A 55,501-nucleotide genomic window follows, 5' to 3' on the forward strand; every position below is an offset into this window, starting at 1 on the left:
GCGGGAGTAGCTCAGTTGGTAGAGCGCAACCTTGCCAAGGTTGAGGTCGCGAGTTCGAGACTCGTCTCCCGCTCCAAATACAAAAAGGAAGCAACGGCCAACACCGCGCTTCCTTTTTTCTTGCAAGTGCTGGCGCAATGGCAGAGTGGTTATGCAGCGGATTGCAAATCCGTGTACGTCGGTTCGATTCCGGCTTGCGCCTCCAGCATCTTTTCCCCTCCCCCCCAGCATCTCGTTACGCATCCCTACGCGCTGTCAATCGAATGATTGCTATGGTGACGCCGTTTTCATCTAACGCCGATCCTATGCACCGCATTCTGAATTCCCGCGCCTGTTCCCCCTTGCTTGTCCTGTCGACCGCCGCGCTGATGTCGCTTGCGCCGCTGAGCGCCGAAGCCGATTCCGACCGCCACCATCATCGCCACGGCCGCGAATACAAAGAAAAATACTGGGACGGCAACTGCAAGATCGAGCGCAAATGGAAGCGCAACGGCGAATACCAGGAAAAGCGCAAATGCCGTGACGACTACCGCCAGGGCTACATGGCGCCCCCGCAGGTCGTCATGCCCATGGCGGCGCCCGCTATCATCATCAATCCGCCCCCCATCATCATCCGGCCCTGAACATGGATCAATCGGTGAAGGACGCAATCGCCCGCTGGCCCGACGTGCCGGCGGTGTTCGGCTGGCTGTCACTCGACGGCCGCGGCCGCTGGCGCCTGCATCCGCAAGGCCTGGCCGCAGAAGGCGGTGCGGGCGAGTCCATCACCAACCTCCAGATCCTGGACTTCATCAACCGCAACTATGAGCATGACGACGAAGGCCGCTGGTTCTTTCAGAACGGGCCGCAGCGCGTCTTCCTGCGCCTGGATGCCGCCCCGTTCGTGCTGAGGCTGAGCGACGACAACACCCGGCTGCTCTCGCACACGGATGCCGTCATTGCATCCATCAACGGCTGGTGGCTGGACGATGCCGGCCAGTTGTATGCCATGACGCCAGCAGGCGCTGGCATCGTGCTGGACCGGGATCTGCCCGCGCTTCTGGAAAAACTGCGCACGGACCATGGCGCGCCATTGCTGGATGCGCTGGCCGGCCTGGCGCCTGGCCAGGCGATATCGGTTTCCTGGCCGGGCATCTACCCCGCCGCGCCGCTGCGCGCCATTGCCGGCAAAGACCTGGCGCAGCGCCTGGGGTTCAATCCCAACCCGGGCCCGGCGCAAGACTGACCCGGCCCCGGCCTGCGCGCATCAGAACATGCCGTTGGTGTTGGCGGATTGTTCGGGAATGGGTTGCACCGCATCCCAGTGCTCGACGATCTTGCCCTGCTCCAGGCGGAAGATATCGATGATGGCGTTGCCGCGCGTGCCGGGCTCGCGCACGGCGTGCACATGCAGGATCACGTAATCGCCGTCCGTGAAGACGCGCTTGATCTCGCTATGCGACTTCGGAAATTTTTCGCGCAAGAAAGCGACGAACTTGCGAAAGCCCTCGGGGCCGTCCGCGGCGTTCGGGTTGTGCTGCACATAGCGGTCGCCCACGTACTTCAGCGCGGCATCCGCATCCTTTTGGTTCAGTCCCTGCTCGTAGAAGGCCAGCACCGCGGCCTTGTTGGCCGCCTCCTGCTCGGGGGTCGCGTGTGCGGCGGGCGACAAGGCCGCGGCAAACAGCAACGCGCCGGCGGCGCGTCGGATCAAGGGCATCGAAAAAATCATCTGGACTCCGGAATGGAAAGGGGCAGCCGGATCATTCTATGAGGCGGCTGCCCCTGGAACCACGACCGCCGCAGTAGACAGTCTGATGCGCGCAGCGATCAGCCGCGACCGCTTTTGACCAACGCAAACTTGCCGTCACCCAACAGGGCCAGCACGGCAGCCGCCACGGTCAGGAAGATCGGATATTCCCAGCCGCCGCCCGCGTTGCCAAAACCCCAGCCATTGCCGAAGTGAACGGTCGACGCCACAAACAGCTGCACCACCGCGATGGCGGCGACCCAGCGCGGCACAATGCCCAGGATCAGCAGCGCACCCGCGGCGACCTCGAAAAAGGTAACCGGATAAGCCAGCCAACCGGCAAAACCAATCTTGGCAAAGAACTGCGCCGTGCCGGGCAGCGTGAACACCAACAACTTGGTCAGGCCGTGGGCCAGGAACATGACGCCTAGGGCGACACGCAGCAACAGTGCGGCATAAGGCGCGGTACGGGTATCAATCATTGCACTCTCCTTGAGCGGTTCGGGAATCGCCCAATACGGGAAGATTCATCTTGGCCGCTATTCTTGCCATTCCAAAAACAAAGATAAACATGCAGAATTGCAAATTATTGTTCCCCATTAGGAAACAATCTTGGATACGCATACCGCCATGCAGACCTTCGCCAAGGTCGTGGAGCTGGGCTCATTCGCGGCTGCGGCCGACAAAATGGGGCACGCCCGTTCGGTCGTGACGCGGCAGGTCGCCTACCTGGAACAGAAATACGGCGTGCGCCTGCTGAACCGCACCACGCGCAAGCTCAGCATGACCGACGCCGGACGTGCGTTCTATGAGCGCGTGCGCCCGATCCTGGCTGAAGTGGCCGACCTGGAACTGTCCCTGCAAGCCGAAGGCCAACGCCCCAGCGGCCGGCTGCGGGTCAGCGCCCCCGTGTCATTCGGCATCCTGCACCTGGGCCCCGCCATCGCCGAATATCTCCAGCGTTATCCCGATGTCGTCATCGATCTGGATCTGAATGACCGCGTGGTCGATCTGGTTGAGGATGGCTTTGACGTGGCGGTTCGCATTGGCCCGCTACAGGATTCGTCCCTGGTGGCCCGTCCGCTGGCGCCACAGCAATTGCTGGTCTGCGCCGCGCCCGCCTACCTGAAACGGCACGGCACCCCCAAGACGCCTGAAGACTTGAAGCAGCACCGCTGCCTGCATTACGCCTACGCCAGCACCGGCAACGAATGGCATTTCGAGAAAGACGGCGTGACGCATCTGGTGCGCGTGAACGCGGCGCTACGCGCCAATAACGGCGACGTGCTGCGTACCGCGTCGCTCGCCGGGCACGGCATCATCCTGCAACCCGAGTTCCTGGTAGGTGACGACATCCGTGCGGGACGGCTCATCACGCTACTGGCCGACTACGCACACACCCCGATTTCCATGTATGCCATTTATCCCCACCGGCGCTTCCTGTCGCCAAAAGTGCGGTCATTCGTCGAACATCTGGACGCGCGTTTCGGCAGCCCGGCCCTTGTCGCGCCGGGGAGACACACCAGTCCCCGCCGCAGCCGTTAGAATCGTACCCATGACCGCCAAACCGTCCATCGAATACTTTCCTGCCCCCCGCCGTTCGCTTTTTTGCAGCCAATGCGGCACCCCCGTCAACCGCCGGGTGCCTGAAGGCGACAACCGTGAGCGCGACATCTGCGATCACTGCGGCGCAATCCACTATCAGAATCCGCGTTTGGTGGTCGGCACGGTCCCGGTCTGGGAAAACCGCATCCTGCTTTGCCTGCGTGCCATCGAACCGCGCTACAACACCTGGACGCTACCCGCCGGTTTCATGGAACTGGCCGAAAGCACCGCGCAGGGCGCCGCCCGCGAAACGCTGGAGGAATCCGGCGCGCGCATCAAACTGGGCGAGCTCTACACCCTGATCGACCTGCCCCAGATCGATCAGGTACACGTGTTTTATCTGGCCGAGGCGCTAGGCCCCGAACTGGACCCCGGCCCAGAAAGCCTGGAAGCCCGCTGGTACGACGAATCCGAGATTCCCTGGGACAACCTGGCATTCCGCACCGTAGCAACCACGTTGCGGCACTACTTTGAAGACCGCAAGCAAGGCGTCTTCGTCCCTCACCACTACACCCTAGAATCGCACCGTTGAAGCTGCCCTGGTTAGCCGTCGACACTCCGTTTCCGCCTGCGGAATTTGCGCTGACGGAGCCGGACGGCCTGCTGGCGGCAGGCGCTGACCTGTCCCCCGCACGGTTGACCCAGGCCTACTCCAACGGCATCTTTCCGTGGTATTCCGAAGGCGAACCCGTGCTGTGGTGGAGTCCCGATCCGCGCATGGTGCTCGCCTTGAAAGACTTTTCACCCTCGCATTCGCTACGCAAGCTGCTCCGTCAGATCGCCAGCCGCGAGCATGAGGCGTCAGCACGGGTGCAGGTGCGCGTGGACACCGCCTTCCCACGGGTGATGGCGCAATGCGCCGCGCCGCGCGACGGCCAGCCGGGCACGTGGATCACCAGCGCCATGCAACAAGCCTATGCCGACTGGCATCAGGCTGGCTATGTGCACAGCATCGAAACCTGGATTGACGGTGAACTGGCGGGCGGCCTGTATGGCATCAGCCTGGGCCGCATGTTCTTCGGGGAATCCATGTTCACACACGTGCCCAACGCCTCGAAGATCGCATTGGCGTACCTGGTGCGCTACCTGAGCGCCCACGGCGTGGAATGCATCGACTGCCAGCAGCAGACGCGGCACCTGGCCAGCCTGGGCGCCCACCCGATCTCTCGGGCCCGGTTTCTGCAACATGTGCGCCACGCCACTGCGCAGACACCCATCCCATGGATACGCGGACGACTGGACAGCGGTGGACGCCTGTTGCCCGATGCCACATTCGACGCCAACTTCGGCGTTAATATGTAGACACCCCGTCGCGGGCCTGCCGCCGCGATACGAAATTCCCAATGAGCCAGCTCAAAGAACTCCCCTTCTCCACGCTGCAATTCTATGCAACCGCTCCCTACCCTTGCAGCTATCTGCCGGGTCGACAGGCTCGGTCGCAGGTCGCCGCGCCTGGCCATCTGATCAACGCGGGAACGTATTCGCAATTGGTCGAGCAGGGGTTTCGCCGCAGCGGACTTTTCACCTATCGCCCCCATTGCGATAGCTGCCAGGCCTGTGTCCCCGTGCGCGTGGACGCGGCCGGCTTCGCGCCCAACCGCAGCCAGCGCCGCGCGTGGCGCGACCACCAAAACCTACAGTCCTTCGTGGCGGAACTGGCCTGGTCGCCCGAGCATTACCGGCTATACACGCGCTACCAGCAGGGGCGCCACCCAGGCGGCGGCATGGACGAAGACAGCCGCACCCAGTATGCGCAGTTCCTGCTGACCAGCCGCGTGAACACGCGCCTGGTGGAATTCCGCGATCCCGACGGTGTGCTGATGATGGTATCCATCATCGATGTGCTGGACGACGGCCTGTCGTCGGTCTACACCTTCTATGACCCCGATATCGAAGGTAGTCTTGGCACCTACAGCATCCTCTGGCAGATTGAACAGTGCCGCAACCTGAACCTGCCCTGGCTGTATCTGGGCTATTGGATCGCGGATAGCCGCAAGATGTCCTATAAGTCCAGCTTCCACCCCGCGCAATTCCTCTCCGACGGGGAATGGCGCGACCAGATCGCGCCCCCGCTCTGATTTTCCACGTCAGGCCTGCGCACGCCGGAACCCGCCGCAAGGCCGGTGAAATTCGCTCTACAATTCCGCCCCATGTCTATCCTCTTCCACGCCTACCCCTTGGCCCGCCCGGCGCTGTTCGCCATGGACGCGGAAACCGCCCACGAAGTCACGCTGTCGGGCCTGCAACGCGCCTATGAGTGCGGAGCCACGCGCAAGCTGATGCACGCGCAGCCCAAGGCGCCCTGCACGCTGATGGGCATGCAGTTGGCCAACCCGATCGGGCTGGCGGCAGGCCTGGATAAGAACGGCGCCTATATCGATGCGCTGGGCAACCTGGGATTCGGCTTTATTGAAGTCGGCACGGTCACCCCCCGCGCCCAACCCGGCAACCCGAAACCGCGCATGTTCCGGCTGCCGCGCGCCAACGCGCTGATCAACCGGCTGGGTTTCAACAATCAGGGCCTGGAGGCGTTCCTGGCCAATGTGCAGCGCAGCCAGTGGCGCAAGCAAGGCGGCATCCTGGGCCTGAATATCGGCAAAAATGCCGATACCCCCATTGAGCGGGCAGCCGATGACTATTTGATCGGTCTGGAGGGCGTGTACCCGCATGCCGACTATGTGACGGTGAATATCTCGTCGCCCAACACCAAGAATCTGCGTGCGCTGCAAAGCGGGGACGAACTATCGGCGTTGTTGGCGCAATTGGCGGACAAGCGCCGGGCACTGGAAGATCAGCACCAGCGCCGCGTACCGATGGCCGTGAAGATCGCCCCCGACCTGACGCAAGACCAGATCGATGCCATTGCTGACACCCTGCCGCGCCATGGCATCGACGGCGTCATCGCCACCAACACCACGCTGTCGCGCGATGCGGTCGCCGGCCAGGCGCATGCTGACGAAGCGGGCGGCCTGTCCGGCGCTCCCGTGCATGAACTGTCGTTGAAGGTGATTCGCCGCCTGAAGGAACAACTGGGCAGCAGCCTGGCCATCATCGGCGTGGGTGGCGTGCTGTCGGGCCAGCAGGCCCGCGAAAAAATGGCAGCCGGCGCAGATGCCGTGCAGTTGTACACGGGCCTGATCTATCGCGGCCCCGCCCTGGTGGGCGAATGCGTGCGGGCAGTGGGCTAAAGGACCTGCCGCTGCGCACGCCATGTGCGCTTCCCCCGAACCGCCCCTTTGCCTCGGGGCAAAAAAAAGGGGCCACCCGGTGGGTGGCCCTAATTCCAGCTCTGCTCTGTCACTCAACAGTACTACATAACTGCGAATTACGCAGCATCGCGCGCCAGAAACTTAGGCGCCGCGACGGCTACGGTTTGCAACCTTGGTGGCAGCGTCGGCGGCATCCGTTGCAGCCTTGAAGGTCGCGTTGGCGGCGGCATTCAGGTTCGATTCGGCAACTTCAGCAGCCTGCTTGGCGGCCTTGGTGACGGAATCGTAGGCGCTGGTCGCGGTGGCCAGCGAGGACTTGAACAAGGCAACGGCGCTTTCCGAGCCAGCCGGAGCGTTCTTGGAGAACTGGTCGACGGCTTCGCTCAGCTGTTGCTGGCCTTCAGCGATCTGTTCTTCGGTCAGCTTGACCAGGTTGCCTTGCACGCCGGCAACGATGTCATACACGTGCTTGGTGTAGGCCATGGCCTTTTCGGCGCCCGGTTGCAGCAGGCCGGAGGCGAACGCCGCAGCTTCTTGCGGGTCCTTGACTTCAGCGGCTTGTTGCGACTTCTGGGCGACTTCGTCCAGGGTGGCCTTCACGACCTTCAGGTTCAGCTCGACCAGCTTTTCAAAGCCGGCGAAAACGGCGGACTGGGCGGCCACGAAAGTGTTGATGCTGGCCTTCTGGCGGTCCAGAACTTGTTGCGGAATTGCGCTCATAGAATGCTCCTTTATGGGTAGCCGGACGCTTCCGGCAAGTCAGGATGGTTGTCTGCGACGAAAATAAAACGTGCGCGGAAACTGGTACTACAAGCTACCGCCGGCCCGTTTGATGCACTGCACAATTCACATTCTAGACTGGCAATATTTCTTGTCAAGCAGTTTTTGTGCAACGCAACAAGTGTTTGCACTTTCTCGGTGCACGGCCTTGCACGACCTTGATCAAGCACAAGAATTTCCCATGATTCGGGAAATACCGGACATGACGGCGTATCAATTCTTTTCTAAACTGCTTTCACGCTGATGACAGACAAAATAAATCAAAAGTCAGCGGTCAATAACTAAATCGCAGCAAGCAAAACCCTGCAATTGGAGACTTCATGACCCTTATTCCCCGCACGCTTTCGGCCCTGCTCGCGGCCAGCGCCATGCTCGCCACTGGTGCTGCCCAAGCGGACTATCCGGATCGCCCCATCAATATGGTGGTGCCGTTCGCCGCAGGCGGCCCGACGGACAACGTCGCGCGCTCCCTCGCGGAAGCCATGCGGCCGGCGTTGGGCCAGACGGTCGTGGTCGAAAACAAGGGCGGCGCTGGCGGCACCATTGGTACGACGCAAGTCGCCCGCGCCCAGCCTGACGGCTATTCCGTCCTGCTCATGCACGCCGGCTTCTCTACCGCCCCGTCGCTGTACAAGAATCCCGGCTACGACCCGTACAAGAGTTTCGAGCCCATCGGCCTGGTCGTCGATGTGCCCATGACCATCATCGCGCGCTCGGACTTCCCGCCCAACAACATCAAGGAACTGGCCGAGTACGTCAAACAGAACAAGGACAAGGTCTCGCTGGCGAACGCCGGCATCGGGGCCGCCAGCCACCTGTGCGGCACCATGCTGGTTGAAGCGCTGGGCGTGCAACTGCTGACGATCCCCTACAAGGGCACGGCGCCGGCCATGAACGACCTGCTGGGCAAGCAGGTGGATCTGATGTGCGACCAGACCACCAACACCACGCAGCAGATCGAAAGCGGCAAGGTCAAGGCCTATGCCGTGACCAGCTTGCAGCGCGTTCCCACGCTGTCGAAGCTGCCGACCATGGACGAGTCCGGCTACAAGGGCTTTGAAGTGGGTATCTGGCACGGGATGTGGGTGCCGAAGGGCACGCCCAAGCCGGTCGTCGACAAGCTGGTCAAGAGCTTGCAGGCTGGCCTGGCCGACCCCAAGTTCCAGGAACGCATGAAGCAACTGGGCGCCACGGTGCTGACGTCGGAAGCCAACCCGCAATCGCTGGAAGCGAAGGTCAAGCAGCAAGTGCCGCAGTGGGCCGAGCTGTTCAAGAAGGCCGGCGTGGAACAACAGTAAGAAGGGGTTTCACCCCAAGGCGCGCATGAGCGCGCGCCCCTCAAGCCCCCTTCAAGGGGGCTTTTTCCTGGCCGCGCCCTTTTAGGGCCGCAGGGCCTCGGCAGCCATCCCCAAGCCGTTGAAGCCCGTGGACACTGACGGTTCATAACCCAACGCTTCGGAAATGCTGGCCGCCGTGTCGACCAGCGCCTTGATCCAATCGTCCTGCAAGCGTTCGGCCGGCGCCGAGATCGACAGGCCAGCCACCAGCTTGCCGGTGTCATCGAAAATGCCCGCGGCGATGCAGCGCACGCCCAGTTCCAGCTCTTCGTTGTCGCGCGCGTAGCCGTGGCGGCGCACCAGCGCCAGCTCGCGTTCCAGGCGGTCCAGGTCGGTCAGGCTATTGCGCGTGTGGCCGGCCAACCCGGTACGCAGCGCGTAAGCCCGCACCTGGCGCGTGTCGCCCGTGGACAGGAACAGTTTGCCGGTGGAGGTCAGGTGCAGGGGCGCCCGGCCACCAATGGCGCGCACCACCTGCATGCCGGAGCGTTCGCTCCAGGCGCGGTCGATATAGACAATTTCGTCGCCCTGCTGGACCGACAGGTTGATGGTCTGCCCCGTCAGCTTGTGCAGCGAACGCATGGCGGAAATCGCCGCCTCACGCACGTTCAGGCGCCCCTTGACCAGGGAGCCCAGTTCCAGCAGACGCATGCCCAGCTGATACAGCCCATTATCGACACGCTCGACGTAGCGGCCCACCACCAGGTCGTTCAGGATGCGGTGCGCGGTGGACGCATGCAGCCCGGTCGTCGCGGACAATTCCTTGAGCGTGACCGGGTCCTGCTGCGCGGCCAGGGCATCCAACAGGCGCATGGCGCGCTCGATCACCTGGATCGTGATGGGATGGCCTGCGGCGCCGTCGGTTTCGGCGTCAAGGGGATTGCGGGGGGTCGAAAGACGGGGCATAGGGGAAGGTTGGGGCTCGCGCCGCGCCGCCGAAAGAGACCGGCCTTGCGGCAACGCAGCAAACAGTTCTTTCCCGTATTGTGAAATTTACCGCGCCATTTGGCAATCGGTTTTTCACCAATAAAGGGGGTTGGAACCCGTTTATTGGTGATCGTGCTTAGTTGGCGGCCGGCGGCGTCAGCTTTCCGCCCAAACGCAACACTTCGGCCCGTAAAAACTCCAGCGCCTCTGCGGCCGCAGCGGGTTCACCCTTGACGCCCAGCTCGATATGCGGGGTACCACCAGCTTCGCCAACGCTGGGCAGGCTGAAGGCGCGCACGTCGGGCCAGCGCGTTTCAACGCTGACCATGGCCGGCGTGATGCGCGATTCCGGCATGTTGAACACCAGGAAGGAATGCTCTGTGTGGGCCCGAACATGTTGCAGCGCACGATAACGGGTATCCAGCGTCCATTCCAACATCGGCCACGCCATGACGGGGAAGCCCGGCACGAAGGTGTGGTCTTGAATGAAGAAGCCAGGAATGCGGTTGTAGGGGTTGGGGACGATCTCGCAGCCTTCCGGGAACATGCCCATTTGCAGCCGCTGTTGATTTTCGGGCGCGCTCATGTCGGCGGTGCCCTGGCCCTTGGCCGCCATCTCGGCGGTGCGCAGCGCAATCGCCTGCTCAGCTTCAGGATGCAAGGCCAGCGGCCGGCCCAGCGCCGCAGCCGCCGCCTGGCGGGTGTGGTCATCCGGCGTGCCGCCGATGCCGCCGCACGAGAACACCACGTCGCCCGTGGCAAAGCTACGCTGGTAAGCGGCCATCAGCATGTCACGGTCATCCGGCAGCACTTCTGCCCAAGCCAGTTGCATGCCGCGCGCGCTCAGAAGCTCGACGACCTTGGAAAAATGCTTGTCTTGACGGCGCCCCGAGAGGATTTCATCGCCAACGATGATGAGGCCAATGCGACGGGCGGCGGATTCTACGGCCATGTCCAATTCCAGAAGGTAAAAGGGGAAGACGCCGGTCAGACGTCGATGACGCCATCCTGGCGCAAGCGCTTCAAGGCTTCCAGGCCGTAATGCGCATAGACCAACGCCGAAAACACCGGCAGGATAATCCACGCGGGCGGCAACAGGTTCAACAACGAACAGATCAGGCCGATGGTCCAGAAGCCGCCGTTGTTGCGTTCCAGGATCAACTTGCGTTCCGCCGGGCTGGCATGTTCGACGATGGCGTCGACACGCATCATGCGCGAAAACGCGAACGCCCACCAGAAGATGGACAGCACGATGGCCATGGGCGGCACCAGCCACAATGGCAACGTCAGTATCCAGCCGGCGGCAAAAGCGGCGGACACCCAGATGGCGTTCCACACGCTGACCGCGGTTGAGTGCTTGCCCTGCCGCGTGACGCTGGCGTATTCACGTTGCCCGACGTGGCGCAGCACCAAGGGCATGACAAAGACCGCCGCGATCGCCAGCCCCAAAATGCCCGATACCGGCAGCAGGATGGCGACCGCGATGATGGGGACAAGATAGAGCTTCAGCGAGAACAACCCCATCGCCAGCATCCAGTCTTCCGCCCGGTTCACGAAATCCCAGCGCGAAGCCTCCAGCGCCAGCCAATCGTTCAGCGGCGTCCAGAACAGATACAGCAGCAGCAGGCAGCCGACCAGCGCGATCAGGAACGGCAACAGCACCGCGAACAGCATCGTGGGGTGGCATTGCGATACCAGCGCACGCTTGAACGCTTGGCCCACGCTGACAGCGCCGGCCCCGGCTGCGGAGAATTTGCCATTCTCAGGCGTGGCGGAATCAGTGCGCAAAGCGGTCATGGCAGTGGAAAAATGGGGTGGACATCCCGGGTATGATAGTCAAACACGCCTTGATCTGCTCACATGTCTCTACTCGTACCCGGCACTGACCTGGCCGCCCTGCGCTCGCGGCTGGGCGCGACCCCCGACACTTGGCTCGTCGCCTGTTTTTGCGCCGCATGGTGCGACACCTGCGAGCAATACAAACCCAAGTTGCAGGCGCTGGCCGCCACCCTGCCGCAGCATGTTTTCGCCTGGATCGACATCGAAGACCACGCGGAACTGCTGGGCGACGAAGACGTCGAGAACTTCCCTACCCTGCTGGTGCAGATTGGCGCGCGCGTGGTGTTCTACGGCCCCATGCTGCCGCACATCGGGCACCTGGAACGGCTGCTGGAAAGCGTGAACGAGAACAGCCCTGCCGTGGCGACGGAACTACCGGACCTGCCCAAGCTGCTGGCGGCCTGACTCCCCAGGCGTGACGCATGAAAAAACCCGCAAGACCGTTTGGTGTTGCGGGTTTTTCATGCGCGTCGAACGTTCAGTTCTTGCGCGAGCCGCCCAACAGCACGGCCACCTGACGCTTGGGCGCCGCGGACGAATTGCCGTTGTTCTTGGGGGCTTGCTCTTCCACCGGCGCGGCGGAAGACGACGGCTCGTAGGGCTTCAGGAAGAAATCATCCACGGGCTGGCGCGAGCCACCCGAGGTGTAGCCGGAACGGCGATCCGAGGAACGGCTGCCGCGGTCGCCACGGCTTTCGCGGGCGCCGTCACGGCTTTCACGGCCCTCACGCGAGGACGAGCCGCTGCGTTCATCGCTACGGCGATGGCTGCGCGCCACGGCGTCGGCCGGCAGGTCCAGCGTGCCGCGCGGCACTTCGCGCTTGATCAGTTTTTCGATGTCGAGCAGGAAGCGCTCTTCGTCGGCCGTGAACAGGGCGATGGCTTCACCCGACGCACCCGCGCGGCCGGTACGGCCGATACGGTGCACATAGTCTTCGGCGTTGTAGGGCAGGTCGTAGTTGATGACGCAAGGCACGCCGGCCACGTCCAGGCCACGCGCCGCCACATCGGTGGCCACCAGCACTTCCAGTTCGCCGGCCTTGAAGGCTTCCAGCGCCTTCATGCGGTCGGCCTGTGTCTTGTCGCCGTGGATCGATTCGGCTTTGACGCCGTCGCGTTCCAGTTCGCGGGCCAGACGCGCCGTGCCGATCTTGGTGTTCGAGAACACGATGACCTGCTTCAGGCCGCGCGATTTCACCAGATGCACAACGGCGGCGCGCTTGGCGTCGCTCGACATCTTGTAGGCGATCTGCGTGATCGTCGTGGCGGTGGCGTTGCGCGCCGCGACTTCGATTTCAACCGGTTGATTCAGATACGAGCGGCCGAGCTTGCGGATTTCGTTGCTGAACGTCGCCGAGAACAGCAGGCCCTGGCGCTGCGTGGGCAGCAGGCGGATGATGCGTTCCAGGTCGGGCAGGAAACCCATGTCCAGCATGCGGTCTGCTTCGTCCAGCACCAGAATGCCGACTTGGCTCAGATTCACGTTCTTTTGTTCGACGTGATCCAGCAAGCGCCCGGGTGTCGCCACCAGCACTTCACAACCGCGGCGCAGCGCTTCCTTTTGCGGGCCGATGTCCACCCCACCAAACACCACGGCGGAACGCAGCGGCGTCTGCTTGCTGTAGCGCTTGACGCTTTCGTACACCTGGTCAGCCAGTTCGCGCGTGGGCGTGAGGATCAGCGCACGCACCGGGTGCCGCGCAGGCGACGCACTGGTGTTGGCCAACGGCATCAGTCGGTGCAGGATTGGCAGCGTGAACGCAGCCGTCTTGCCGGTGCCGGTCTGGGCGGCGCCCATGACATCACGCCCATCCACCACAACGGGGATGGCTTGTGCCTGAATGGGTGTCGGGGTGGTGTAGCCGGTTTCGGCGATGGACTGCAACAGCAGAGGGTGCAGCCCGAAGTCGGCGAACGTGGGCGCGGGCGCGTCAACGGTGGGTGCTACGGTTTGAGTAGATTCAGTCATCAGGGTTTGGCAGATACCGGGACCAGTGAAAAAGAACAAAACGAGAGTGCTACATGCACTGCACTACATATGCATCGGGGCAATCTGAATACACGTGGCCGCAACGCGACGGCACGCAAATCGCCGCGAAGCGCATACGGCTTCGCGGACAATCGGCACCCTGCCTTGCAGGCCAGCGGGCGCATTCTGGATTCGATACTTATGAGGGCAGTACCAGGCCCGGATTGCTGTGGATAACTTAATTTTAGCGCAGGCGCCTTACCACACGCTCAAACGGCGCGCATGTCCACCAGATGGACTATTTATGTGCATAAGTCGGACATCAGCCGAACATCAGCCCGCCAACCAGCGCAATCCCCACAGCACCACCATGCCGACGATGATCACCAATACGGCACTGCGGGTACGCAAGAAGACCAAGATGGCGATCAGGCCGGCCACCAGTTTGTAGTCGAATACCGGCCCCAAGCCCGCCTTCCAGGGCAACAGGTCCGGCACGACGATGGCGGTGAGCGCGGCGGCGGGCGCATAGCGCAGCGCGCGGCGCACGCCGTCCGGCAAGGGGATGTAGTCGCCAAACAGCATGAAGCCGGCGCGGGTCAGCACGCTGCACAGGGCCAGCAGCAAAATAGCGGAATAAACGTAGAGCTCAGAGGGCCAGAGGGTCATGGACGCGCCTTGAAGAAACGTTCAGCCCACATGCCTGCCACCACGCCGGCCACCACGGCCGCCGCCAGACCCAGGCGCAAGGGCAGCACCTGCCCGACCCAGGCGACCACCCCGGCCGCCAACATGGACACGAGCATCGGCTTGGAGCTTGCCAACGGCACCGTGATCGCCAGCAGCGCCAGCACCGCGGCGAAGTCGAGCGACCAGTTCGTGGGCACCATCGCCCCCAGGTAGATGCCGACGATCGATGACGACTGCCAGACCAGCCAGCCGGGCACGATCGTGCCCATGAAGAACCAAAGCTGCTCGCGCGTGCCGCGCTCGGCCGAATCGCCAAAACGCGGCATGAACAGTACGAACCCCATGTCGGTCGTGAAATAGCCCAGCCCCAAGCGCTTGGGCCAGGACATGTGGCGGAAATAGGGATGGAGCGCGGCGCCAAAGATGATGAAGCGCAGATTGACGACGCAGCCGGCGGCAAAAATCAGCCAGAGCGGCGCTCCGGTCGCGATCAGGGGCAGCGACGTCAGTTGGGCGGACCCGGCGTACAACAGCAAGGTCATGGCCAGCGCCATGGTCTCGGTCAGGCCGGACTTGACCATGGCCACCCCGGTCACCAGGCCCCAGGTCGCGGTGGCGATCAGGGCGGGCACAATGGCGTGAACGCCGGCGCGGAACGCGGCGATGCGCTCCTGGCGGGCGGCGCCCGGGTCTTCGTTGGGACCTTCACCAGGGCCGTCAGCGGGGCCTTGGGGTTGAGGAAGCGCGGACTCAGAGGACAACGGCTGACCCCTGGCGATTCAGACAGGACGACATGGAGACTCTACGGGTTGCGCGGGCCACATGGCACCACGACGGTGCGCGAACAGCTCGGTATTGTAACCTCGCCGCTTGATACAATAATCGCCTCAAGATTCTTTATCCCTTGAGGCCTGACGCGCTGCGCCAGGTCTAGGCTCTGTGTGGAGAAGACCATGTCGATGGCTGACCGCGACGGTTTCATCTGGTATGACGGCAAGCTCGTCCCGTGGCGAGACGCCACGACGCATGTCCTGACGCATTCCCTGCACTACGGCCTGTCCGTCTTTGAAGGCGTGCGCGCCTACAAGTCGGAAATCGGCACTGCCATTTTCCGGCTGGAAGACCACACCAATCGCCTGTTCAATTCGGCGCACATCTACCAGATTCCCATGCCGTTCGATCGTGACACGATCAACGAGGCCCAGCGGATGGTGGTGCGCGAAAACCAGCTGGAATCCGGCTACCTGCGCCCCCTGGTGTTCTATGGCCCCGAGAAAATGGGCGTGTCGCCCAAGGGTGCCCGCGTCCACGTGGCCATCGCCGCCTGGCCCTGGGGCGCCTATCTGGGCGAAGACGCGCTGTCCCAGGGTATCCGCGTCAAGGTGTCGTCTTTCGCCCGCCAGCATGTGAACGTCACGATGCCGCGAGCCAAGGTGGCCACCACCTACGCCAATTCCATCCTGGCCAATACCGAAGCCTTGCAAGACGGCTACGACGAAGCCTTGCTGCTGGACACCGAAGGCTTCGTGGCCGAAGGGTCCGGCGAGAACCTGTTCATCGTCAAGGACGGCGTGCTCTGCGAGCCCGAGATCGCGTCCGCCCTGACCGGCATCACCCGATCAACCATCCACGCACTGGCCGCGGATTTCGGCTTGCGCGTTGTTACCAAGCGCCTGACCCGCGACGACGTCTACATCGCCGACGAGGCCTTCTTCACGGGCACGGCCGCGGAAGTCACCCCGATCCGCGAAGTGGACAACCGCCAGATTGGCTCCGGCCAACGCGGTCCCGTTACCGAGAAGTTGCAGAAAGCATTTTTTGACATGGTGAATGGCCGCATCCCGAAGTACCATCACTGGCTGAGTAAAGTCTGATTCGCGCGGCCTTGTCCCAGACAGGGCCGCATCATTGCCCCAACCTGCCGTTTATCGGTTCTTTTTTCAGGAATATCCATGACCGCTGCTGCCCCGGCCGCCGTCCCCCACGCTCACGAAGTCATTGAGGTCGGCGCCGAAGACCTGCCCGTGTTCTGTCCCGGCCCCAAGGCGCCGCTCTGGAGCATGCACCCCCGCGTGTTCCTGGACGTGGCCCGCTCCGGCTCCGCCAGTTGCGCCTATTGCGGTGCCGAGTACCGCCTGAAGGCCGGTACCGTGCTGCACGGCCACGGCCACTAAGCTTCCCGCCGCACAACGCCCACCTGCTTACACGCAACCATGTTTGCCACGCCCGAAGAAGCTGAACACGCATTCTACGAAGCCCTGGAACAGGGGGACAGCGTCCGCCTGATGCAGGTGTGGGCGGACGACGAAGAAGTCGTCTGCATTCACCCGGGCGGGCTGCGCATCGTCGGCCACTCGGCGGTGCAAGAGTCCTGGCAACAGGTGCTGGCCAATGGTCCGCTGCATGTACGCCCGCTGCGCCCGCTGGTCATGCTGAGCATGATGTGCGCGGTGCATGTGCTGGTCGAGCAAGTGGCGGTGCGCACGCGGGAAGGCACGCAGTTCGCAAACTGCTACGCCACCAACATCTACCACAAGGGTCCGACCGGCTGGCGCATGGTCATGCATCATTCGTCGCCGGCACCCACGGAAGCCGGGGTGCTCGATTTGCACGACGTACCCGACATGCTGCATTGAATCGGGTGGATTTTTAGTTGGCCGCTGCTCGCCTTGATACATCCCCCTGCCCCGTTCCCTCCTGGTTGCCAGGAGGCGATGCCCAGACGGTCTACGCTTCGGTGTTCGCGCAATACCACCGGATCGCGTTCGTGCGCGACCGGGTGGAAACGCCGGACACCGATTTCGTGGATTTCGACTGGACTGGCCCGGGCCTGTTTCCGCACAAGGCCGCCGACGGTGCGCCCGTCAGCGGACAAGGGCCCGTCGCCAATGGCAAGACCGCCGCGGCCCGGTGGATGACGGAAGCGGACTGGAAGTCGCTACCGCAAACCCCCGACACCCCTGCACTGATCCTGTTCCACGGTCTGGAAGGCGGCAGCAATAGCCGCTACGCCCAGTCCGTCGCGCACTATTTCCGCGCGCGCGGCTGGATCGTCGTGATCGCGCACTTCCGGGGCTGCTCGGGCGTGCCCAACCGCTTGGCGCGCGCCTATTACTCGGGCGATTCCGCCGAAGTGGGTTTCCTGCTGGACACGGTGCGCAGCCGCATTCCGCATGCACGCTGGCATGCCGTCGGCGTATCGCTGGGCGGCAACGCGCTGTTGAAATACTTGGGTGAACACCAGGAAGACACCGGCTGGCTGACCGCCGCCGCAGGCGTCTCGGTACCGCTGGATCTGGTTGCCTGCGGCAAGACGCTGTCCACCGGCGTGTTCAACCGGCGCGTCTATTCGGCCCATTTCCTGAAGACGCTCAAGCACAAGGTGCTGGAAAAAGCACATCGCTTTCCTGGCGCCATCGACGTGATGCGCATCGCGCACGCGCACGACCTGCGTGAATTCGACGACACCTACACCGCGCCGATGCATGGTTTCCGGAATGCACTGGACTACTGGACGCGCGCCTCCAGCAAGCCCTGGCTGCCGAAGATCACGGTGCCGACGCTGGTGCTCAACGCCCGCAACGATCCGTTCATCCCAGCCGCGTCGCTGCCCAAGCCGGAAGACTGCTCGCCCGTCATCCTGCTGCATCAGCCCAGCGACGGCGGACACGCGGGCTTTCCCACTGGCGCTTTCCCGGCCCACTTGAACTGGCTGCCGCAACGCCTGGGCCGCTTCTTTGAAACCAGCCTGTAGTGAATCCCCGAGGGCTCCCTCGGGATTCATTTCCGGTGTTTCAACCCGACTTGAAGCGCTCTAGCAGTTGCCGCTCTTCGGCCAACTTGTCCTTCACTTCCTTGATCTGCACATCGATCTGCGATTGTTCGTAGAAATCGGTGGATAGACCGCGCGCCTGCTGCAATTGCGATTCCGCAGCGGCGAATGCGCCGGTCATCACGTAGAACCTCGCCAGGTCACGCCGCGCCTGCACCGGTTTGCCATTGCGCTCCTCGCTTTGCGCCAGCATCTGATACAGGCTGGGCTCATCGCTGCCCCATTGCTTGATCTTGGCGCGCAGATAGTCCTGCGCATCGGCATGGCGGCCATTGCTTTGCAACGCCTGGGCATACGCGATGCCCAGCGCCCGCTGATCGGGCCAGCGCTTGGTGGCCGCCTGGGCCAGTGACAGCGCACGCGGGTAATCCTTGCGGGCCAGCGCGATGTCCACGCTCAGCTTGGCCAACTGGGCCGAATTGCGGCCGTCGGCGGTGGCCAGGTTCCAGTAGCGATCGGCCTCGGCCAGGTTGTTGCGCTGAAACGCCTGCAAGGACAGACCGTAATACGCGGCCGATTGGCGCACGCCCGACAAGGCGTTTGCCTCGTCCTGCAATTGCTGCCCGGCCGAACGCAGACTAACGGCGTCACGCCCCTGCACCACGCGCATCTTGGCGCGCACGTACCAGAAGTCATCACTGTCCACGTGTTGCGAGGCCGGTAGCGAACGCACGCGATTCTGCACATCGGACATACGCTCGATGGACAACGGGTGGGTACTGGCCCAAGAGCCGCCGCCCGCCCCTTCGTTCAGGCGCGATGCGTTCATCAGCCGCGAGAACATCTGCGACATGCCTTGGGCGTCGTAGCCCGCCTTGGTCAGCATCTGGAAGCCGGCACGGTCGGCTTCGCGTTCCGCATCGCGTGAGAAACCCAGTTGGCGGTTGATGGCGGCGGCCTGCCCGAAGGCGGCCACGCCCATCGCCAGGTTGCCGCCACCGCCCGCCAGGGCCGCCAGTAGCGCCCCGGCCAGGCTGGCCAGCATCACCATGCTGTTCTGGCTTTGCTGGGTCATGCCGCGTGCGATGTGGCGCTGCACGACGTGGCCGATTTCGTGCGCCAGCACCGCAGCCAGCTCGGACTCGCTGCCCGAGGACACGATCAGCCCGGTGTTCACGCCAATAAAGCCGCCCGGCATGGCGAAGGCGTTGATTTCGGGGTCGCGCACGCCGAACATTTCCACATCCGGCACGGCGCCGGGCGCAAAGGCCGCCAGCTTGCGGCCCATGGTGGTCAGATACTGGCTGAGCTCAGGGTCATCGACATAGGTAGGGTCGCGCCGGCCTTGCGACATGATGGCCTCGCCCAAGCTGCGTTCCAGCATGGGCGAGAGTTCTGCGGCGGATGCCGCCCCCATGGACGGCAGGCCTACCGGCTGCGCCCAGGCGGCGACGGGAATGGTGGGGGCGAGCAAGGCGGCGCACAGTCCGGCAATGGCGCCCTGTTTCGCAATAGCGCAAATGGATGGCATTTTCCTGCGGTTCATAAGCCTATGATAGCGATGAGCTTAAAATGTTTCACCGATACCCCAAACGAGGTCTCAATGCGTCCCGTCCGTAAAGCCGTTTTCCCTGTCGCCGGCATGGGCACCCGCTTCCTGCCCGCCACCAAGGCGATGCCCAAGGAAATGCTGCCCGTGGTCGACAAGCCGTTGATTCAATACGCCGTTGAAGAGGCCGTGGCCGCCGGCATCACCGACCTTATTTTTGTGACCGGCCGCAACAAGCGCGCCATCGAAGACCACTTCGACTCCGCGCCCGAACTCGAATCCGACCTTGAAAGCAAAGGCAAGCACGAGTTGCTGGCGATGGTGCGAGGCATTCTACCTGCGCATGTGAATTGCCTCTACATCCGCCAATCGGCGCCGTTGGGCCTGGGGCATGCCGTGCTGTCGGCCGCCCCTGCCGTGGGCGACGAACCTTTTGCCGTGCTGCTGGCCGACGACCTGATCGACGCCGACACGCCCGCCATGAAGCAGCTGGTGGACATCGCCATCGCCCAAAACGCCAGCGTGCTGGGCGTGCAGAACGTACCGCGCGCCGACACCCGCAAATACGGCATCGTCGCCACGCGCGAAGGCGAGGCCCGCCTGGATGCCCGGACGGAACGTGTCACGCATATTGTTGAAAAGCCCGAACCCGACGCGGCGCCCTCCACCCTGGCGGTCGTGGGCCGCTATGTGCTGGAAGCCGCCATCTTCGATCACCTGCGCTCGACCAAGATGGGGGCGGGCAATGAAATCCAGCTGACTGACGGCATCGCCTCGATGATGCGCGAACGCGCGGTATATGCGCACCGGTTCGATGGCGTGCGCTACGACTGCGGCAACAAGGCAGGCATGTTCCAGGCCACCGTGGCCCTGGGCAAGAAGTACCACGGCCTGCTGCCGGAATAAGCCGGACGCGCTAGGCAGACGCCGCCGCGCGGGCCTTGGCCCGCGCGAGGGCCTCGCGGTCGGCCTTGCGCAAGCGTCCCTTGGCGGACAAGCGCATCAGGGTTCCCAGCGCCACCATCAAGCCGATCACCTCCACCAGCGCGGCGGGTATCCACATGGTCAGGCCACCAATGGTCTGGTCGGTCTGGGCGGACATGGCGATGGCGCGGCCGCACAGTTCAAACAGCGGATAGATATCGCTTTCGGTGAAGGCGATGACCGCACCCGCCACCATTTGCGGCAGCATCGTCAACACGGGCGAAATGACGCGCCCGCCCGGCGTCATGGCCGCGGGCGGCGCGGGGCGGCGGTCCAGGATCAGATTCCAATACATGAAGCCGCTGATCACGACCGACCAGTTCATCAGGCGGTACAGCCGCCAGTCCAGCATGGAATAGAACTGCACCGACGGGATCAGCCAGATCAGCACAAGGAAGACGAACAAGGTCGGCACGAAGATCTTGTTGGTCAGCACGGCGACCGTGGCGCGGCCTGAGCCCGTGCGCAGAAAGTCGCGCAAGCGGATACGCCAGGCCATCGGCAGCCCCGCCCGCATGACCTGCCCCGGAAAAGCGGCCATCACCAACAGCGGCCCCAAATGGTGCAGCACCAGATGCTGGATGCGGTGAATGAAGAACATGCGTTCGGCGTAGTAGTCCAGCCGGGTATGCATCGACAGGTACAACAGCACCATACCCACCCAGAACAGGACGCGGCGCGCACCCGTCACGTGATGAACCCGCTGGCCGCGCACGAACAGCACGATCGCCACCACGAAGGAGGCGACCAGCGTGGGAGAAAACTCCCAGGGTATGAGCCACTCAAGACTATCCATGCGGTCCATCCGGAAAACATCGGGGAAGACAGGGACGGCGCCATGCGCCGTCTCCGCCGATTGTAGTAGACCCCGCCAGCCTCTGGTCCGGTGGGCCGGAGGGATCAGAAATGGTGCGAAATACCCGCTCCGACACGGGTGGTGTGGGAATGGGCGGGGTCGAACTGGTTGTCCAGCGTGTAGTTGGACGTGTAGCCGGCGAATCCGTACACCGTCGTCCTGGGGGACAGCGCATAGGTATAACCCAAGGTCACCAGTTGCGCATTGCGCGCCGTCATGCCGTTATCCCAACGCCAATCCGGCCGTGCCAGCGACCATTGCACCAGGATGGCTCCCAGCCCGACAGGCACGTTGGCCCCGATCAGCCAGGCATTGACCGTGCCGCCACGCACGAAAGGCGCCGGGCCCAGGCCCTGCCCCAAGCCGTCGGGGTCCCCCCCGTCCAGCCCGGCGTAGCCACTCTTCTGGCGCGACCAGGCCAACGACAGTTTGAGCACCTGGAAATCGTAAGCGGCGCCCAACTGCACCGCCTGCGGTTGGCCGCCGCTACCTTCAGGCGCGTCGGCCAAGCGCAGTTGGTCCCACGTGGCGATGGCCAGCAACGGGCCACTCTCGTACTTCACGCCCAGACTGAGCGCCCGGTTGTTGCGGTTGGTGCGGAATTGGCCCTGGTCGCCCGCGTCGAATGAATACCCCACGCCCGCCTGCAACCCGTTCCAGGTGGGCGAGGTGTAGTTCACCATATTGCTGAATTGGAAATTGTCGGACGCCTTGAACGTGGCGCCCATGCCCATGTCCTTCCAGGACGCGATTTCCAGCGCATTGCCGTAGATCTGGCCGATGGTGTGCTGGCGCCCCAGCCGCAGTTCGCCAATGCGGTCGTGGCCCAGCCCGACCCACGCGGCGTAGTTGAACAAGCGGCCGTCGTCTTCCGATTTGCCATTGGACGGGTCGAATCCGCTTTCCAGCTGGAAGCGGCTGCGCCACCCGTCGCCCAGGTCCTCGGCGCCTTGCAGGCCCCAGAGGGAATCCGTCAGCCCGCCATTCAACACGCCACCATGGCTGCCTTGGCCGGACACGCTGGTGACAGCCACACCGGCATCCACGATGCCGTACAGATGCACGCCGTATCCGTCGTCGCCGGCCAGGGCTGCCGGCGGCAGCCCCAAGCCCGCGATCGACAGGGCGGCGCAGAATGCAATTCTCATGTTCTTCTCCCGAAGGCGGCGGGCGCCATGCCCACCGCGCTCTGCACGGATTCACTGCCAGCCGTAGCGGCGCACCCAGATGCCCTTGAGCAATTGCGTCAACACGCAGTAGCTCAACAAGATACCCACCAGCCACGGGAAGTAGCTCCATGGCAGCGCTTGCAACTGGAAGTACTCAGCCAACGGCGAGAACGGCAAAATCAGGCCCATGACCACCACCATCACCGTCATGGCCATCAACGGCCACGCGGCACGGCTTTGCAGGAAGGGAATCCGCCGGGTACGAATCATGTGCACGATCAACGTCTGCGACAACAAGCCTTCGACAAACCAGCCGGATTGGAACAGCGTCTGGTGCTCGGGGGCATTTGCCTGGAACACGTACCACATCAGCGCGTAGGTAGCGATATCGAAGATAGAACTGATCGGACCAAAGAACACCATGAAACGGCCCAATCCGTCCGGGTCCCATTGCTGCGGCTTCTTCAGGAGCTCTTCGTCCACATTGTCGAACGGAATCGCCGTCTGGGAGATGTCGTACATCAAATTCTGCAACAGCAAGTGGATGGGCAGCATCGGCAAGAAGGGCAGGAAGGCGCTGGCCACCAACACCGAAAATACATTGCCAAAATTCGAGCTGGCGGTCATTTTCAGGTACTTGAGCATGTTGCAGAAGGTCTTGCGGCCTTCAATCACGCCATCTTCCAGCACCATCAAGCTCTTTTCCAGCAGGATGATGTCAGCGGCCTCCTTCGAGATATCCACCGCCGAGTCCACCGAAATACCCACATCAGCGGCGCGCAAAGCAGGCGCGTCATTGATGCCATCTCCCATGAAGCCCACCGTATTGCCCTGCGCGCGCAGGCTGCGCACGATGCGTTCCTTGTGTGCGGGCGTCAAGCGGGCAAATACATTGGCCTCGCGCACGGCGCCGGCCAGCTGCGCGTCGTCCATGACCTCGATCTCGGATCCCAAATAGATTTTTCGCACCTCGAAGCCCACCTCCCGGCACACTTTCTGCGTCACCAGTTCAACATCGCCCGTCAGCACTTTCACCTCGATGCCCGAGGCATGCAGCGCCGCCAGCGCGGGGCCTGTCGATTCCTTGGGAGGATCCAGGAAGGCGATGTAGCCCACCAACACCAGGTCGGACTCGTCCGCCACACCGTAAGTCTGCTGGGTGGGCGGCATTTCCCTGACGCCCACCGCGATCACTCGCAAGCCATCACGGTTCAACTCCGCCGTCACCCGGCGGATATCCGCCCGGCGCGAATCGGTCAACAGGTGCACCTCGCTGCCCACGCGCAGCCGGGTGCAGACAGACAGCATTTCCTCCAGTGCGCCCTTGCAGATCAGTTCATGGTGGTCGCGGCCGTTCTCGGTTTCGTTGACGACCACCGACATCCTGCGCCGCGAGAAATCGAAGGGGATCTCATCGACTTTGCGGTAACGGGTGGCCAGATTCAAGCTGCGCTGCACCTCGGCATGCTGCAACACCGCCACGTCCAGCAGGTTTTTCAGGCCGGTCTGGTAGTAGCTGTTCAGGTAGGCATAGGCCAGCACATCGTCGCTGCTGGTGCCGTAGACATCCGTGTGACGTTCGAGCGCGATACGGTCCTGCGTCAGCGTGCCGGTTTTATCCGTGCACAACACGTTCATCGCCCCCAGGTTCTGGATGGCGTCCAACCGCTTGACGACGACTTTGCGGCGCGACATGCGCAAGGCGCCCTTGGCGAGCGTGGCCGTGACGATCATCGGCAGCATCTCGGGGGTCAGTCCTACCGCGATGGCCAGCGCGAACAGCAAGGCTTCAAGCCAGTCGCCCTTGGTAAAGCCATTGATCAGCATGACGATCGGCGCCATGACCAGCATGAAGCGGATCAGTACCCAGCTGACCCGGTTGATGCCTTGCTGGAACTGCGTGGGCGCACGAGTCGCCTGGGTCACCCGGCCAGCCAACTGGCCGAAATACGTGTTGGCCCCGGTCGCAACCACCAATGCGCTGCCCGAGCCGCTGACGACATTGGTCCCCATGAAAGCCATGTTCTCCAGTTCCAGCGAATTGCCGGTCTCCACGCGCTGGATGGCATGCTTTTCAACCGGCAGGGATTCACCGGTCAGTGCGGCCTGCGCAATGAACAGGTCCTTGGCGTTCAGGATGCGGCAGTCGGCAGGGATCATGTCGCCCGCGGACAGCAGCACCACGTCGCCGGGCACCAATTCCGCCAAAGGCATTTCCAGCTGGTGCGAGCCTGACTCGTGCAGAAGCGCGCCGTACAGACGGTGGCCGTTGCCGCCCGCCGCAGGCGCCATCGTGTCGCTGCGCAGTACGGTGGCCGTGTTCTGCACCATGGCTTTCAGCGCCTCGGCCGCCCGGTTGGAACGGAGTTCCTGCACAAAGCGCAGCACCGTCGAAATCACAACCATGGATCCGATGATCACGACCGCCGTCCAGGACTGGTCATCGGGCTCGGCCATCCACACGTCGGTCAGCCACGACAACGCCGCTAGCGCCGTCAGCAGCAGATTGAAGGGGTTGCGGTAGGACAGCCACAGATGGGCATGCCAGGACAGCGGCTTTTCGTGATCGACCTCATTGGCGCCATGGTGTTCGCGCGCTGCCTGCGCCTGAGCGTCGGACAAGCCGCCCCGGCCGCTGCCCAGCAGCGAGAACAAGGCATCCAGTCCCATATGGGACATATCGAGCATGCGGCGATTGACGCGGCGCGACGTAGCGGACGGCGCGGAGGCCGCGACGACGCCGCTGCCTTGCTCCAGGATGGGGGACCGGCGGAAATGACGGCCTGCGCGCCGTCGGCCCGAAGCGGACGAGAAAAAGGATTTCAAGAAGGTAAACATCGGAGTGCTCCGGTTTTTGGTGTTGTTGTCGGAGACACGGACAAGCCTGCCCTTGGGCTGCGCGCGGGCAGCAGAGGGCCGCGGCTTTCGCGGGAAAGCCGTCAATCCGCCGCGTACAGGCGTGCGCAAGCACCGGGGCAATGTTGCCGGTGTCCGGATCGCGTCGAAGTCGCGCCGGGTGCGGAAAACGGAAAGGGAGCTAGCTAGGGAATCGAAACCGGCGCCGTCGGCATTTCAAGGCCAGGCCGGGGATTCATTGCTGCGGAGTCCGTCAGAACCGGAATGACTGTCCGGCCGGTCGGCTCGCAGGGAGAGGACAGGTCAGACAGGCATGCCGGCGCCATGCACGTGGCGCGATCGAGGCTCGGGGTCTAAGGCACTAGGCATGATCTCTCCTGTGGAAAATGACGCTGGCGTCAGGCCATCGCGGCGGCTTGCGCGCCGAAATGCACGTGGCGCACGGCGGGATTGGCGCTCAGGCGGCGGGCTTGCGACATCAGTTCCGCCCGCAGTTCCGGGGGGCAATTGACGGTAATGCACGCCGACGCCATGCTCGGGTCCTGGCCCTGGTCGATCTGCACTTGCGAGACATCCAGGCCGGCGGCGCTGAAGTCCAGGCAGATCTGCTTGCGCAAGGCGCCCAGTTCGTCGCGCGGACAGATAACCGTCAAACGCGACGTGCCGCGACGGCGGCCCAAGGCGGTGGCACGGTCCACGCCAGCGCGGCGTAGGAACAAGTCGAAGAAACGCATAACGACCTCCATTGCAAGAATGGGGAGCGTGATCACGAGTACGCGCGCGCACCTGCGCCGCGCATGACGTACGGGCACAAGACGTGCACGAACGCTGGCGCTGCGGCAAGCGGCGGTTCTGGCGGTAATGTTGGGGAGATTCCCGGCAAGCCGAAGGCCTGCACTATTGCCTGGGTGTGGACCCGGGGCTTGGGATACGCCGCAACCTGTATGACAGGATGCGGCAGATGGAGCTCTGCGTGTTTCCTGTCAGACAGCGAGGTCGATGCAAGATCGACTACTTTCGCCGGAATCGGTATTCACGAAGACTGCTCCTGAGATGGATAACAGGCGGATTTTACGCGGGTTTCCACTGATGGACAAGGTTTATGCCGCCTAAAACGCATAAACAACAGACAAAAAGAATGCAAAAGCGGCGCAGAGCCATGCAACCCGCACAGGTCTTGCGCCGCCGCTCCTGCCAGACCCCGGGTCAGGCGTAAAAGTGCCAGCCCAGATATGCCGCGAACAGCGCGTAGAAGCCGCCTACCGCCGACAAGGCCGGCACGCTCATGACCGATCGGCGAAAGCGCAGCCACAGCAGGCCGATCGACAGCATCGTGAACAGACCCGCGGCCAACAAGGGCGCATCCAGCAGCCACGGCGTCATGAAGATGCCCAGCGCGCTGGGGATGGTGGCCTGGATCATCATCGCGCCCGAGATGTTGGCCAGTGCCAGGCGTTCCTTGCCCTGGCGCACCCAGATCAGCGCGTTCATGATTTCGGGCAGTTCCGTGGCCACCGGAGCCAGCAGCAACGCGGCCACGTGCGGTGACGCGCCCATGGCCACGCCAAGCACTTCAATCTGGTTCACGAATACGTGTGAAGCGCCGGCGATGACCACCAGCGCCAGGATCGTCTGCGTGGCGGCCCAGAACATCGAGGGCTCTTCGTCCCGAGGGCGCAGCTTCAGCGGCTCCAGGTCCTCGACGTCGGCGCGTTCCTCGTCATGGCTCAGTTCGCGCTTGATGTACAGCCCGTATGTGGCCAGGAACAGGATGCCCAGCCACGGCTTCCATGCAAAGGCCAACAACCCCAAGCCCACCTTGAAAATGAAGATGCCCATGAACCAGGCCTGGTCGCGGGCCAACCGGCGCTGGTCCGCGTTGATACAGTTGGCTTGCGTGGACTGGCCCCGGCGCGCGCGCCACAGCGCAAACCCAACCACGGCGTACGCCAGAGTCGCCAGCACCAAGGGGCCACCCATGGCCGCGCCGACGCCAATATCTTTCTGTTCAGGGGTTTCGCCGAACACGACGGCCATGAAGGTGACCGCGCTTTCCGGCAAGGCCGTGCCGAATGCAGCCAGTACGGTGCCGGTGGCGGTAGCGCCCAGATGGAAGCGGTGTCCGACCCATTCAACGCCGTTGACGAAGAATTCGCAGGCGAAATAAATCACTGCCGCGGACAGGAAAAACAGAAACAGGGTGAGCAACATATGAACGCAGCCGGACGAGCAGAAACCAATTGGCGCGACGCTGCGGCTCGCCCGGCCAGGGTGAACGCAACGCGGCCAAAGGTCTCGCCTGGCTGATCCATGCGGCGGGCAGGCCGCTTGCATGGAAACCGTTAGCGCCATGGAGTTCTAGCAACCGCTACGCGGCCCTGAACCACCAAGTCTGTTGACGCTAACTCCTTTGGGGACAAAGGATGGCTACTCCCCAATGACAGAGCCGCGATTGTAGCAGCGCAAACATGACCGTCCAGTGAATCCCATGCGAGCGCCGCAGGATCGCGCCTGCTGTTGTTTCTGCGCGATAGCGGGGTAAAGTAGGCCGCATCCACACCTTTCGCGGGGTTCGCGCCCCTGTCCACCATGAGCCTGCCTCCCGACGACATCGCCCCCTTTGCCGCCCGGCGCCAACGCCTGATGGAACGGATGCGCGCCGACGGCGGCGGCATCGCCATCGTGCCCACCGCGCCCGAGGCGATCCGCAACCGGGACGCCGAATATCCCTACCGCCACGACAGTGATTTCTTTTATCTCACCGGCTTTACCGAGCCGGGCGCGTGGTTGGTGCTGATCGCGGGCGCGACCGATCGCGCCGTGCTGTTTTGCCGCCCCCGTCACGTTGAACACGAAATCTGGGAAGGCAAGCGCTTTGGCCCCGAGGCGGCAGCAGAGTATTTCGGTTTCGATGATGCCCACGCGCTCGACGCGCTGGACGAACTGGTGCCCACGCTGATGCTGGACCACCCGACCCTTTACGCCCCGTTGGCGGGCGACAAGCGCACCGACGGCCGCCTGCACCGCTGGCTGGCCACGGCCCGCGACGCCAGCCGCGCCGGCCATGCGCCGCCTTCGCGCCAGCAGGACATCCGTCCGCTGTTGGCGGACATGCGACTGATCAAAGACCCCACCGAAATCGCCGCGATGCGGCGCGCGGCGAAAATCTCCGCCGGCGCGCATGCGCGCGCCATGCGCGTCGCCCGCGCCGGCATGCACGAATACGAACTGGAGGCCGAGCTGCTGTATGAATTCCGCCGTCACGGCGCGCAAAGCGTTGCCTACAACAGCATCGTGGCCACGGGGGCCAACGCCTGCGTGCTGCACTACCCTGCGGGCGAAGCCGTGCTGCGCGACGGCGACCTGGTGCTGATCGACGCGGGCTGCGAGGTCGACAGCTATGCCAGCGACATTACCCGGACGTTTCCCGTGAATGGCCGCTACAGCGGCCCGCAACGCGCGCTGTACGACCTGACCTTGGCGGCGCAGGAAGCCGCTGCCCAAGCCACCGCCCCCGGATGCAGCTTCAACGATGGCCACGAAGCCGCGCTGCGCGTGCTGGCGCAAGGCATGCTGGACTTGAAACTGTTGAAGGGCACGTTGGACGGCGTGCTGGAATCTGGCGACTACAGCCGCTTCTACATGCACCGCACCGGCCACTGGCTGGGCCTGGACGTCCATGACGTGGGCGATTACCGGCAGCCTGGCCCTGCCCAGGGCGCCGACCGGGCGTGGCGCAAGCTGGAACGGGGAATGATGTTGACGATAGAACCGGGCATCTATGTACGCCCGGCGGACGATGTGCCGGAAAGCTACTGGAACATCGGCATTCGTATCGAGGACGACGCGCTGGTCACGGACGAAGGCTGTGAACTGATCACGCGCGGCGTGCCGGTGCAGGCCAGTGAGATCGAAGCACTGATGCGCGAGTAGTCCGGCTAGAGCACCAGCCCGTCCAGCCAGCCCATCGCCACCCAGACGTACACCACGACCATGGCGATGGCGAACATCGAGACGACGGAACCCACCAGACAGGCCAGGATGGCCACCAGCACCGGCCCCCAGCCCGTGGCCGAGGGGCGGCCCAGGCCATCGTTGTACAGACGATCGAATTTCTCGTCCGACATCAGCGAGAACACCGCACTTTCAATGAACCCGTCGATCATCGGAATGAAGACCAGGAAAAACGCGGGGTTGTCGTACCAGACGGGATAGAAGCGGAACGCGCAAAACAGGCACACCAGCGATAGCGTGGTCACCAACCAGGCGTGCCGGCGTCCCAGGTACCACCAATGGGCGCCCAGCCAGCCGAACAGGCAGGCCAACAGCCCCACGGCGACTTTGCCGCGCGGGCGGCGGGCGGATACGGCGGACAGCGAAGGGGAAACCTGAACCTGCGTCATATCAATCAACCGGAAGGGTGGGCCGCGCGACCCGCCGCGCCGGCTGTCCCGGATTGTAGTGGACGGTTAAAATCCGGACATGACTGCATCTGCCTTCGACATTGCGATTCTTGGCGCCGGCCCCGTGGGCCGCGTGCTGGCCCTGATGTTGGCGCGTGTGGCACCGGATCCGGCACGCATCGCCTTGCTGGCGGGTGCCGCCCCGGCGCCAACCACGCCCGCTGCCGCCGTGCCTGCCGCCGACCCGCGTGTGCTGGCCATGAACCACGGCAGCCGCGTGCTGCTGGAATCACTGCATGCCTGGCCGGATCGGTCGGCCGACATCCGCAACATCCACGTATCGCAGCGCGGACGGCTGGGCCGCACCGTGATCCAGAACACCGACTTCGGTGTGCCGCAGCTGGGCAGCGTGGTCGCCTATTCGGGGTTGCACGCCAAGCTGGACGAGTGCGTGGCCGCCTGTGGCGTCACCGTCCTGTCCGGCCCCTCCGCGCAGGTGGACCACCAGGACGCCGATGGCGTGCGCATCATTCAGGGCGACAAGACGCTGCTGTGCCAGGTCGCCGTGCAGTCCGACGGCGCGGGCGCGACCGATCTGCGCCGCGACTACGGCCAGCACGCCGTGCTGACCACCGCGCATGCCACCCTGCCCCGCCGTGGCTGGGCCTGGGAACGCTTTACCGCCGAAGGGCCGCTGGCCCTGCTGCCCCACCCCCAGACGCCAGACGCCTACTCGGTGGTGTGGTGCAGCGCCCCGGATCGTGCCACCGAGCTGGCCGCGCTGGACAACGCCGCCTTCTCGAACGCACTGTCCCTCGCCTTCGGCGACCGCCTGGGCCGATTGTCCAGCCAAGCCCCCCGCCACGTCTTTCCGCTGGCCCTGGCCGCCCGCCGGGCGCAGGTGCAAGGGCGCGTTGCCGCCATCGGCAATGCCGCCCAGACGCTGCACCCCGTCGCGGGCCAGGGCTTGAACCTGGGACTGCGTGACGCGGCAAGACTGGCCCAGACGCTGGCCGGCTGGCTGGCCCGCCCCGAGGCCAGTCCGACGGCCTTGCTGGCCGAATTCGCCCGGGCTCGCCAGATTGACCGCGTCATCACGGCCGGCCTGACGGACCTGATGCCCCGCGTGTTCTCCACTGGCCTGGCGCCGGTGGAACACGCCTGCGGCCTGGCCTTGCTGGGCATGGATCTGGCGTCTCCGCTGCGCGCACCGCTGGCTCAACATCTGCTGCAAGGTTTCCGCGCCTGATTCCGCCGCGATCCTGCCCCTGCCGGGGTACGGAATCGTCTGCTTTCGCCCCCATTTGTTACCAAGCTGTTGCCGGTAGAAAATGGGGGTTCGATCGAGCCGGTTAAAATGTGACCATGCGCATAGGCCAATGGACCCTTCCCAACAACGTTCTTGTCGCGCCCATGGCGGGCGTGACGGATCGTCCGTTCCGACAACTTTGCAAGAAGTTGGGGGCGGGCTATGCCGTGTCGGAAATGGCCGCCAGCAACCCCAAGCTATGGGATAGCGTCAAGACGTCGCGCCGCCTGAACCACGATGGCGAGATTGCCCCCATTTCCGTGCAGATTGCCGGCGCCGATCCCGCCATGATGGCCGAAGCGGCGGTCTTCAACGCCGGCAAGGGCGCCCGGATCATCGACATCAACATGGGATGCCCGGTGAAAAAGGTCTGCAACGTGGCGTCCGGCTCGGCGCTGCTGCGCCATGAAGACGTGATCGCCCGCATCCTGGACGCCGTTGTATCGGCCTGCGCGCCGCTAGGCGTGCCGGTCACGCTGAAGACCCGCACGGGCTGGGACCGCGACAGCCGCAACGCGCTGCGCGTGGCGAAACTGGCCGAAAATGCCGGTATCGCCGCCCTGACCCTGCATGGCCGCACACGCGCCGACCTCTATACGGGCGAGGCGGAATATGACACTATCCGCGCCGTCAAGGCAGAGCTCACGATTCCCGTGATCGCAAACGGGGATATCGACTCGCCTGAAAAAGCCAGGCACGTCCTGGATTACACTGGCGCCGACGCGGTCATGATTGGCCGGGCGGCCCAGGGCCGTCCCTGGATTTTCCGCGAAATCGACCACTACCTGCGCACGGGCGAAACACTGGCCCCTCCCTCCTATGGGGAAATGCGCGAGCTGCTGCTCGAACATCTCGACGACCACTATCGGTTCTATGGCGAGCACACCGGCGTACGCACGGCGCGCAAGCATATCGGCTGGTATCTGGACGGCCTGCCGGGCGCGGATTCGTTCTGTGCCCGCATGAACCTGATCGACAACACCCGCGACCAGTGGCGGGCGGTGTCTGATTGGTTCGACATCATCTCGCGCGACGGCGAGCCCCACCCGGCGCCGGTCGCAGAAGCCCTGCTGGCGGCATAACCGCCTCAACACCAACATAAAAATATCTGTACTCAAATGAGCAAGAAAGATGTCCTGGAAGAATGCGTGCGCGCCAGCCTGGAGCGCTATTTCGAAGACTTGGGTGAATCCGAGCCCCACGATATGTGGGACATGGTGATGCGCTGTGTGGAGCGCCCGGTGCTTGAAGTAGCGCTGGAGCGGTCAGGCGGCAACCAGTCGCGGGCATCCGAAATGCTGGGCATCACCCGCAACACCCTGCGCAAGAAATTGCTGGCGCACAATATCCAGGTATAGCTTCTCCGAGCGGACGGCCCCTGCCGGGCGCCGTCCGCCCCCTCCTCCGATTTCCCATCCCGACCTGAACGAGAAAGGCACCGCGCCCGACTCCCGTCCCCACCATGAAAATCGAAACCGCCCTGCTTTCGGTGTCCGACAAGACCGGCATCGTTGAATTTGCCCGCGCCCTGGCTGCGCGTGGCGTGCGTCTGCTGTCGACCGGCGGCACCGCCCGTCTGCTGGCCGACGCCGGCCTGTCCGTCACCGAAGTGGCCGCCCACACGGGTTCGCCGGAAATCCTGGATGGCCGCGTCAAGACGCTGCACCCCAAGATTCACGGCGGCCTGCTGGCCCGCCGCGACAGCGCCGAGCACATGGACACCATCAAGGCAGCGGGCATCGATCGCATCGACATGCTGGTGGTCAACCTGTATCCGTTCCGTGAAACCGTTGCCAAGCCGGACTGCACGTTCGCCGACGCGGTTGAGAACATCGACATCGGCGGCCCCGCCATGCTGCGCGCCGCCGCCAAGAACCACGGCACGGAAGCCGGCGGCGTGACGGTCGTGATCGACCCGGTCGACTATTCGCGCGTCTTGTCCGAAATGGACAAGAACGGCAGCACCTCCTATGGCCTGCGCCTGGCGCTGGCGTCGAAGGTTTACGCCCACACTGCCGCGTACGACGGCGCCATCGCTGCCTACCTGACCAGCCTGACCGAAGCCGAACCGGCCCAGGAAGCGGTCCCGGCGCGCAACGAATGGCCCGGCACGCTGACCCTGCAAGTCAAGCAGGAACAAGCGCTGCGCTATGGCGAGAATCCGCACCAGACCGCCGCCTTCTATGTGGACACGCAACGTCCGGCCGGCCTGCTGGGCAGCTACCGCCAGTTGCAGGGCAAGGAACTGTCCTACAACAACATCGCCGACGCGGATGCCGCGTGGGAATGCGCGCGCAGCTTCGACGTGCCCGCCTGCGTCATCGTCAAGCATGCCAACCCCTGCGGCGTCGCCGTGGCGGCGGACACGCTGGGCGCCTATCAGCAGGCCTTCAAGACCGACCCGACGTCCGCGTTCGGCGGCATCATCGCCTTTAACCGTCCGGTGGACGCGGCCACGGCCGAAGCCGTCAGCGGCCAGTTCCTGGAAGTGCTGCTGGCCCCGGCCTATGACGGCGCCGCGCTGGCCATCCTGGCGGCCAAGAAGAATGTGCGCGTACTGGAAGTGCCGATGGGCGCGGGCCAGAACGCCTTCGACATCAAGCGCGTGGGCGGCGGCTGGCTGGTGCAAAGCCCGGACGCCTACAACGTGCCGCGTGACGCGCTGAAAGTGGTCAGCAAGCGCCAGCCCACCGAACAGGAAATGAACGACCTGGCCTTCGCCTGGAAGGTTGCCAAGTACGTCAAGTCCAACGCCATCGTGTTCGTGGGTGGCGGCATGACGCTGGGCGTGGGCGCTGGCCAGATGAGCCGCATCGACTCCGCTCGCATCGCGTCGATCAAGGCGGAAAACGCCGGTCTGACCCTGAAGGGCTCGGCGGTGGCGTCGGACGCATTCTTCCCGTTCCGCGACGGCCTGGACGTGGTGGTGGCGGCAGGCGCGACCTGCGTGATCCAGCCCGGCGGCAGCATGCGTGACGATGAAGTCATCGCGGCGGCCGACGAGCATGGCATCGCCATGGTGCTGACCGGCACCCGTCACTTCCGCCACTGATGCGCGTCCTTGGCATCGATCCCGGCCTGCGCCGCACCGGCTTCGGTGTGATCGATGCCGACGGCTCTCGGCTGCGTTATGTGGCCAGCGGGACCATCGTGGTCCCGCCGGCGCTGACGCTGGCCGAACGCCTGAAAGTCATCCTGGACAATCTGCGCCAGGTGGCGCGCGACACGCAACCCGACGTCGCCGCGCTTGAAATCGTCTTCATGAACACGAATCCGGCGTCCACGCTGCTGCTGGGCCAGGCCCGCGGCGCGGCGTTGTGCGCGCTGGCGGATAGTTCGCTGGCAGTGCATGAGTACACCGCCTTGCAGATCAAGAAAGCCGTGGTCGGCACCGGCCGCGCCGCCAAGGAACAGGTGCAGATGATGGTGCAGCACCTGCTGGCATTGGACGGCACGCCCGCCCCCGATTCGGCCGACGCGCTGGCCTGCGCCATCTGCCACGCCCACGTCGGCCCCTTGCAGGACAAGCTGGAACGCCTGGGGACGTCGCTGCGCATGAGCGGCAAGACGCGCATCCGCAATGGCCGCCTGATCGGCTGAGCGCGTCCCGCGCGTATAGAATGCCCGCATCCGCCGCGCATTCCGCGCGCGCCATTCTTACCAGGCCATCATCACCATGATCGGACGCATCACCGGAACCCTGATCGAAAAACTGCCGCCCACCATCTGCGTGGACGTCGGCGGTCTGGGTTATGACATCGACGTGCCCATGAGTACGCTGTATTCCCTGCCGGAAACCGGCGCGCGGGTCACGCTGTACACACACCTGACGGTGCGTGAAGACGCGCACATCCTGTATGGCTTCGGGTCGGCCGGCGAACGCAGCGCCTTTCGCGAACTGATCAAGGTCAGCGGCATTGGCGCGCGCACGGCGTTGTCGGTGCTGTCGGGCCTGTCGGTGGCGGATCTGGCCCAGGCCATCACCTTGCAGGAATCGGGCCGCCTGACGCGCGTGCCCGGCATCGGCAAGAAAACCGCCGAACGCCTGCTGCTGGAAATGCGCGGCAAGCTGGGCGCTGACATCGGCGCGGCCTCGCACGCTACGCCAGACAACCAGTCCGACATCCTGAACGCGCTGCTGGCGCTGGGCTACTCCGAGAAGGAATCGCTGTCGGCGCTGAAGACGCTGCCCGAAGGCGTGGGCGTGTCCGACGGCATCAAGCAGGCGCTGAAAGCGCTGGTGCGCTAAGGCGTACCCTGCAAATAACGTGGCGCGACGGCCTCCAGGCCCGTCGGCACCACGTGCAGTTCCGGAGCCATCGGCCCCGCGCAGATATTGTCGCGACGCATGGAATCCAGGTTGTCGCGCGACATCAGCGGCTTGCCCGGCAGGCATTCAAACAGCCGGGCCTGAATGCGGCCCACGCCCATGGGCATGCTGATCACTGGCCGGGGATGGCCGCTCCAGGCGGCGCACAACCGCGCGATCTCACCCAGCGTATAGACCTGCGGCCCACCCAATTCGTAGGTCTTGCCACAGGTATGCGTATCGTCCAGGGCCGTCGACATCGCCACCACCACGTCACCCACGTAGACCGGTTGCATCCGCACATGCGCCCCTGCCAGCGGCAGCACGGGCAGCCAGCGCGCCAAGGTGGCGAACATATTGGTGAATTTGTCGTCCGGCCCGAATAAGACCGAAGGACGGAAAATCGTCCAGCCGCCTGTGGATGCCGCCTGGAATTCGTGCTTGATGGCAGCCTCGCCGTCGCCCTTGGAGCGTTGGTACATGCTGTCGCCCTGGGAATCCGCCCCCAACGCACTGACGTGCAGCAGACGATGAACGCCCTGGCGTCGGCAAGCCTGCGCGATGCGCTGCGGCAATAGCACGTGCGCCCGCGCGAAGTCCGACCCGTAAGGCTTGCCCGCGTTGCCATGCAGGATGCCCACCAGGTTCACGACCGCATCGCAGCCGCGCACAAGCTGGTCCAGCGCGGCGTCATCGTGGATGTCGGTCTGCACCAGGGTGACGGTGGGAAAGACTTGCAGGTCGAACCCGCGTGCCAGAAGCCGGGTGGGCACGATGATCTGATGCAGGCCGCGGGACAACCGCGCAATCAGGTGACGGCCGATGAAACCGGTGCCGCCGATGACAAGGATACGCATGCCGCAGCCTCCTGTTCGTCAGGATCGAGTCCCGATTCTGCCTTGCACTGGCTGCAACCGCAAGCACGCATCGGCAGTTCGCGAGGCGAACTGCCGATGCGGATCAGGCGGCCAGCAAACGAGCGTAGGCCGGAAGGTCGACGTTGCCGCCGCTGATGATGACGCCGACCCGCGCGCCACGCACCGGCACCACTTCCTGCATGACCGCTGCCGCGCCCAGGCAGCCCGTGGGTTCCACCACCATCTTCATGCGTTCGGCGAAGAACTTCATGGTCGTGACCAGTTGGGCATCCGTCACCGTGACGATGTCGCGCACATACTTCTGGATGAGCGGAAAGGTCAGATTGCCCAGATGGGTCGTGGCGGCGCCATCGGCCAGCGTCTTGGGGGCCGGAATTCGGACGATTTCACCCTTGCGCAAAGACTGCTGGCCATCATTGCCGGCCTCTGGCTCGACGCCGTAGACCAGGCAGCGCGGGCTGAGCGCGGCGGCGGACAAGGCGGAGCCCGACAGCAAGCCGCCGCCGCCCAGGCAAACGAACAAATAGTCGAGTTCGCCGACTTCCTCGAACAGTTCCTTGGCCGCGGTGCCCTGCCCCGTGATGACGTCTTCGTGATCGTAGGGAGGAATCAGGGTAGCGCCGGTTTCCGTGTGGATGCGCTGCGCGATCTGTTCACGGTCTTCGGTGTAGCGGTCGTATGTGACGATCTTGCCGCCATAGCCTTCCGTGGCGGCGCGCTTGGCCGCCGGGGCGTCCAGCGGCATGATGATCGTGGCGGATACGCCTTGCAGCTTGGAGGCCAGCGCGATGGCTTGCGCATGGTTGCCCGACGAGAACGTCACCACGCCGGCCGCGCGCTGCTCTGGCGTCAGGCGCGCGATGGCGTTGTAGCCGCCGCGGAACTTGAAAGCGCCCATGCGCTGGAAGTTTTCACACTTGAAGAAAATCGACGCGCCGCTGATCGCGTCGGCCGTGGCCGAGGTCAAGACGGGCGTGCGGTGTGCGTTGCCGGCCAAGCGCTCGCTGGCGCGCACGACATCATCATAGGTAGGCAATTCGGGCAGCATGGAAATCCGGTCCTTTGATCGCGAGAATGTCGAAACCCTCGGATCATAAACCCGTCGCGCGGTTTGCGCGCCGCCCGCGCTTACTTGCCGAACAGATCGCCGCCGCCCGTGCTGACACCCGACGGCGGAGTCAGGCCCAGATGGCGCCAGGTCGTCAGCGTGGCGGTGCGCCCGCGCGGGGTGCGTTGCAGGTAGCCGTGCTGGATCAGGTAAGGCTCGATCACGTCTTCGATGGTGTCGCGCTCTTCGCCAATGGCGGCGGCCAGACTGTCCACGCCGACAGGCCCGCCGTCGAATTTGTGGATGATGGCTTCCAACAGCTTGCGGTCCATCAGGTCCAGGCCCTGGGGGTCCACTTCCAGCATGGCCAGCGCGCGGCCGGCGACGTCCGCGTCGATGGTGCCGCTGGCCTTGACCTCGGCGTAATCACGCACGCGGCGCAGCAGGCGGTTGGCGATCCGGGGCGTGCCACGGGCGCGGCGTGCCACCTCAGCGGCTCCTTCCGGCGTGATCACGGCGTTGAGCAGGCCGGCGCTGCGCGTCACGATGTGGCCCAGATCGGTCGCGTTGTAGAACTCCAGCCGCGAAACGATGCCGAATCGATCGCGCAGCGGGTTGGTCAGCATGCCCGCTCGCGTGGTGGCGCCCACCAGCGTGAACGGTTGCAGGTCCAGCTTCACGCTGCGCGCGGCGGGGCCTTCGCCGATCAGGATGTCGATCTGGAAATCTTCCAGGGCCGGATAGAGGATTTCCTCGACCACGGGCGACAGGCGATGGATTTCATCGATGAACAGGACGTCGTTCTTTTCCAGATTGGTCAAGAGCGCGGCCAGATCCCCCGGGCGCTCCAGCACGGGGCCTGACGTCTGACGCAATTGCACGCCCATTTCATGCGCGATGATGTGGGCCAAGGTGGTCTTGCCCAGGCCCGGCGGGCCAAACAGCAGCACGTGGTCCAGTGCCTCGCCGCGCTTTCTGGCGGCCGCGATGAAGATTTCGAGTTGTTCGCGCGCACGCTGCTGGCCAACATATTCTTGCAGCGCCTTGGGCCGCAAGGCGCGTTCGATCGATTCCTCGTTGGGCGACACCGGTTGCGGCGCCACGATACGAGGGGCGTCGGGACGGGAGGAAAGGGAATCGGACTGGATGGCCATGGTGCGGATACGACAAGGGACGAAGCAGGATGCATCGTACCGTATGGAGGGGCCGCCTAGGTGGGGCCGCCTAGGCAGAGCCGCCGAGGAGCCGCCGAGGGCACTACCCCCTAGGCGGTTTCGGACAGCGGCAGTTTCACCCGCACGCACAAGCCGCCGGATTCGGCCTGGCGCAATTCCAGCGAACCGCCATGGGCGCGGGCGATGGCCTCGGCCAAGGCCAGGCCCAGGCCCACGCTGCCGGTGCGCGTGCGCGCGTCGTCCAGCCGGCTGAACGGGCGCAGCGCCTCCTGGCGGCGTTCAGGAACGATGCCGGTGCCATGGTCGGCCACATCCAGCACCGCATGGCGCTCTTCCCGCCGCAGGCTGACATCCACCGGCGGCGCCCCATGGTTCAGGGCATTGCCGATCAGGTTATCCAGCAGGCGGCCCAGCGCCACCGCATCGGCCTGCACCACCATTGGGGTCTCGTCGTCGGCCGCATTCAGATGGATGTCCGTGCCAGCGCCCGCCCAGGCGCCAACGCGCTCGGTCAGCCAGTCGGACAGCACGATGGGAGCGTAGCGATATGCCGCCGGATCGGTGCCGCGCACAAAGCCGATGAACTGATCGACCATGTGCTGCATGTCTTGCAGATCGGTACGCAAGCCTTCCTTCAACTTGGAATCGTCAGCCAGCTCAATGCGCAGCCACATCCGCGACAACGGCCCCTTCAGGTCATGCGGCAGGCCGGACAACAAGGTGCGGCGCACCGAGTCGGATTCGGCCAGCGCGTCCAGCATGGCATTGAAGCGCACACCCAGCGCACGGGTTTCATGCGGCCCCGAGGGTTCCACACGCTGCGGTTGTCCCGCGGCCAATCGGTCGGCGGCATCCGCCAGCCGCGTGATCGGCCGTGTGATGTGCCACGAGAAACCCACTGCCAGCAACAGCAGCAGGCCCAGGCCGCCCAGCCAGGCCGCGATGAAGGGCGTGGCCACGGGCGGGTCCAGGCGATCCAGCGGGATGACCAGCCATTCGCGCAGGCGCGGCACGTCCTCGCTGGCGGAATTGGGAGCTAGCGAAATGAAGATTTCCGGGGTCGGGCCACGCGACAGCGCCACGCGGGTGCCGTCGTTCAAGCGCTCGTTCAGCTGTTGCACCAACACGCGCAGGTCGCGGCGGATGTCGTCAGGCTCGGGCTTGTAGCGGCGCATGTGTTCCTCGCGGGCACGCGCGTGGTCCGCCGCATCGCGCGAGTCGGCCCGGCGTTCATCGCCGCGCTCACCGTCACCGTCGTGGTCGTCGCCGCGCACCTCAGGCGGCGGAGGCGGCCTGGGCGCGTCGTCCGCCCGGGACTCTGGCGGCGGCGGCGGTGGGGGCCGCGGGGCTGCGCGCGGCGGCGGCGGCGGACGGCGGCCATTGAAGCGTTGCAACTTGGCTTCGGCCGGCAACACGCGCGACCACAGCCGCCATTGGTTCTGCGACGCGGTGCGCACGAATTCGGCGCGGTCCTCGGCAGGCACCTCGGATACGGCGGCGCGCAGCGTGCGGATCGTGGTGACGATGTAGCCAATGGCCACGTCTTCCATGAATTTGTGCCGGAAGTACGACACCGTGACCAGCGTGGCCGCCTGCGTCAGCAGCACCGAACCCAGAATCAACAGGATCAGGCGTGCCCGCAGCGAACGCGGCACCAGAAAGCCGGGGGACAAACGCATCAGGGCGAAAACCGGTAGCCGATGCCCCAGACGGTCTGGATCCAGCGCGGCTGCTTGGGATCGTCTTCAATGACGCGGCGCAGGCGCAAGATCGCAATGTCGATGGCGCGGTCGTTGCGTTCACCGGCGTCATCGTCGCGCGCCAAGGCCAGCAGACGCTCGCGGGACAGCGGCTTGCCCGCGTTGCGCACCAGGGCTTCCAGCAGATTGATTTCGCCCCCGGTCAATTTGACCACCGTGCCTTCGCGCGACAGTTGGCGCGATGACGGGTCAAACAGGAAGGGGCCGAATGTCACGGGCGCGTCCTTGGTCAGCGCGGACGGGCCACGCTTGCGGCGCAGCACGGCCTCGATGCGGGCCAGCAGTTCGCGCGGGTCGAAGGGCTTGCCCACATAGTCGTCGGCACCGGCTTCCAGGCCGATGATGCGGTCCACGGCTTCGTCGCGGGCGGTCAGCAGGATGACGGGGATGTCTTCTCCTTGCTCGCGCAGGCGGCGGCAGGCGTCCGCGCCGTCGCCACCGGGCAACATGCGGTCCAGCACGAGCAGATCGGGCGCGTAACGGGTAATGCGCGACGACAAATCGGTGGCGTCCGGCGCCAGCAACGTGTCGTAGCCGTGCCGGTTCAGGTAGTCGGCAAGCAGTTGTCGCAATGCCGGATCGTCGTCGACGACCAGCAACTTGGTATGAGGATTGTCCATGGATGTCATAGTGAGCCGCGGCGCGTCCGGCTGCAAGAGGCAAGAAATCAACTGAAATACACCTGTTGCACGATGTACGCCCTATTTTCCCGTGGTTTACTGGAAACCGCCGGCCCAACGCGGACTGGCCCTAAAATACCCGTGTTGGCCTTGCCCCTCGTGCGGTTTACTAAAAATCGTTTACAGACCCGGCCAGCCCCTCTCTCTACACTGTTTCCTATGGTCGCCCCTGCAATCTGGCGCAGACGGCTGTTGCACGCGGCGCTGACGGCGGGCCTATCTTGCCCGCTGACCGCCGCGTTTGGCGACACCCTGAATGCGTCCCCCAATTCTGCCGCGCCGCCCTCCCAGGCGGCGCCGGTACGGATGGCGCGCGGCATCGGCGTTCTGTCCCCAGTACAGCCCATTCCCGTGCGCCCCGCCCCCTCCATTGAGGCGCGGGCCGTCCCCCTGGACCCGTCGCCTTGCGATCTGCAAGTCGCGGAACCGGCCATGGACACCAGCGTGCAAGGCGCCGAAGACAGCGGCATGGAACTGATCCCCGGCACCGGCTCCTCGCTATCCGGCGCGGGTGCGGCGTCGCCCCTGGGCTGCGAATCAATGGCCGCCCCGGCGGAAGAAAGCACGCCGGACTACACATTCGCGCTGGAAGAAGGCGACCTGCCCCGCGTACCGGTCGTCGTGATTTCGGGCGTGTCCCGCCCGTCCCGTCCCTGGTTCGCCTCGGTGAGCGGCCAGGACGGCCTGCGCTATGGCGGCGACCGCAACTGGGTCTACCGCAACACGGCGGGGCCGTCGGTCACCGTGGGCAATGTCAACGCCAACGCGCCCGCCTGGGGCAGCAGCGCCCCCGTGGGGGGCTTGCAGATCGCGAATTGGGCGGGCTCGTCCTCCACCGTGCCCGCAGGCAGCTTTGGCTATTCCTCATCACTGGGCAAGCTGAACCGCATGGATCCCACGGCCAGCTCGGGCGCCGTGGACTACGGCGCATCCGTCGGCAGCGGCAGCGTGCGTTATGGGCTGACCCCTGTCCTGACCCTGGAAGGCCAGATGCAGAGCGCGCCGTCGCTGACCACGCGCGGCATGGGGACCACTTACGCGGCGGGGGAATACGGCACATTCCAGGCCGGCGCCACCCAAAGCTCGTTCGATGCGTCCAACGCCTGGCGCTACCGGTTCGGCTACAGCGTGGACGTGGCCGATGCCGTGAACCTGGGCTACACCAACGAACAGATCGGTGCCGGCTTCGGTGACCTGTCCACCTACTCCGGCGGGGTCGCCTCTGCTCCACAAATCCGCAATACCCTGTCGGCCGGCGTGCCCATCACGGGCTGGGGCACGCTCAGCGGCACGTATTCCGGCCTGCACGAAGGCTCCACCCTGGCCGAGCAGCGGGTGGGCCTGACGCACAGCATGTTCGTCGCCCCCAAGGTGAAACTGGCCGTGGGCGCCGACCGCGACATCATCTCGGGCAACTACGAATGGCGAGCCAACCTGAGCATGCCCGTCGACACCTTCATGCGCGGCACCTGGCTGAGCTGGTAGCAGGACCGCAAGACGGACGGAAATATCCGCCTAAAAGGGGGCGGTCTGGATTTGCGGCTTAAAATCCCTGCCATGATGCTTCCGGCCTACCCCCATGTCTGACGCGCGCGCCCTCGGCGTATTGCAGCGCGTTTTCGGTTACGAATCCTTCCGCGGCGACCAGCAAGCCATTGTCGAACAGGTGATCGACGGCGGCGACGCGCTGGTCCTCATGCCCACCGGCGGCGGGAAATCGCTCTGTTACCAGATTCCCTCGCTGGTCCGCGAAGGCACCGGCATCGTCGTGTCGCCGCTGATCGCGCTGATGCAGGACCAGGTCGACGCCCTGACCGAGCTGGGCGTGCGTGCGGCCTTCCTGAACTCCACGCAGGAATGGCGCGTGGCGCGCGACGTCGAACAGGCGTTCCTGGCCGGCGAACTGGACCTGCTGTACGTCGCCCCCGAACGCCTGCTGACCGACCGCTGCCTGCAATTGCTGGAACGCGGCCGCATTGCGCTGTTCGCCATCGACGAAGCGCATTGCGTGTCCCAATGGGGTCACGATTTCCGCCCGGAATACCTGGGCCTGTCGATGCTGCACGAGCGCTGGCCGGATGTGCCGCGCATCGCCCTGACGGCCACGGCAACGGCGGACACGCGCACCGAAATCGCTCAGCGCCTGTCCCTGGACGACGCCCGCCATTTCGTCTCCAGCTTCGACCGTCCCAATATCCGCTACCGCATCATCGAAAAGAACGAGGTGCGCAAGCAGCTGCTGGAAATGATCCGCACCGAACACGATGGCGAATCCGGCGTGGTGTATGGCCTCTCGCGGGCGCGCGTGGAAGAAACCGCCGAATTCCTGTGCAATCAGGGCATCGACGCCATGCCTTACCACGCCGGGCTCAGCCCGCAGGTACGCGCCGCCAACCAGTCCCGGTTCCTGCGTGAAGACGGCGTGGTCATGGTGGCCACCATTGCTTTTGGCATGGGCATCGACAAGCCCGACGTGCGCTTCGTGGCCCACATCGATCTACCCAAATCCGTCGAAGGCTACTACCAGGAAACTGGCCGTGCCGGCCGCGACGGCCTGCCCGCCACCGCCTGGCTGGCCTATGGCCTGCAAGACGTGGTGCAACAGCGCCGCATGATCGACGAATCCCCCGGCGATGAGTCCTACCGCCGCCGGCTGGGCCAGCAGCTGGACGCCATGCTGGGACTGTGCGAAACCGTGGAATGCCGCCGCGTGCGCCTGCTGGCGTACTTCGGCCAGCAGATCACGGCGTGCGGCAATTGCGACGTCTGCCTGGAACCCCCGCAGGCCTGGGATGGCACGGTCGCCGCGCAGAAAGTGCTGTCGGCCGTCTACCGCCTGATGAAAGAGCGCGGCCAACGCTATGGCGCGGGCCACATCATCGACATCTTGCGTGGCAAGGTCACCGAACGCACCACGCAGCACGGCCATGAAACGCTAAGCGTCTTCGGCGTGGGCCAAGACCTCAGCGACACCGCCTGGCGGGGCGTGCTACGCCAGTTGCTGGCGCAAGGCCTGCTGACGGTGGACAACGAAGGATTTGGCACGCTGGCGCTGACCGAAGGCAGCCGCGCGGTGCTTAAAGGCGAACGCCAGCTGATGCTGCGCCGTGAATCCGAAAAGAAGACCCGTTCAGGCAAGACCAGCAACGGCCGCCCCAAGGCCGCGGCCATCGACCTGCCAACCGAATTGCAACCCGTATTCGAGGCATTGCGCGCCTGGCGCGGCGAAGTCGCCAAGAGCCATGGCGTGCCAGCGTATGTGATCTTTCACGATGCGACCCTGCGTGAAATCGCCCTTGCCCAGCCCGAGTCCATGGACGCGCTAAGCCACATCAGCGGCGTCGGCGCCCGCAAGCTCGAAGCCTACGGCGAAGAGATCCTGCAACGAGTCGCCCGCCCGGTTCTGTAGGATGGGTGTAGCGCGCAAGGATCAGGACAAGAATTCAAGTATCCAGCGCGCGCAACCCATCTTGTAGGATGGGTGTAGCGCGCACGGATCAGGATAAGAATTCAAGTATCCAGCGCGCGCAACCCATCTGTAGGATGGGTATAGCGCGCAAGGATCAAGACAAGAATTCAAGTATCCATCGCGCGCAACCCATCAAACATCCGTCGTGCTGTGGCCGAGTCGGCCGTGTAGCTGTGGCCGAATCCGATGTGTAGTCACCGCTGCTTGATGGGTTGCGCGCGATGGAGTGCGGCATGCTTGCCGCCGCCGTCTCGCGCTACACCCATCCTACGAAGCCGCGGCAGCGACGTCCGCACCAGCCGCCAAGGCCGCCGCGCAACAATGGCTTCCGACAGCGGCCCTGCCCCCTTCAGTAAGACGGGGGCGGCAGCAGTGGAACCGGCGGGCGTTCCTTGCCGAAGACCGAGCGGTACGCCAGGATGTTGAACACCAGCACCACCGGAATTCCCACGACTGCCCCGGCCATGACCAGGCGCATCGAACCCAACGCGCCCGCGCCGTCCCACAAGGTCATGTCGTCAAGGATCAAGAACGGGAACAGGCTGTACGCCAGACCGCTGAGCATCAGCAGGAACAGCGCCACGCACAGCACGAACGGCAACCAGCTGAAGCGGTCTGCCCGGCCGGGCAAGCGCGCCAGCAGCATTTCGGCCGCGACGTATGCGGCCAGCATCATCACCCAAACGGTGGCGGCCAGGCTCAGGTGGGCAATGTTGCTCCACTTGTAGAAGATGCCTGCATTGGCCAGCCCCAGCGTGACCGCGATCGAGACCATGCCCACCGCCGTCCAGCGGATGGCGTGGCGTGCCCAGTTGGCGGCACGGCGTTGAAGATCGCCGTCCACCCGCATGACCAGCCATGACGCCCCCAGCAGCACATAAGCCGCCACGGCGCACAGGCCAACGAACAGCGCGAACCAGCCATAGCCGGCGTCGGACTGATACCCCGTCGCGATCCGGCCCAGCAGCATCCCCTGGCCGAACGCGGTGATGATCGAACCGGCCCAGAAGCCGAAGATCCAGCGCGGCTTCATTTCGTTGCGCGCACGGATGCGGAACTCAAACGACACACTGCGCAGCACCACGCCCAGCACCATGAAGGTCAGCGGCCCGTAGAGCTTGCCCAGCACCGCGCCCCACGCAAACGGGAACGCCGACGCGAACAGGCCCATGCCCAACAACAGCCAGAATTCATTGGCATCGCGCCAGGGGCTCAAGAGCGACATCATGCGGCCGCGCTCGTGCTCGGGCGCCAATTGCAGCAAGATGCCGACGCCCAGATCAAAGCCATCCAGGACCATGCCCGCGGCGATCACCACAAACAACAGCCCCATGAAGGCCAGAGGCATCCAGAAGGAAGGATCTTCGGGACTCAAGCCCTGCGAAGCGGCAAGCATGGCGATCATGGCGACCCTCCGCCCAGTTTGCGCACCGGCACGACGCCGTAACGCGCCGCATGGAACAGCATGCCGGCGAATGCGGCCAGCAATAGCGCGTACAGCAGACCGTAGCCCACCAGCCCATACAGAATGGTGCTGGCCGAGGTCGGCCCCAGCACTTCGGATTGCGTGATGGTGCCGTTAACGGCGAACGGTTGCAGGCCGATGATGGACACCCACCAGCCCGCCACGACGGCGATGCCGCCCGAGAACATCATGCCGCACAGCACGCGGTGCCACCAGACAGGCAAGGTCGACGGGTCCAGCCCGCGCCGGAACGTCCACAGGAACGTCACGCAGGCCACTGCCAGCATCAACAGGCCCAGCCCCGCCGCCACCCGCAACGACCAGAAGGTCAGCGCCACTGGCGGCAGCATGCCGGAGTACTTATCCAGTCCCTGGTAGGTACCGTCCGCATTGCGGTGCAGCCATATGCCACCGGTATTGCGCAGGGTCACGTCCAACACATTGACGTGCTCGCGCGCATCCGGCCAGCCGAACAGCACCAGTTGGGGTTCGGCGCCGCTTTCCCAGAAGCCTGCCGCGGCAGCGGCTTTGGCGGGTTGCAGCTTGGCCACCATCTGGCCGGCGCCCGTGGCCACCGGTATCTGCATGAAGGCAGCCACCACGGCGATCACCAGCCCGGTCTTGAACGTATTGCGTTCGCCATCGCCCAGCGGACGACGCAGGGCCTGCAAGGCGGTCACGCCCATCATCAGGAACGACGCAGCCAGTGCCGCGCCCACCCCGACCACGGCCATGCGCCAGCCCACCGAGGGATTGAGCACCACCGCCACCCAGTCGTAGACCTGGTAGCGGCCATCGACCAAAATGGCGCCGTCCGGCGTCTGCATCCACGATTGCAGGGCAAGCACCCAGAACACCGCCACCAGTTGGCCCACGGCCACCATCAGCACCGCCAGCGTATGCGCGCCATCAGACACGCGGCGCTGGCCGAACAGCATGACGCCCAGGAAACACGACTTCAAGATGAAGACGGACAAAATGCCGTAGCCCAGCAAGGGGCCGGCCACATTGCCGATCTTGTCCATCAGGCCTGCCCACAGGCTGCCGATCTGAATCAGCACGGGCACGCTGGCCGCCAGGGTCAGCACGAAAGCCAGGGCAAAAATGCGAACCCAAAAGCGGTAGGCAGCCGTCCAGCCGCCATGGCCCGACCAGCGGGCGCGCACCTTGAAGAACAGCAAGACCCAAGCAAGCGCCAGGGAAATCGCCAGGAACAGCGCCAGGAAGCTCAGGCTGGCCACGAACTGCGCACGGGCCAGGGAAAGGGTGGATATATCCATGATGGGCCGTAGTGTAGAGCCAGTTACAAGACTATGGGGGCAGTTTGAAACCGGTTGCACAGGCGTCGAAAAAGGCCCCTGCGGCGGAACGTGGCAAAATTGACGCTTTGTCGCCGCTTTTTCCTATTCTTTCAAGAATGACCTCCGCCACGACGCCGACCCCCGCTGCATCCAATTTTCTGCTCAACATCGTCCAGGACGACCTCGAAGCCAACCGCTTCCAGGGTAAACGTTGGGCGGGCAAGCCTGGCCCGGCCGCCGTGCAGCAGCAGGGGGAACCGGACACGGCCCGCATCCGCACGCGCTTCCCGCCGGAGCCCAACGGCTACCTGCACATTGGCCACGCCAAGAGCATCTGCGTGAACTTTGGCCTGGCGCGCGATTTCGGTGGCGTCTGCCACCTGCGCTTCGACGACACCAATCCCGAAAAGGAAGACCAGGAATACGTCGACGCCATCATCGAGGCCGTTCATTGGCTGGGCTTTGACTGGAAGGCCGACAACGGCCAGGAAAACCTGTACTTCGCCAGCGACTACTTCGGCTATATGTACGAATTCGCCGAAGCCCTGGTCGAAGCCGGCCACGCCTATGTCGACGAGCAAAGCCCGGAAGAGATCCGCGCCAACCGTGGCACCCTGACCGAACCCGGCACCGACTCGCCCTGGCGCAACCGCCCGGCCGCGGAGTCGATCACGCTGCTGCGCGAAATGCGCGATGGCAAGCATCCGGACGGCAGCCTGGTGCTGCGCGCCAAGATCAACATGGCGTCGCCCAACATCAATCTGCGCGACCCGGTCATGTACCGCGTGCGCCACGCCACCCACCACCGCACGGGCAACCAATGGTGCATCTACCCGATGTACAGCTGGGCCCACCCGGTGGAAGACGCGCTGGAAGGCATCACGCACAGCGTCTGCACGCTGGAATTTGAAGACCAGCGCCCGTTCTACGACTGGATCCTGACGCGCCTGGCCGAACTGGGCAAGCTGGCCCAGCCGCTGCCGCACCAATATGAATTCGCCCGCCTGAACGTAAGCTACGTCGTCACCAGCAAGCGCAAGCTGCTGCAACTGGTGCGCGAAGGCCACGTGGACGGTTGGGACGATCCCCGCATGCCGACCATCTTCGGCCTGCGCCGCCGCGGCTACACGCCGGCCTCGATCCGCCTGTTCTGCGAGCGCACCGCCGTCTCGAAGTCCGACTCCCGCATCGATTACAGCCTGCTGGAACAAGCCGTGCGCGATGACCTGGACCCCATCGCCGCCCGTTCGGTGGCCGTGCTGGACCCGATCAAGCTGGTCATCACCAACTACCCGGAAGGCCAGACCGAGATCTGCACCGCGCCGCGCAACCCGCACGATCCGGAAGCCGGCCTGCGTGAATTCCCGCTGTCGCGCGAGCTCTGGATCGAACGCGACGACTTCCGTGAAGAAGCGCCGAAGAAGTATTTCCGCCTGTTCCCCGGCAACACCGTGCGCCTAAAGTACGGCTATGTCGTGCGCTGCACGGGGTTCACCAAGAACGAAGCCGGTGAAGTCGTCGAAGTGCAGGCCGAATACCTGCCGGAAACCCGGAGCGGCACACCGGGCGCGGACAGCGTCAAGGTCAAGGGCAACATTACCTGGGTCAGCGCGGCCCACGCAGTGCCTGCCCAGATCCACCTGTACGACCGCCTGTTTGCCGATGCCCGCCCCGACGGCGGCGACAAGGACTTTCTGACCTGCCTGAACCCGAACTCCAAGCAGACCGTCACGGCCTGGCTGGAACCCGGCACCGTCGCCACCCCTGGCGCCACCTGGCAGTTTGAACGCCTGGGCTACTTCACGGCTGATCTGAAGGAATCCTCGGAGGCCGCACCGGTGCTCAACCGCATCGTGACGCTGCGCGATTCCTGGGTGCAAGGCTAAGCCGCCCGCGCTGCACCGCCCGCGTGCGTATCACGAAAAAAGGCGCCTTCGGGCGCCTTTTTCTTTCGTCTTGCTGCCTGCACACCCCGCCCCAGGGCGGGTTATCATCCCCGACATCCCGCAGCCGATCGTGCGCGCCGTTTCCTGGCGCCCGGATCGCCAGCCATAATCAAGATGAACACTGAATCCCTAGCTCTGGACTTCAAAAGCGCCACCCTGTATGCCATCCGGGTGGTTCTGCACAGCGCAGACCCCGAACGCCTGAACGCCGCGCTGGCCAAGCGCATGGCCGACGCCGGCAGCTTCTTCGAGAACGAACCCGTCGTCATCGACGCCAGCCGCGTCGAAGAGACCATCGATTGGAACGCGCTGGTGGCCGCACTGCAAGGCCACAACCTGCCTCCGATCGGCGTCGTGGCCGAGGGCGCCAACCTGAAAGCGGCACGCGCGGCCGGCCTGACGCCGGTGGAACTTTCCACTCCCGCCGCCCGCCCCGCCGCCGTGATCGACACCGCGCCGCCGAACGACGTCTCCACGCCCGTGCCGTCGGTGCCCGCCGCTGCCGTCGAAACCGCGCCCGCCCCGACGGACACGTCAGCGACGGAACCGGCCGCCTCGGAAGCGCCCGCTGCCCCGGCAGCCGCCGGTGCCGAACCGATGCCGGCGCGCGAAGCCAGCAACACCACGTCGGCCTCCAGCCCCACGCAGGCCGCACCGCACTCCTCTTCCGCGCTGGTCATCACGAAACCCCTGCGTTCCGGCCAACGTGTCTATGCACGCCATACAGACCTTGTCGTGATCGGCATGGTCAGCCAGGGCGCCGAAGTCATTGCCGACGGCAACGTGCATGTTTACGGCCCCTTGCGCGGCAAGGCCATGGCGGGCGCGCGCGGCGATACCTCCGCGCGCATCTTCACGACGCATCTGGACGCGGAACTGCTTGCCGTGGCGGGCGTGTACCGCGTGGTGGAAGATAAACTCGACCGGACGCTACAAAACCAACCGGCCCTGGTTCGCCTGGACGGCGACACCTTGCGCATTGAAGCGCTGAAAGCCTGAAACACGACTCGGCGCGGCGCCGCGCGCACGTCTCAACACATTCTGTAAGAAGCCTTACATGGGCTTTTTGCTTTACGATAACGCGATTTATTCGAACATAAGGGTTTGATCGTCATGACACGCATTGTTGTGGTGACTTCCGGCAAAGGCGGCGTGGGTAAAACCACGACGAGCGCCAGTTTTTCCGCGGGCCTCGCGATGCGGGGCCACAAGACCGCTGTCATCGACTTCGATGTCGGCCTGCGCAATCTCGACCTCATCATGGGCTGCGAGCGTCGCGTGGTGTACGACTTCGTCAATGTGATCCAGGGCGAAGCAACCCTTAACCAGGCGCTGATCAAGGACAAGCAGCTTGAAAACCTGTTCATCCTGCCCGCCTCGCAAACGCGCGACAAAGACGCGCTGACGCAGGAAGGCGTGGAGAAGGTCATCAATGACCTGAAGGAAATGGGTTTCGAGTACATCGTCTGCGACTCGCCCGCCGGCATTGAGACGGGTGCGCTGATGGCGGCCTACTTCGCCGACGACGCACTGGTCGTGACCAACCCGGAAGTCTCCTCGGTGCGCGACTCCGACCGCATCCTGGGCATCCTGGCAGCCAAGTCCAAGCGGGCCGTTGACGGTGGCGAACCCGTCAAGGAATTCCTGCTGCTGACGCGCTACAACCCGAAGCGCGTGGTCGACGGCGAAATGCTGTCGCTGGGCGACATCGAAGACATCCTGCGCATCAAGCTGATCGGGGTCATCCCTGAATCGGAAGCGGTGCTGCAAGCGTCGAACCAAGGCTTGCCCGCCATCCACCTGAAAGAGACCGACGTTTCCGAGGCCTACAAGGACGTCGTGGCCCGTTACCTCGGCGAAGACAAGGCACTGCGCTTTACGGATTACGAAAAGCCCGGTCTTCTGAAACGCCTGTTCGGAGGCAAGTAAGCAATGTCCTTCCTGTCGTTTCTGCTTGGTCAAAAGAAATCTTCCGCCTCCGTCGCCAAGGAACGGTTGCAGATCATCCTGGCCCACGAGCGGGGCCGCGGCGACTCGCCCGACTACCTGCCTCAGTTGCAGCAGGAACTCATCGCCGTGATTTCAAAGTACGTGAAGATCAACCCTGAAGACATCAAGGTGCACCTGGAACGCCAGGACACGCTGGAAGTGTTGGAAGTGAAGATCGAGATGCCGCAAAACGACACGTGATGCGGCTAGCGCGCCGGCCTGCCGGCGCGCGCCACGGCGCTGATCGCGGCCACAAAAAAACGCCCGGCAATGCCGGGCGTTTTGCATGGAAGGCTGCGCTTAGTGCTTGCCGACCTGGTCACCGATCACACCGCCAATCGCTGCCCCACCCACGGTGCCCAAGATGCCGCCGTTAGTGATCACGGCGCCTGCGACACCGCCCAACGCAGCGCCCCCGACCGTGCTCTTCTGACGATGGCTCATGCCGTCCCAGGACGAGCAGCCAGCCATTGCGGCGGTCATTGCCAGTGCGACACAGATTTTGGAAAGAGATGCGATTTTCATGGTGAGACTCCTATTCTTGTACCCAGGGTCGCGTCGATGGAACTAACGCGAGCGCGCGATCCCCTTATGGGTTTAGAACATTCAGGATCTCAAAATAACGTCATGCACGGTGTGAGGTTTGCCCAGGAATTGTGTCAAACAGCGAGTGAACATTTGCGCGCCCCAGGGACAATGTTGCAGCCCATACCCGCTATTTGACCAGACGTAACACATCGCGGAAGCGCGGATGCTCGCAGGTCTCCATCCACTCGAAAATCGCCATTTCCGACGTGACGATTTCCACGCCATGAGCACGCGCGCGGCGCAACGCCGCGTGATGATCCGAAGGCTTGCGCGACCCAGCTGCGTCGGACACCAGCACGGCCTTGTAGCCCATGTCGGCCAGGCCGATCACGGTTTGCAGCACGCAGATGTGCGCCTCGCAACCGGCCACCACAATAGTCTTGCGCGCCGCCGGCAACCACGCCTCAAAACCGGGTTCGCGCGCGGACGAGAAATGCATCTTCTGAAATGTGGACTGCACGATATCGCGCAACGGCTCCACGGTAACGCCCAGCATCTTGCTGTGATGCTCGGTGGCGATCACCGGCACATCAAGCAAGCGCGCAGCCTGCGCCAGCTTATGCGTGGCGTTTAACACGGCCTCGCCATCATGGATGACCGGCATCAGACGGCCTTGCATGTCGACGATGAGGAAAGTGGAATCGAGGGCAGACAACATGTTCGCGGGCTCCAGGTTCAGATCGTAGGATAACGCCATCTGCGAGAGGGGGATGGGATGGATTCGGATTGAGATGGGGTCGGGATCGGATCGGATCGGATCGGAATGGAATGGAATCGGGATTGGGATTGGGGTCAGATCGGATCGGATGGACGGTCGTAGGATGGGTGTAGCGCGCGAAGGCGGTGACAAGAAATACGTTCGACAGCGCGCGCAACCCATCAGGCATCCGCCGTACCGTGGCCGAATCGGCCAAGACGTCATTGCTGCTTGATGGGTTGCGCGCGCTGAAGGGCTGCGTTCTTATCGTTGCTCTCTCGCGCTACACCCATCCTACGGTTGCCACAGCACCGCGATACGGTGCAGGCCACAGCACCGCGATACGGTGCACGCCACAGCACCGCGATACGGTGCACGCCACAACACCACGATCAAAAAAAAATCCCGGCGCAATGCGCCGGGATTTTTTTGTGCTTGGCTGACAGGCTTACTTCAAAGCCTTGTAGCGCAGGCGCTTGGGCTTGGCGCCTTCTTCGCCCAAACGACGCTTCTTGTCGGCTTCGTACTCTTGGTAGTTGCCGTCGAAGAACACCGCTTGCGAATCGCCTTCAAAAGCCAGGATGTGCGTGGCGATACGGTCCAGGAACCAGCGATCGTGGCTGATCACCATGACGCTGCCGGGGAACTCCAGCAGCGCGTCTTCCAGGGCGCGCAGCGTTTCCACGTCGAGGTCGTTGGACGGTTCATCCAGCAGCAGCACGTTGCCGCCAGCGATCAGCGTCTTGGCCATGTGCAGGCGGCCGCGTTCACCGCCGGACAACTGGCCCACGACCTTGTTCTGGTCGCCGCCCTTGAAGTTGAAGCGGCCCAGATAGGCGCGCGACGACATTTCAAACTTGCCCACGGTCAGGATGTCGGCGCCGTCGGCCACCGCATCGAACACCGTCTTTTTGTCTTCCAGCGCATCACGCGACTGATCGACATACGCCAGCTTCACGGTCTGGCCGATGATGACCTCGCCCGAATCCGGCTGCTCGCGGCCCGCGATCATGCGGAACAACGTCGACTTACCGGCGCCGTTGGGGCCGATGATGCCGACGATGGCGCCCGGCGGAACCTTGAAGCTCAGGTTGTCGATCAGCAGACGATCGCCGTAGGCCTTGCTGACGTTGTTGAATTCAATGGCTTCGTTGCCCAGGCGCTCACCCACGGGAATGAAGATTTCCTGGGTTTCGTTGCGCTTCTGGTATTCGTAGGACGACAGTTCCTCGAAGCGGGCCAGACGCGCCTTGGCCTTGGCCTGACGGCCCTTCGGGTTCTGACGCACCCACTCCAGTTCTTTCTTGATCGTCTTCTGGCGGGCGGATTCCGAGGACTCCTCTTGCTTCAGGCGATCTTCCTTTTGCTCCAGCCACGAGCTGTAGTTGCCCTTCCAGGGGATACCGTAGCCACGGTCCAGTTCCAAGATCCACTCAGCTGCGTTGTCCAGGAAGTAGCGATCGTGGGTCACGGCGACGACGGTGCCGGGGAACTTGTGCAGGAACTGCTCCAGCCATTCCACGCTTTCGGCGTCCAAGTGGTTGGTGGGCTCGTCCAGCAACAGCATGTCGGGCTTGGACAGCAGCAGACGGCACAGCGCGACACGGCGCTTTTCACCGCCGGACAGGTTGCCAACGGTGGCATCCCAAGGCGGCAGGCGCAGCGCGTCAGCGGCGATTTCCATCTGGTGCTCGATATCGTCCGAGCCGCTGGACGCGGCGGCGGCGATGATGGCTTCCAGGTCGGCTTGCTCAGCGGCCAGCGCGTCAAAGTCGGCGTCCGGCTCGGCGTAGGCGGCGTAGACCTCGTCCAGGCGCTTCTTGGCGGTGACGACGGCGCCCAGGCCCTCTTCCACCGACTGGCGCACCGTGTGCTCGGGATTCAGTTGCGGTTCCTGCGGCAGATAGCCGATGTTCAGGCCCGGCATGGGAATGGCTTCGCCTTCGATCTCTTTATCGACGCCAGCCATGATCTTCAGCAGCGTCGACTTGCCCGAGCCGTTCAGGCCCAGCACGCCGATCTTGGCGCCAGGAAAAAACGAAAGCGAGATATCACGCAAAATCTGCCGCTTGGGCGGCACGATCTTGCCGACGCGGTTCATGGTGTAGACGTATTGGGCCATGGGCTCGTATAGGGAAAGAAAGCTGATGAACCGTCGATTGTAGGCCGGAACCCTGACAGGCGCGCGTCAGCCACGGGCGAAGGCCTTCAACCCGCCGCTTTGCCTCCGCGCAACCCCAAGCGCGGGGTCCGCATTTGCGCCAGCATCACCCCGGCCAGCGCCATCGCGCCGCCCACAATGTGAAAAATGTGGGGCTTTTCGTCCAGGAAGACCGAGGCGATCGCCACCGTGCCCACCGGCATCAGGTTCAGGAAGATGCTGGCCCGATTGGGGCCCAGGTGCTTCACGCCCTGCATCCACAGGAACGGCGCAAACAGGGACGGGAAGATCGCGGCATACAGCACCAGCGGCACATTGTCGGCATTCAGCGGCGACGGCGCCGCCATCAGGAAGGCGGGCAGCTGAAACAGCACGCCGAAGCCGATCTGCACATACAGCGAGACCCACGGCCCCACCGGCAGGCCCCAGCGGCGCAGCAGCACCCCATACAGCGCATAGGCCAGCGCGGCCAGCCCCATGAGCAGGTCACCGGGGTTCGCGCCCACCGATAGCAGACGCGCCGGATCGCCTTCACCGATCAGCAACGCCAATCCCGCCAGCGACACCAGACCGCCCACCATCGCCATCAAGGTGGGGCGCTGGCGCAGCACCACGGCGCCCACGGCGATGGTCAGCAGCGGAATCATGGCCGTGATGATGCCCATGTTGGTGGCTGTGGTGCTGGACGCCGCCACGTAGGCCAGCCCCTGATACAGCGCCATCCCCAAGCCGCCCAGCACCGCGAACTTGGGCAGGTACGGCACGATAAGGTGACGCTGCGTCCAAAGGCCCGGCAGGGCGAACGGCGTGAGCACCGCGCCGGCCAGCGCCCAGCGGTAGAAGCCGATCACAGCGGGTGAAATCACGCCCGCGGCCATTTTGGTCACGATCATGTTGACGGACCAGATCAGCGCCGCCAGCAAGGGAAACAGCAGATAGCGGGCGGGGGTATGGAGGGTATCGCGCGTCATGGACGAGTCTTGCCAGATAAGAATAGGGGGCAAGTGTAGGTCGTGTCCGACATGCTGTATATAATGAAAAACAGACAAAAC

54 protein-coding genes, 2 tRNA genes and 1 riboswitch are annotated in these 55,501 nt (G+C 64.2%); of the genes, 29 read left to right on the plus strand and 27 right to left on the minus strand.

Annotated features, from left to right (window positions below; translation table 11 throughout):
* From HV753_RS28385 to HV753_RS28400, 4 genes are all read left to right on the plus strand, one after another.
* Window positions 1-76 (plus strand) — tRNA-Gly (locus HV753_RS28385).
* A gap of 55 nt (window positions 77-131) precedes the next feature.
* A tRNA-Cys gene (locus HV753_RS28390) sits at window positions 132-205 on the plus strand.
* 100 nt (window positions 206-305) lie between these two features.
* Window positions 306-623 (plus strand): hypothetical protein, encoded by a 318-nt coding sequence (locus HV753_RS28395; RefSeq protein ID WP_246288416.1) that lies wholly within the window; start codon window positions 306-308, stop codon window positions 621-623.
* A 2-nt stretch (window positions 624-625) separates the two neighbouring features.
* Window positions 626-1,225, plus strand: a complete 600-nt coding sequence (locus tag HV753_RS28400) for a DUF2946 family protein (protein ID WP_175177911.1) — start codon at window positions 626-628, stop codon at window positions 1,223-1,225.
* A gap of 21 nt (window positions 1,226-1,246) precedes the next feature.
* On the opposite strand, the gene HV753_RS28405 is transcribed toward HV753_RS28400, so the two are convergent.
* Together HV753_RS28405 and HV753_RS28410 are read right to left on the minus strand one after the other, a co-directional pair.
* Complete coding sequence (locus HV753_RS28405; RefSeq protein ID WP_175177912.1) at window positions 1,247-1,699, minus strand: nuclear transport factor 2 family protein; 453 nt, start codon at window positions 1,697-1,699, stop codon at window positions 1,247-1,249.
* Window positions 1,700-1,809: 110 nt separating this feature from the next.
* Complete coding sequence (locus HV753_RS28410; RefSeq protein ID WP_169270518.1) at window positions 1,810-2,211, minus strand: DoxX family protein; 402 nt, start codon at window positions 2,209-2,211, stop codon at window positions 1,810-1,812.
* 130 nt (window positions 2,212-2,341) lie between these two features.
* Between HV753_RS28410 and HV753_RS28415 the strand changes: the two genes are divergently transcribed.
* From HV753_RS28415 to HV753_RS28435, 5 genes are all read left to right on the plus strand, one after another.
* On the plus strand, window positions 2,342-3,274 hold the full coding sequence (locus HV753_RS28415; protein ID WP_175177913.1) for a LysR family transcriptional regulator: 933 nt from the start codon (window positions 2,342-2,344) through the stop codon (window positions 3,272-3,274).
* 10 nt (window positions 3,275-3,284) lie between these two features.
* Window positions 3,285-3,866, plus strand: a complete 582-nt coding sequence (locus tag HV753_RS28420; RefSeq protein ID WP_175177914.1) for an NUDIX hydrolase — start codon at window positions 3,285-3,287, stop codon at window positions 3,864-3,866.
* Complete coding sequence (gene aat, locus HV753_RS28425) at window positions 3,863-4,636, plus strand: leucyl/phenylalanyl-tRNA--protein transferase (RefSeq protein WP_175177915.1); 774 nt, start codon at window positions 3,863-3,865, stop codon at window positions 4,634-4,636. Before HV753_RS28420 ends, aat begins: the two co-directional genes overlap by 4 nt.
* A 41-nt stretch (window positions 4,637-4,677) precedes the next feature.
* Window positions 4,678-5,412 (plus strand): arginyltransferase, encoded by a 735-nt coding sequence (locus HV753_RS28430; protein ID WP_175177916.1) that lies wholly within the window; start codon window positions 4,678-4,680, stop codon window positions 5,410-5,412.
* A gap of 72 nt (window positions 5,413-5,484) precedes the next feature.
* A complete protein-coding gene (locus HV753_RS28435) occupies window positions 5,485-6,522 on the plus strand; it encodes a quinone-dependent dihydroorotate dehydrogenase (RefSeq protein ID WP_175177917.1) in 1,038 nt (345 codons plus the stop codon).
* 162 nt (window positions 6,523-6,684) lie between these two features.
* Here the strand turns inward: HV753_RS28435 and phaP are convergent, their stop codons facing one another.
* Window positions 6,685-7,263 (minus strand): TIGR01841 family phasin, encoded by a 579-nt coding sequence (gene phaP / locus HV753_RS28440; RefSeq protein WP_175177918.1) that lies wholly within the window; start codon window positions 7,261-7,263, stop codon window positions 6,685-6,687.
* A gap of 380 nt (window positions 7,264-7,643) precedes the next feature.
* Between phaP and HV753_RS28445 the strand changes: the two genes are divergently transcribed.
* Entirely contained in the window at window positions 7,644-8,621 is a 978-nt protein-coding gene (locus tag HV753_RS28445) for a tripartite tricarboxylate transporter substrate binding protein BugD (protein WP_175177919.1), read from the plus strand.
* Between the two features lie 81 nt (window positions 8,622-8,702).
* Here the strand turns inward: HV753_RS28445 and HV753_RS28450 are convergent, their stop codons facing one another.
* From HV753_RS28450 to HV753_RS28460, 3 genes are all read right to left on the minus strand, one after another.
* On the minus strand, window positions 8,703-9,566 hold the full coding sequence (locus HV753_RS28450) for an IclR family transcriptional regulator (protein WP_175177920.1): 864 nt from the start codon (window positions 9,564-9,566) through the stop codon (window positions 8,703-8,705).
* 157 nt (window positions 9,567-9,723) lie between these two features.
* Window positions 9,724-10,539, minus strand: coding sequence for a competence/damage-inducible protein A (locus HV753_RS28455; protein WP_175177921.1), 816 nt, complete (start codon window positions 10,537-10,539; stop codon window positions 9,724-9,726).
* 35 nt (window positions 10,540-10,574) lie between these two features.
* On the minus strand, window positions 10,575-11,384 hold the full coding sequence (locus tag HV753_RS28460) for an EI24 domain-containing protein (protein ID WP_175177922.1): 810 nt from the start codon (window positions 11,382-11,384) through the stop codon (window positions 10,575-10,577).
* 63 nt (window positions 11,385-11,447) lie between these two features.
* Between HV753_RS28460 and HV753_RS28465 the strand changes: the two genes are divergently transcribed.
* Entirely contained in the window at window positions 11,448-11,831 is a 384-nt protein-coding gene (locus HV753_RS28465) for a thioredoxin family protein (protein WP_175177923.1), read from the plus strand.
* 73 nt (window positions 11,832-11,904) lie between these two features.
* On the opposite strand, the gene HV753_RS28470 is transcribed toward HV753_RS28465, so the two are convergent.
* The 3 genes from HV753_RS28470 to HV753_RS28480 form a co-directional block, all read right to left on the minus strand.
* Window positions 11,905-13,395, minus strand: a complete 1,491-nt coding sequence (locus tag HV753_RS28470) for a DEAD/DEAH box helicase (RefSeq protein ID WP_175177924.1) — start codon at window positions 13,393-13,395, stop codon at window positions 11,905-11,907.
* A 333-nt stretch (window positions 13,396-13,728) separates the two neighbouring features.
* Complete coding sequence (locus tag HV753_RS28475; protein ID WP_175177925.1) at window positions 13,729-14,064, minus strand: AzlD domain-containing protein; 336 nt, start codon at window positions 14,062-14,064, stop codon at window positions 13,729-13,731.
* Window positions 14,061-14,750 (minus strand): AzlC family ABC transporter permease, encoded by a 690-nt coding sequence (locus HV753_RS28480; RefSeq protein WP_175178020.1) that lies wholly within the window; start codon window positions 14,748-14,750, stop codon window positions 14,061-14,063. Before HV753_RS28480 ends, HV753_RS28475 begins: the two co-directional genes overlap by 4 nt.
* Before the next feature lie 288 nt (window positions 14,751-15,038).
* Between HV753_RS28480 and HV753_RS28485 the strand changes: the two genes are divergently transcribed.
* From HV753_RS28485 to HV753_RS28500, 4 genes are all read left to right on the plus strand, one after another.
* The gene (locus HV753_RS28485; RefSeq protein WP_175177926.1) at window positions 15,039-15,959 is read left to right on the plus strand and encodes a branched-chain amino acid transaminase; all 921 of its coding nucleotides are present in this window, start codon (window positions 15,039-15,041) and stop codon (window positions 15,957-15,959) included.
* 78 nt (window positions 15,960-16,037) lie between these two features.
* Window positions 16,038-16,259 (plus strand): zinc-finger domain-containing protein, encoded by a 222-nt coding sequence (locus tag HV753_RS28490; RefSeq protein WP_175177927.1) that lies wholly within the window; start codon window positions 16,038-16,040, stop codon window positions 16,257-16,259.
* Window positions 16,260-16,298: 39 nt separating this feature from the next.
* A complete protein-coding gene (locus HV753_RS28495) occupies window positions 16,299-16,721 on the plus strand; it encodes a YybH family protein (protein WP_175177928.1) in 423 nt (140 codons plus the stop codon).
* A gap of 17 nt (window positions 16,722-16,738) precedes the next feature.
* Window positions 16,739-17,839, plus strand: a complete 1,101-nt coding sequence (locus tag HV753_RS28500; RefSeq protein ID WP_175177929.1) for a YheT family hydrolase — start codon at window positions 16,739-16,741, stop codon at window positions 17,837-17,839.
* Between the two features lie 40 nt (window positions 17,840-17,879).
* Here the strand turns inward: HV753_RS28500 and HV753_RS28505 are convergent, their stop codons facing one another.
* On the minus strand, window positions 17,880-19,388 hold the full coding sequence (locus HV753_RS28505; RefSeq protein ID WP_425485948.1) for a M48 family metalloprotease: 1,509 nt from the start codon (window positions 19,386-19,388) through the stop codon (window positions 17,880-17,882).
* 72 nt (window positions 19,389-19,460) lie between these two features.
* Here HV753_RS28505 and galU point away from each other — a divergent pair, with 72 nt between their 5' ends.
* Window positions 19,461-20,312: a UTP--glucose-1-phosphate uridylyltransferase GalU gene (gene galU, locus HV753_RS28510; RefSeq protein WP_175177931.1), complete on the plus strand. Its 852-nt coding sequence runs from the start codon at window positions 19,461-19,463 to the stop codon at window positions 20,310-20,312.
* A 10-nt stretch (window positions 20,313-20,322) separates the two neighbouring features.
* Here galU and HV753_RS28515 read toward each other — a convergent pair whose 3' ends face one another.
* The 5 genes from HV753_RS28515 to HV753_RS28535 all read right to left on the minus strand — a co-directional run bounded on the left by HV753_RS28515 (window position 20,323) and on the right by HV753_RS28535 (window position 27,482).
* Entirely contained in the window at window positions 20,323-21,195 is an 873-nt protein-coding gene (locus HV753_RS28515) for a cytochrome c oxidase assembly protein (protein ID WP_175177932.1), read from the minus strand.
* A 95-nt stretch (window positions 21,196-21,290) separates the two neighbouring features.
* Entirely contained in the window at window positions 21,291-22,394 is a 1,104-nt protein-coding gene (locus HV753_RS28520) for a porin (RefSeq protein ID WP_175177933.1), read from the minus strand.
* A 51-nt stretch (window positions 22,395-22,445) separates the two neighbouring features.
* Window positions 22,446-25,253: a magnesium-translocating P-type ATPase gene (gene mgtA / locus HV753_RS28525; protein ID WP_175177934.1), complete on the minus strand. Its 2,808-nt coding sequence runs from the start codon at window positions 25,251-25,253 to the stop codon at window positions 22,446-22,448.
* Between the two features lie 416 nt (window positions 25,254-25,669).
* Window positions 25,670-26,005, minus strand: coding sequence for a hypothetical protein (locus HV753_RS28530; RefSeq protein ID WP_006226458.1), 336 nt, complete (start codon window positions 26,003-26,005; stop codon window positions 25,670-25,672).
* A gap of 472 nt (window positions 26,006-26,477) precedes the next feature.
* On the minus strand, window positions 26,478-27,482 hold the full coding sequence (locus tag HV753_RS28535) for a sodium:calcium antiporter (protein ID WP_175177935.1): 1,005 nt from the start codon (window positions 27,480-27,482) through the stop codon (window positions 26,478-26,480).
* Window positions 27,483-27,526: 44 nt separating this feature from the next.
* A riboswitch (yybP-ykoY riboswitch) is annotated at window positions 27,527-27,726 on the minus strand.
* A 134-nt stretch (window positions 27,727-27,860) separates the two neighbouring features.
* Here HV753_RS28535 and HV753_RS28540 point away from each other — a divergent pair.
* Window positions 27,861-29,204 (plus strand): aminopeptidase P N-terminal domain-containing protein, encoded by a 1,344-nt coding sequence (locus HV753_RS28540; RefSeq protein ID WP_175177936.1) that lies wholly within the window; start codon window positions 27,861-27,863, stop codon window positions 29,202-29,204.
* Between the two features lie 5 nt (window positions 29,205-29,209).
* Here the strand turns inward: HV753_RS28540 and HV753_RS28545 are convergent, their stop codons facing one another.
* Window positions 29,210-29,674 carry a TM2 domain-containing protein gene (locus HV753_RS28545; protein WP_175177937.1) on the minus strand — a complete coding sequence of 155 codons (465 nt, stop codon included), beginning with the start codon at window positions 29,672-29,674 and terminating at the stop codon, window positions 29,210-29,212.
* Between the two features lie 79 nt (window positions 29,675-29,753).
* Here HV753_RS28545 and HV753_RS28550 point away from each other — a divergent pair, with 79 nt between their 5' ends.
* The 6 genes from HV753_RS28550 to ruvA all read left to right on the plus strand — a co-directional run bounded on the left by HV753_RS28550 (window position 29,754) and on the right by ruvA (window position 35,232).
* On the plus strand, window positions 29,754-30,923 hold the full coding sequence (locus HV753_RS28550; protein WP_175177938.1) for a UbiH/UbiF/VisC/COQ6 family ubiquinone biosynthesis hydroxylase: 1,170 nt from the start codon (window positions 29,754-29,756) through the stop codon (window positions 30,921-30,923).
* Window positions 30,924-31,039: 116 nt separating this feature from the next.
* On the plus strand, window positions 31,040-32,065 hold the full coding sequence (dusB, locus tag HV753_RS28555; protein ID WP_175178021.1) for a tRNA dihydrouridine synthase DusB: 1,026 nt from the start codon (window positions 31,040-31,042) through the stop codon (window positions 32,063-32,065).
* A gap of 36 nt (window positions 32,066-32,101) precedes the next feature.
* Window positions 32,102-32,341 (plus strand): helix-turn-helix domain-containing protein, encoded by a 240-nt coding sequence (locus HV753_RS28560; protein ID WP_006217670.1) that lies wholly within the window; start codon window positions 32,102-32,104, stop codon window positions 32,339-32,341.
* A 104-nt stretch (window positions 32,342-32,445) separates the two neighbouring features.
* The gene (gene purH / locus HV753_RS28565) at window positions 32,446-34,035 is read left to right on the plus strand and encodes a bifunctional phosphoribosylaminoimidazolecarboxamide formyltransferase/IMP cyclohydrolase (protein WP_175177939.1); all 1,590 of its coding nucleotides are present in this window, start codon (window positions 32,446-32,448) and stop codon (window positions 34,033-34,035) included.
* Complete coding sequence (gene ruvC, locus HV753_RS28570) at window positions 34,035-34,583, plus strand: crossover junction endodeoxyribonuclease RuvC (RefSeq protein ID WP_175177940.1); 549 nt, start codon at window positions 34,035-34,037, stop codon at window positions 34,581-34,583. Before purH ends, ruvC begins: the two co-directional genes overlap by 1 nt.
* 76 nt (window positions 34,584-34,659) lie before the next feature.
* On the plus strand, window positions 34,660-35,232 hold the full coding sequence (gene ruvA / locus HV753_RS28575; RefSeq protein WP_175177941.1) for a Holliday junction branch migration protein RuvA: 573 nt from the start codon (window positions 34,660-34,662) through the stop codon (window positions 35,230-35,232).
* Here the strand turns inward: ruvA and HV753_RS28580 are convergent.
* The 5 genes from HV753_RS28580 to HV753_RS28600 all read right to left on the minus strand — a co-directional run bounded on the left by HV753_RS28580 (window position 35,229) and on the right by HV753_RS28600 (window position 40,773).
* Entirely contained in the window at window positions 35,229-36,149 is a 921-nt protein-coding gene (locus HV753_RS28580) for a complex I NDUFA9 subunit family protein (RefSeq protein WP_175177942.1), read from the minus strand. The two genes, ruvA and HV753_RS28580, sit on opposite strands and share 4 nt — an antisense overlap.
* Before the next feature lie 103 nt (window positions 36,150-36,252).
* Entirely contained in the window at window positions 36,253-37,218 is a 966-nt protein-coding gene (locus HV753_RS28585) for a threo-3-hydroxy-L-aspartate ammonia-lyase (RefSeq protein WP_175177943.1), read from the minus strand.
* 80 nt (window positions 37,219-37,298) lie between these two features.
* A complete protein-coding gene (gene ruvB / locus HV753_RS28590; protein WP_175177944.1) occupies window positions 37,299-38,372 on the minus strand; it encodes a Holliday junction branch migration DNA helicase RuvB in 1,074 nt (357 codons plus the stop codon).
* Between the two features lie 110 nt (window positions 38,373-38,482).
* Window positions 38,483-40,072 carry a sensor histidine kinase gene (locus HV753_RS28595; protein ID WP_175177945.1) on the minus strand — a complete coding sequence of 530 codons (1,590 nt, stop codon included), beginning with the start codon at window positions 40,070-40,072 and terminating at the stop codon, window positions 38,483-38,485.
* Window positions 40,072-40,773, minus strand: coding sequence for a response regulator (locus HV753_RS28600; RefSeq protein WP_006226445.1), 702 nt, complete (start codon window positions 40,771-40,773; stop codon window positions 40,072-40,074). Before HV753_RS28600 ends, HV753_RS28595 begins: the two co-directional genes overlap by 1 nt.
* Window positions 40,774-40,992: 219 nt before the next feature.
* Between HV753_RS28600 and HV753_RS28605 the strand changes: the two genes are divergently transcribed.
* Complete coding sequence (locus HV753_RS28605; protein WP_246288417.1) at window positions 40,993-42,318, plus strand: fimbrial protein; 1,326 nt, start codon at window positions 40,993-40,995, stop codon at window positions 42,316-42,318.
* Between the two features lie 94 nt (window positions 42,319-42,412).
* Window positions 42,413-44,242 carry a DNA helicase RecQ gene (gene recQ, locus HV753_RS28610; protein WP_175177946.1) on the plus strand — a complete coding sequence of 610 codons (1,830 nt, stop codon included), beginning with the start codon at window positions 42,413-42,415 and terminating at the stop codon, window positions 44,240-44,242.
* Between the two features lie 409 nt (window positions 44,243-44,651).
* On the opposite strand, the gene HV753_RS28615 is transcribed toward recQ, so the two are convergent.
* Together HV753_RS28615 and HV753_RS28620 are read right to left on the minus strand one after the other, a co-directional pair.
* The gene (locus tag HV753_RS28615) at window positions 44,652-45,707 is read right to left on the minus strand and encodes a cytochrome d ubiquinol oxidase subunit II (RefSeq protein WP_175177947.1); all 1,056 of its coding nucleotides are present in this window, start codon (window positions 45,705-45,707) and stop codon (window positions 44,652-44,654) included.
* Entirely contained in the window at window positions 45,704-47,047 is a 1,344-nt protein-coding gene (locus HV753_RS28620) for a cytochrome ubiquinol oxidase subunit I (RefSeq protein ID WP_175177948.1), read from the minus strand. The genes HV753_RS28615 and HV753_RS28620 overlap by 4 nt, the downstream gene beginning before the upstream one ends.
* Before the next feature lie 137 nt (window positions 47,048-47,184).
* Between HV753_RS28620 and HV753_RS28625 the strand changes: the two genes are divergently transcribed.
* The 4 genes from HV753_RS28625 (at window position 47,185) to minE (ending at window position 51,204) form a co-directional block, all read left to right on the plus strand.
* Entirely contained in the window at window positions 47,185-48,954 is a 1,770-nt protein-coding gene (locus HV753_RS28625) for a glutamine--tRNA ligase/YqeY domain fusion protein (protein WP_175177949.1), read from the plus strand.
* A gap of 174 nt (window positions 48,955-49,128) precedes the next feature.
* Window positions 49,129-50,013, plus strand: a complete 885-nt coding sequence (minC, locus tag HV753_RS28630) for a septum site-determining protein MinC (RefSeq protein ID WP_175177950.1) — start codon at window positions 49,129-49,131, stop codon at window positions 50,011-50,013.
* A 114-nt stretch (window positions 50,014-50,127) separates the two neighbouring features.
* Complete coding sequence (minD, locus tag HV753_RS28635) at window positions 50,128-50,943, plus strand: septum site-determining protein MinD (protein WP_105555581.1); 816 nt, start codon at window positions 50,128-50,130, stop codon at window positions 50,941-50,943.
* A gap of 3 nt (window positions 50,944-50,946) precedes the next feature.
* Window positions 50,947-51,204 (plus strand): cell division topological specificity factor MinE, encoded by a 258-nt coding sequence (minE, locus tag HV753_RS28640; RefSeq protein WP_054424591.1) that lies wholly within the window; start codon window positions 50,947-50,949, stop codon window positions 51,202-51,204.
* Window positions 51,205-51,303: 99 nt separating this feature from the next.
* On the opposite strand, the gene HV753_RS28645 is transcribed toward minE, so the two are convergent.
* The 4 genes from HV753_RS28645 to HV753_RS28660 form a co-directional block, all read right to left on the minus strand.
* Entirely contained in the window at window positions 51,304-51,528 is a 225-nt protein-coding gene (locus HV753_RS28645) for a glycine zipper 2TM domain-containing protein (protein WP_175177951.1), read from the minus strand.
* Window positions 51,529-51,718: 190 nt separating this feature from the next.
* Window positions 51,719-52,249 carry an isochorismatase family protein gene (locus HV753_RS28650; protein ID WP_175177952.1) on the minus strand — a complete coding sequence of 177 codons (531 nt, stop codon included), beginning with the start codon at window positions 52,247-52,249 and terminating at the stop codon, window positions 51,719-51,721.
* A gap of 487 nt (window positions 52,250-52,736) precedes the next feature.
* Window positions 52,737-54,410: an energy-dependent translational throttle protein EttA gene (gene ettA / locus HV753_RS28655; protein ID WP_175177953.1), complete on the minus strand. Its 1,674-nt coding sequence runs from the start codon at window positions 54,408-54,410 to the stop codon at window positions 52,737-52,739.
* 86 nt (window positions 54,411-54,496) lie between these two features.
* Window positions 54,497-55,420 carry a DMT family transporter gene (locus HV753_RS28660; RefSeq protein ID WP_175177954.1) on the minus strand — a complete coding sequence of 308 codons (924 nt, stop codon included), beginning with the start codon at window positions 55,418-55,420 and terminating at the stop codon, window positions 54,497-54,499.
* Window positions 55,421-55,501 lie beyond the last annotated feature (81 nt).

The sequence above is a fragment of the Achromobacter pestifer genome, assembly GCF_902859625.1.
Lineage (GTDB): Bacteria > Pseudomonadota > Gammaproteobacteria > Burkholderiales > Burkholderiaceae_B > Achromobacter > Achromobacter pestifer.

What these genes read in the sequence shown, in the direction of transcription:
- HV753_RS28485 (WP_175177926.1), top strand. Translation starts at nt 15,039, where the DNA reads ATGTCGATGGCTGACCGCGACGGTTTCATCTGGTATGACGGCAAGCTC.
- HV753_RS28605 (WP_246288417.1), top strand. Translation starts at nt 40,993, where the DNA reads ATGGTCGCCCCTGCAATCTGGCGCAGACGGCTGTTGCACGCGGCGCTG.
- dusB (WP_175178021.1), top strand. Translation starts at nt 31,040, where the DNA reads ATGCGCATAGGCCAATGGACCCTTCCCAACAACGTTCTTGTCGCGCCC.
- HV753_RS28620 (WP_175177948.1), bottom strand. Translation starts at nt 47,047, where the DNA reads ATGGATATATCCACCCTTTCCCTGGCCCGTGCGCAGTTCGTGGCCAGC.
- mgtA (WP_175177934.1), bottom strand. Translation starts at nt 25,253, where the DNA reads ATGTTTACCTTCTTGAAATCCTTTTTCTCGTCCGCTTCGGGCCGACGG.
- HV753_RS28410 (WP_169270518.1), bottom strand. Translation starts at nt 2,211, where the DNA reads ATGATTGATACCCGTACCGCGCCTTATGCCGCACTGTTGCTGCGTGTC.
- HV753_RS28445 (WP_175177919.1), top strand. Translation starts at nt 7,644, where the DNA reads ATGACCCTTATTCCCCGCACGCTTTCGGCCCTGCTCGCGGCCAGCGCC.
- HV753_RS28550 (WP_175177938.1), top strand. Translation starts at nt 29,754, where the DNA reads ATGACTGCATCTGCCTTCGACATTGCGATTCTTGGCGCCGGCCCCGTG.
- phaP (WP_175177918.1), bottom strand. Translation starts at nt 7,263, where the DNA reads ATGAGCGCAATTCCGCAACAAGTTCTGGACCGCCAGAAGGCCAGCATC.
- HV753_RS28430 (WP_175177916.1), top strand. Translation starts at nt 4,678, where the DNA reads ATGAGCCAGCTCAAAGAACTCCCCTTCTCCACGCTGCAATTCTATGCA.
- ruvA (WP_175177941.1), top strand. Translation starts at nt 34,660, where the DNA reads ATGATCGGACGCATCACCGGAACCCTGATCGAAAAACTGCCGCCCACC.
- HV753_RS28645 (WP_175177951.1), bottom strand. Translation starts at nt 51,528, where the DNA reads ATGAAAATCGCATCTCTTTCCAAAATCTGTGTCGCACTGGCAATGACC.
- ruvB (WP_175177944.1), bottom strand. Translation starts at nt 38,372, where the DNA reads ATGGCCATCCAGTCCGATTCCCTTTCCTCCCGTCCCGACGCCCCTCGT.
- HV753_RS28395 (WP_246288416.1), top strand. Translation starts at nt 306, where the DNA reads ATGCACCGCATTCTGAATTCCCGCGCCTGTTCCCCCTTGCTTGTCCTG.
- HV753_RS28475 (WP_175177925.1), bottom strand. Translation starts at nt 14,064, where the DNA reads ATGACCCTCTGGCCCTCTGAGCTCTACGTTTATTCCGCTATTTTGCTG.
- recQ (WP_175177946.1), top strand. Translation starts at nt 42,413, where the DNA reads ATGTCTGACGCGCGCGCCCTCGGCGTATTGCAGCGCGTTTTCGGTTAC.
- HV753_RS28585 (WP_175177943.1), bottom strand. Translation starts at nt 37,218, where the DNA reads ATGCTGCCCGAATTGCCTACCTATGATGATGTCGTGCGCGCCAGCGAG.
- minD (WP_105555581.1), top strand. Translation starts at nt 50,128, where the DNA reads ATGACACGCATTGTTGTGGTGACTTCCGGCAAAGGCGGCGTGGGTAAA.
- ettA (WP_175177953.1), bottom strand. Translation starts at nt 54,410, where the DNA reads ATGGCCCAATACGTCTACACCATGAACCGCGTCGGCAAGATCGTGCCG.
- HV753_RS28600 (WP_006226445.1), bottom strand. Translation starts at nt 40,773, where the DNA reads ATGGACAATCCTCATACCAAGTTGCTGGTCGTCGACGACGATCCGGCA.
- HV753_RS28530 (WP_006226458.1), bottom strand. Translation starts at nt 26,005, where the DNA reads ATGCGTTTCTTCGACTTGTTCCTACGCCGCGCTGGCGTGGACCGTGCC.
- HV753_RS28535 (WP_175177935.1), bottom strand. Translation starts at nt 27,482, where the DNA reads ATGTTGCTCACCCTGTTTCTGTTTTTCCTGTCCGCGGCAGTGATTTAT.
- HV753_RS28545 (WP_175177937.1), bottom strand. Translation starts at nt 29,674, where the DNA reads ATGACGCAGGTTCAGGTTTCCCCTTCGCTGTCCGCCGTATCCGCCCGC.
- HV753_RS28495 (WP_175177928.1), top strand. Translation starts at nt 16,299, where the DNA reads ATGTTTGCCACGCCCGAAGAAGCTGAACACGCATTCTACGAAGCCCTG.
- HV753_RS28435 (WP_175177917.1), top strand. Translation starts at nt 5,485, where the DNA reads ATGTCTATCCTCTTCCACGCCTACCCCTTGGCCCGCCCGGCGCTGTTC.
- HV753_RS28405 (WP_175177912.1), bottom strand. Translation starts at nt 1,699, where the DNA reads ATGCCCTTGATCCGACGCGCCGCCGGCGCGTTGCTGTTTGCCGCGGCC.
- HV753_RS28420 (WP_175177914.1), top strand. Translation starts at nt 3,285, where the DNA reads ATGACCGCCAAACCGTCCATCGAATACTTTCCTGCCCCCCGCCGTTCG.
- HV753_RS28660 (WP_175177954.1), bottom strand. Translation starts at nt 55,420, where the DNA reads ATGACGCGCGATACCCTCCATACCCCCGCCCGCTATCTGCTGTTTCCC.
- HV753_RS28470 (WP_175177924.1), bottom strand. Translation starts at nt 13,395, where the DNA reads ATGACTGAATCTACTCAAACCGTAGCACCCACCGTTGACGCGCCCGCG.
- HV753_RS28490 (WP_175177927.1), top strand. Translation starts at nt 16,038, where the DNA reads ATGACCGCTGCTGCCCCGGCCGCCGTCCCCCACGCTCACGAAGTCATT.
- HV753_RS28595 (WP_175177945.1), bottom strand. Translation starts at nt 40,072, where the DNA reads ATGCGTTTGTCCCCCGGCTTTCTGGTGCCGCGTTCGCTGCGGGCACGC.
- HV753_RS28400 (WP_175177911.1), top strand. Translation starts at nt 626, where the DNA reads ATGGATCAATCGGTGAAGGACGCAATCGCCCGCTGGCCCGACGTGCCG.
- HV753_RS28540 (WP_175177936.1), top strand. Translation starts at nt 27,861, where the DNA reads ATGAGCCTGCCTCCCGACGACATCGCCCCCTTTGCCGCCCGGCGCCAA.
- HV753_RS28450 (WP_175177920.1), bottom strand. Translation starts at nt 9,566, where the DNA reads ATGCCCCGTCTTTCGACCCCCCGCAATCCCCTTGACGCCGAAACCGAC.
- minC (WP_175177950.1), top strand. Translation starts at nt 49,129, where the DNA reads ATGAACACTGAATCCCTAGCTCTGGACTTCAAAAGCGCCACCCTGTAT.
- HV753_RS28625 (WP_175177949.1), top strand. Translation starts at nt 47,185, where the DNA reads ATGACCTCCGCCACGACGCCGACCCCCGCTGCATCCAATTTTCTGCTC.
- HV753_RS28580 (WP_175177942.1), bottom strand. Translation starts at nt 36,149, where the DNA reads ATGCGTATCCTTGTCATCGGCGGCACCGGTTTCATCGGCCGTCACCTG.
- HV753_RS28465 (WP_175177923.1), top strand. Translation starts at nt 11,448, where the DNA reads ATGTCTCTACTCGTACCCGGCACTGACCTGGCCGCCCTGCGCTCGCGG.
- HV753_RS28455 (WP_175177921.1), bottom strand. Translation starts at nt 10,539, where the DNA reads ATGGCCGTAGAATCCGCCGCCCGTCGCATTGGCCTCATCATCGTTGGC.
- HV753_RS28560 (WP_006217670.1), top strand. Translation starts at nt 32,102, where the DNA reads ATGAGCAAGAAAGATGTCCTGGAAGAATGCGTGCGCGCCAGCCTGGAG.
- purH (WP_175177939.1), top strand. Translation starts at nt 32,446, where the DNA reads ATGAAAATCGAAACCGCCCTGCTTTCGGTGTCCGACAAGACCGGCATC.
- galU (WP_175177931.1), top strand. Translation starts at nt 19,461, where the DNA reads ATGCGTCCCGTCCGTAAAGCCGTTTTCCCTGTCGCCGGCATGGGCACC.
- HV753_RS28615 (WP_175177947.1), bottom strand. Translation starts at nt 45,707, where the DNA reads ATGATCGCCATGCTTGCCGCTTCGCAGGGCTTGAGTCCCGAAGATCCT.
- minE (WP_054424591.1), top strand. Translation starts at nt 50,947, where the DNA reads ATGTCCTTCCTGTCGTTTCTGCTTGGTCAAAAGAAATCTTCCGCCTCC.
- ruvC (WP_175177940.1), top strand. Translation starts at nt 34,035, where the DNA reads ATGCGCGTCCTTGGCATCGATCCCGGCCTGCGCCGCACCGGCTTCGGT.
- HV753_RS28460 (WP_175177922.1), bottom strand. Translation starts at nt 11,384, where the DNA reads ATGACCGCTTTGCGCACTGATTCCGCCACGCCTGAGAATGGCAAATTC.
- HV753_RS28650 (WP_175177952.1), bottom strand. Translation starts at nt 52,249, where the DNA reads ATGTTGTCTGCCCTCGATTCCACTTTCCTCATCGTCGACATGCAAGGC.
- HV753_RS28505 (WP_425485948.1), bottom strand. Translation starts at nt 19,388, where the DNA reads ATGCCATCCATTTGCGCTATTGCGAAACAGGGCGCCATTGCCGGACTG.
- HV753_RS28520 (WP_175177933.1), bottom strand. Translation starts at nt 22,394, where the DNA reads ATGAGAATTGCATTCTGCGCCGCCCTGTCGATCGCGGGCTTGGGGCTG.
- HV753_RS28515 (WP_175177932.1), bottom strand. Translation starts at nt 21,195, where the DNA reads ATGGACCGCATGGATAGTCTTGAGTGGCTCATACCCTGGGAGTTTTCT.